55 protein-coding genes (2 of these 55 cut by a window edge) are annotated in these 57,671 nt (G+C 35.7%); 12 read left to right on the top strand and 43 right to left on the bottom strand.

Annotation, left to right across the window (positions count from 1 at the left end):
- The 12 genes from AC4BB7_RS05330 to AC4BB7_RS05275 all read right to left on the bottom strand — a co-directional run.
- A protein-coding gene (locus tag AC4BB7_RS05330) for a PFL family protein (protein ID WP_490484656.1) crosses the window boundary here: on the bottom strand, positions 1-439 show its beginning. 905 nt of this gene lie to the left of the window's left edge; 439 of the gene's 1,344 nt are visible here — the first part of the coding sequence; it begins with the start codon at positions 437-439; its stop codon lies off the left edge, out of view.
- A 168-nt stretch (positions 440-607) separates the two neighbouring features.
- Positions 608-877 (bottom strand): ACT domain-containing protein, encoded by a 270-nt coding sequence (locus tag AC4BB7_RS05325; protein WP_490484655.1) that lies wholly within the window; start codon positions 875-877, stop codon positions 608-610.
- Positions 878-1,389: 512 nt separating this feature from the next.
- Complete coding sequence (locus tag AC4BB7_RS05320; protein ID WP_490484654.1) at positions 1,390-1,821, bottom strand: hypothetical protein; 432 nt, start codon at positions 1,819-1,821, stop codon at positions 1,390-1,392.
- An 83-nt stretch (positions 1,822-1,904) separates the two neighbouring features.
- Positions 1,905-2,792 carry a helix-turn-helix transcriptional regulator gene (locus AC4BB7_RS05315; protein WP_490484653.1) on the bottom strand — a complete coding sequence of 296 codons (888 nt, stop codon included), beginning with the start codon at positions 2,790-2,792 and terminating at the stop codon, positions 1,905-1,907.
- On the bottom strand, positions 2,785-3,186 hold the full coding sequence (locus AC4BB7_RS05310; protein ID WP_490484652.1) for a DUF3224 domain-containing protein: 402 nt from the start codon (positions 3,184-3,186) through the stop codon (positions 2,785-2,787). Before AC4BB7_RS05310 ends, AC4BB7_RS05315 begins: the two co-directional genes overlap by 8 nt.
- Positions 3,187-3,376: 190 nt before the next feature.
- On the bottom strand, positions 3,377-3,934 hold the full coding sequence (locus AC4BB7_RS05305; RefSeq protein WP_490484651.1) for a YdeI/OmpD-associated family protein: 558 nt from the start codon (positions 3,932-3,934) through the stop codon (positions 3,377-3,379).
- The gene (locus AC4BB7_RS05300; RefSeq protein ID WP_490484650.1) at positions 3,931-4,863 is read right to left on the bottom strand and encodes an alpha/beta fold hydrolase; all 933 of its coding nucleotides are present in this window, start codon (positions 4,861-4,863) and stop codon (positions 3,931-3,933) included. The genes AC4BB7_RS05305 and AC4BB7_RS05300 overlap by 4 nt, the downstream gene beginning before the upstream one ends.
- A 313-nt stretch (positions 4,864-5,176) precedes the next feature.
- Positions 5,177-5,707 (bottom strand): hypothetical protein, encoded by a 531-nt coding sequence (locus tag AC4BB7_RS05295; RefSeq protein WP_490484649.1) that lies wholly within the window; start codon positions 5,705-5,707, stop codon positions 5,177-5,179.
- A gap of 23 nt (positions 5,708-5,730) precedes the next feature.
- A complete protein-coding gene (locus AC4BB7_RS05290; RefSeq protein WP_490484648.1) occupies positions 5,731-7,740 on the bottom strand; it encodes an ABC transporter ATP-binding protein/permease in 2,010 nt (669 codons plus the stop codon).
- Between the two features lie 10 nt (positions 7,741-7,750).
- The gene (locus tag AC4BB7_RS05285) at positions 7,751-8,416 is read right to left on the bottom strand and encodes a hypothetical protein (protein ID WP_490484647.1); all 666 of its coding nucleotides are present in this window, start codon (positions 8,414-8,416) and stop codon (positions 7,751-7,753) included.
- Complete coding sequence (locus AC4BB7_RS05280) at positions 8,400-9,104, bottom strand: ATP-binding cassette domain-containing protein (protein WP_490484646.1); 705 nt, start codon at positions 9,102-9,104, stop codon at positions 8,400-8,402. Before AC4BB7_RS05280 ends, AC4BB7_RS05285 begins: the two co-directional genes overlap by 17 nt.
- Positions 9,097-9,462, bottom strand: a complete 366-nt coding sequence (locus AC4BB7_RS05275) for a GntR family transcriptional regulator (RefSeq protein WP_490484645.1) — start codon at positions 9,460-9,462, stop codon at positions 9,097-9,099. Before AC4BB7_RS05275 ends, AC4BB7_RS05280 begins: the two co-directional genes overlap by 8 nt.
- Before the next feature lie 300 nt (positions 9,463-9,762).
- Between AC4BB7_RS05275 and AC4BB7_RS05270 the strand changes: the two genes are divergently transcribed.
- The gene (locus AC4BB7_RS05270) at positions 9,763-10,314 is read left to right on the top strand and encodes a Crp/Fnr family transcriptional regulator (RefSeq protein WP_490484644.1); all 552 of its coding nucleotides are present in this window, start codon (positions 9,763-9,765) and stop codon (positions 10,312-10,314) included.
- Between the two features lie 76 nt (positions 10,315-10,390).
- On the opposite strand, the gene AC4BB7_RS05265 is transcribed toward AC4BB7_RS05270, so the two are convergent.
- The 4 genes from AC4BB7_RS05265 to AC4BB7_RS05250 are packed head-to-tail and all read right to left on the bottom strand — an operon-like array spanning position 10,391 to position 12,906.
- A complete protein-coding gene (locus tag AC4BB7_RS05265) occupies positions 10,391-10,645 on the bottom strand; it encodes a metal-sensitive transcriptional regulator (protein WP_010773172.1) in 255 nt (84 codons plus the stop codon).
- Positions 10,635-10,940, bottom strand: a complete 306-nt coding sequence (locus tag AC4BB7_RS05260; RefSeq protein WP_490484643.1) for a rhodanese-like domain-containing protein — start codon at positions 10,938-10,940, stop codon at positions 10,635-10,637. The genes AC4BB7_RS05265 and AC4BB7_RS05260 overlap by 11 nt, the downstream gene beginning before the upstream one ends.
- The gene (locus AC4BB7_RS05255) at positions 10,940-12,592 is read right to left on the bottom strand and encodes an FAD-dependent oxidoreductase (protein ID WP_490484642.1); all 1,653 of its coding nucleotides are present in this window, start codon (positions 12,590-12,592) and stop codon (positions 10,940-10,942) included. The genes AC4BB7_RS05260 and AC4BB7_RS05255 overlap by 1 nt, the downstream gene beginning before the upstream one ends.
- Positions 12,592-12,906, bottom strand: coding sequence for a rhodanese-like domain-containing protein (locus AC4BB7_RS05250; RefSeq protein WP_490484641.1), 315 nt, complete (start codon positions 12,904-12,906; stop codon positions 12,592-12,594). Before AC4BB7_RS05250 ends, AC4BB7_RS05255 begins: the two co-directional genes overlap by 1 nt.
- A gap of 303 nt (positions 12,907-13,209) precedes the next feature.
- Between AC4BB7_RS05250 and AC4BB7_RS05245 the strand changes: the two genes are divergently transcribed.
- From AC4BB7_RS05245 to AC4BB7_RS05225, 5 genes are all read left to right on the top strand, one after another.
- Positions 13,210-13,779: a glycoside hydrolase family 73 protein gene (locus AC4BB7_RS05245; protein WP_490484640.1), complete on the top strand. Its 570-nt coding sequence runs from the start codon at positions 13,210-13,212 to the stop codon at positions 13,777-13,779.
- Positions 13,780-13,844: 65 nt separating this feature from the next.
- Positions 13,845-14,471, top strand: a complete 627-nt coding sequence (locus tag AC4BB7_RS05240; RefSeq protein WP_490484639.1) for an FtsX-like permease family protein — start codon at positions 13,845-13,847, stop codon at positions 14,469-14,471.
- 14 nt (positions 14,472-14,485) lie between these two features.
- On the top strand, positions 14,486-15,130 hold the full coding sequence (locus tag AC4BB7_RS05235; protein ID WP_490484638.1) for a response regulator transcription factor: 645 nt from the start codon (positions 14,486-14,488) through the stop codon (positions 15,128-15,130).
- Positions 15,114-16,520, top strand: a complete 1,407-nt coding sequence (locus AC4BB7_RS05230; protein WP_490484637.1) for a histidine kinase dimerization/phospho-acceptor domain-containing protein — start codon at positions 15,114-15,116, stop codon at positions 16,518-16,520. The genes AC4BB7_RS05235 and AC4BB7_RS05230 overlap by 17 nt, the downstream gene beginning before the upstream one ends.
- Before the next feature lie 146 nt (positions 16,521-16,666).
- Positions 16,667-19,003, top strand: a complete 2,337-nt coding sequence (locus AC4BB7_RS05225) for a glycoside hydrolase (RefSeq protein WP_490484636.1) — start codon at positions 16,667-16,669, stop codon at positions 19,001-19,003.
- A 44-nt stretch (positions 19,004-19,047) separates the two neighbouring features.
- On the opposite strand, the gene AC4BB7_RS05220 is transcribed toward AC4BB7_RS05225, so the two are convergent.
- The 5 genes from AC4BB7_RS05220 to AC4BB7_RS05200 form a co-directional block, all read right to left on the bottom strand.
- Positions 19,048-20,130: a hydrolase gene (locus tag AC4BB7_RS05220; RefSeq protein ID WP_490484635.1), complete on the bottom strand. Its 1,083-nt coding sequence runs from the start codon at positions 20,128-20,130 to the stop codon at positions 19,048-19,050.
- 15 nt (positions 20,131-20,145) lie between these two features.
- A complete protein-coding gene (locus AC4BB7_RS05215) occupies positions 20,146-20,598 on the bottom strand; it encodes a hypothetical protein (protein ID WP_490484634.1) in 453 nt (150 codons plus the stop codon).
- A gap of 239 nt (positions 20,599-20,837) precedes the next feature.
- Complete coding sequence (locus tag AC4BB7_RS05210) at positions 20,838-21,230, bottom strand: MerR family transcriptional regulator (RefSeq protein ID WP_086312148.1); 393 nt, start codon at positions 21,228-21,230, stop codon at positions 20,838-20,840.
- Positions 21,227-22,081 carry an SDR family oxidoreductase gene (locus tag AC4BB7_RS05205; protein WP_490484633.1) on the bottom strand — a complete coding sequence of 285 codons (855 nt, stop codon included), beginning with the start codon at positions 22,079-22,081 and terminating at the stop codon, positions 21,227-21,229. Before AC4BB7_RS05205 ends, AC4BB7_RS05210 begins: the two co-directional genes overlap by 4 nt.
- A gap of 85 nt (positions 22,082-22,166) precedes the next feature.
- Positions 22,167-22,715 (bottom strand): DUF1697 domain-containing protein, encoded by a 549-nt coding sequence (locus tag AC4BB7_RS05200; protein ID WP_490484632.1) that lies wholly within the window; start codon positions 22,713-22,715, stop codon positions 22,167-22,169.
- Positions 22,716-22,829: 114 nt separating this feature from the next.
- Here AC4BB7_RS05200 and AC4BB7_RS05195 point away from each other — a divergent pair, with 114 nt between their 5' ends.
- Entirely contained in the window at positions 22,830-23,201 is a 372-nt protein-coding gene (locus AC4BB7_RS05195) for an iron chaperone (protein WP_490484631.1), read from the top strand.
- A gap of 1,490 nt (positions 23,202-24,691) precedes the next feature.
- Here AC4BB7_RS05195 and AC4BB7_RS05190 read toward each other — a convergent pair.
- The 3 genes from AC4BB7_RS05190 to AC4BB7_RS05180 form a co-directional block, all read right to left on the bottom strand.
- The gene (locus AC4BB7_RS05190) at positions 24,692-25,270 is read right to left on the bottom strand and encodes a GNAT family N-acetyltransferase (RefSeq protein ID WP_490484630.1); all 579 of its coding nucleotides are present in this window, start codon (positions 25,268-25,270) and stop codon (positions 24,692-24,694) included.
- A gap of 128 nt (positions 25,271-25,398) precedes the next feature.
- Positions 25,399-25,623: a helix-turn-helix transcriptional regulator gene (locus AC4BB7_RS05185; protein ID WP_490484629.1), complete on the bottom strand. Its 225-nt coding sequence runs from the start codon at positions 25,621-25,623 to the stop codon at positions 25,399-25,401.
- Positions 25,624-25,890: 267 nt separating this feature from the next.
- Complete coding sequence (locus AC4BB7_RS05180; RefSeq protein ID WP_490484628.1) at positions 25,891-27,090, bottom strand: MFS transporter; 1,200 nt, start codon at positions 27,088-27,090, stop codon at positions 25,891-25,893.
- Between the two features lie 391 nt (positions 27,091-27,481).
- Here AC4BB7_RS05180 and AC4BB7_RS05175 point away from each other — a divergent pair, with 391 nt between their 5' ends.
- Positions 27,482-27,850, top strand: coding sequence for a MerR family transcriptional regulator (locus AC4BB7_RS05175; RefSeq protein WP_086312137.1), 369 nt, complete (start codon positions 27,482-27,484; stop codon positions 27,848-27,850).
- A gap of 230 nt (positions 27,851-28,080) precedes the next feature.
- On the opposite strand, the gene AC4BB7_RS05170 is transcribed toward AC4BB7_RS05175, so the two are convergent.
- The 12 genes from AC4BB7_RS05170 to AC4BB7_RS05115 form a co-directional block, all read right to left on the bottom strand.
- A complete protein-coding gene (locus tag AC4BB7_RS05170; RefSeq protein WP_490485119.1) occupies positions 28,081-29,223 on the bottom strand; it encodes a YdcF family protein in 1,143 nt (380 codons plus the stop codon).
- Positions 29,224-29,546: 323 nt separating this feature from the next.
- On the bottom strand, positions 29,547-29,675 hold the full coding sequence (locus AC4BB7_RS05165) for a hypothetical protein (RefSeq protein ID WP_010773187.1): 129 nt from the start codon (positions 29,673-29,675) through the stop codon (positions 29,547-29,549).
- A gap of 1 nt (position 29,676) precedes the next feature.
- Complete coding sequence (gene rlmD, locus AC4BB7_RS05160; RefSeq protein WP_490484627.1) at positions 29,677-31,047, bottom strand: 23S rRNA (uracil(1939)-C(5))-methyltransferase RlmD; 1,371 nt, start codon at positions 31,045-31,047, stop codon at positions 29,677-29,679.
- Positions 31,048-31,154: 107 nt separating this feature from the next.
- On the bottom strand, positions 31,155-31,796 hold the full coding sequence (locus tag AC4BB7_RS05155) for a deoxynucleoside kinase (protein ID WP_490484626.1): 642 nt from the start codon (positions 31,794-31,796) through the stop codon (positions 31,155-31,157).
- A 15-nt stretch (positions 31,797-31,811) separates the two neighbouring features.
- Positions 31,812-32,501, bottom strand: a complete 690-nt coding sequence (gene pnuC, locus AC4BB7_RS05150) for a nicotinamide riboside transporter PnuC (protein WP_490484625.1) — start codon at positions 32,499-32,501, stop codon at positions 31,812-31,814.
- 267 nt (positions 32,502-32,768) lie between these two features.
- Positions 32,769-33,827, bottom strand: a complete 1,059-nt coding sequence (locus tag AC4BB7_RS05145; RefSeq protein WP_086314269.1) for a diacylglycerol kinase — start codon at positions 33,825-33,827, stop codon at positions 32,769-32,771.
- 16 nt (positions 33,828-33,843) lie between these two features.
- Complete coding sequence (gatB, locus tag AC4BB7_RS05140; RefSeq protein WP_490484624.1) at positions 33,844-35,274, bottom strand: Asp-tRNA(Asn)/Glu-tRNA(Gln) amidotransferase subunit GatB; 1,431 nt, start codon at positions 35,272-35,274, stop codon at positions 33,844-33,846.
- Positions 35,274-36,743, bottom strand: a complete 1,470-nt coding sequence (gene gatA / locus AC4BB7_RS05135) for an Asp-tRNA(Asn)/Glu-tRNA(Gln) amidotransferase subunit GatA (protein ID WP_086312128.1) — start codon at positions 36,741-36,743, stop codon at positions 35,274-35,276. Before gatA ends, gatB begins: the two co-directional genes overlap by 1 nt.
- Entirely contained in the window at positions 36,743-37,048 is a 306-nt protein-coding gene (gene gatC, locus AC4BB7_RS05130; protein WP_086312127.1) for an Asp-tRNA(Asn)/Glu-tRNA(Gln) amidotransferase subunit GatC, read from the bottom strand. The genes gatA and gatC overlap by 1 nt, the downstream gene beginning before the upstream one ends.
- 197 nt (positions 37,049-37,245) lie before the next feature.
- Positions 37,246-39,291: an NAD-dependent DNA ligase LigA gene (gene ligA, locus AC4BB7_RS05125; protein WP_490484623.1), complete on the bottom strand. Its 2,046-nt coding sequence runs from the start codon at positions 39,289-39,291 to the stop codon at positions 37,246-37,248.
- A gap of 81 nt (positions 39,292-39,372) precedes the next feature.
- Positions 39,373-41,613 carry a DNA helicase PcrA gene (pcrA, locus tag AC4BB7_RS05120; protein ID WP_490485118.1) on the bottom strand — a complete coding sequence of 747 codons (2,241 nt, stop codon included), beginning with the start codon at positions 41,611-41,613 and terminating at the stop codon, positions 39,373-39,375.
- A gap of 529 nt (positions 41,614-42,142) precedes the next feature.
- Complete coding sequence (locus AC4BB7_RS05115) at positions 42,143-43,639, bottom strand: alpha-amylase (RefSeq protein ID WP_490484622.1); 1,497 nt, start codon at positions 43,637-43,639, stop codon at positions 42,143-42,145.
- 184 nt (positions 43,640-43,823) lie between these two features.
- Here AC4BB7_RS05115 and AC4BB7_RS05110 point away from each other — a divergent pair, with 184 nt between their 5' ends.
- The 4 genes from AC4BB7_RS05110 to AC4BB7_RS05095 all read left to right on the top strand — a co-directional run bounded on the left by AC4BB7_RS05110 (position 43,824) and on the right by AC4BB7_RS05095 (position 48,462).
- Positions 43,824-44,576 (top strand): DeoR/GlpR family DNA-binding transcription regulator, encoded by a 753-nt coding sequence (locus AC4BB7_RS05110; protein ID WP_086312124.1) that lies wholly within the window; start codon positions 43,824-43,826, stop codon positions 44,574-44,576.
- Positions 44,573-45,487 carry a 1-phosphofructokinase gene (gene pfkB / locus AC4BB7_RS05105; protein ID WP_490484621.1) on the top strand — a complete coding sequence of 305 codons (915 nt, stop codon included), beginning with the start codon at positions 44,573-44,575 and terminating at the stop codon, positions 45,485-45,487. The genes AC4BB7_RS05110 and pfkB overlap by 4 nt, the downstream gene beginning before the upstream one ends.
- 46 nt (positions 45,488-45,533) lie before the next feature.
- Positions 45,534-47,456, top strand: a complete 1,923-nt coding sequence (locus AC4BB7_RS05100; protein WP_490484620.1) for a PTS fructose transporter subunit IIABC — start codon at positions 45,534-45,536, stop codon at positions 47,454-47,456.
- A 259-nt stretch (positions 47,457-47,715) separates the two neighbouring features.
- A complete protein-coding gene (locus AC4BB7_RS05095) occupies positions 47,716-48,462 on the top strand; it encodes an SDR family NAD(P)-dependent oxidoreductase (protein WP_490484619.1) in 747 nt (248 codons plus the stop codon).
- 231 nt (positions 48,463-48,693) lie between these two features.
- Here AC4BB7_RS05095 and AC4BB7_RS05090 read toward each other — a convergent pair whose 3' ends face one another.
- The 7 genes from AC4BB7_RS05090 to AC4BB7_RS05060 all read right to left on the bottom strand — a co-directional run.
- On the bottom strand, positions 48,694-50,025 hold the full coding sequence (locus tag AC4BB7_RS05090; RefSeq protein WP_490484618.1) for a hypothetical protein: 1,332 nt from the start codon (positions 50,023-50,025) through the stop codon (positions 48,694-48,696).
- Positions 50,026-50,194: 169 nt separating this feature from the next.
- On the bottom strand, positions 50,195-51,430 hold the full coding sequence (locus AC4BB7_RS05085) for an MFS transporter (RefSeq protein ID WP_490484617.1): 1,236 nt from the start codon (positions 51,428-51,430) through the stop codon (positions 50,195-50,197).
- A 134-nt stretch (positions 51,431-51,564) separates the two neighbouring features.
- A complete protein-coding gene (allB, locus tag AC4BB7_RS05080; RefSeq protein WP_490484616.1) occupies positions 51,565-52,932 on the bottom strand; it encodes an allantoinase AllB in 1,368 nt (455 codons plus the stop codon).
- A 128-nt stretch (positions 52,933-53,060) separates the two neighbouring features.
- Positions 53,061-54,521 carry an allantoin permease gene (allW, locus tag AC4BB7_RS05075; RefSeq protein ID WP_490484615.1) on the bottom strand — a complete coding sequence of 487 codons (1,461 nt, stop codon included), beginning with the start codon at positions 54,519-54,521 and terminating at the stop codon, positions 53,061-53,063.
- Between the two features lie 176 nt (positions 54,522-54,697).
- Positions 54,698-55,918 carry a dicarboxylate/amino acid:cation symporter gene (locus tag AC4BB7_RS05070; RefSeq protein ID WP_490484614.1) on the bottom strand — a complete coding sequence of 407 codons (1,221 nt, stop codon included), beginning with the start codon at positions 55,916-55,918 and terminating at the stop codon, positions 54,698-54,700.
- A gap of 69 nt (positions 55,919-55,987) precedes the next feature.
- Positions 55,988-57,256: an MFS transporter gene (locus AC4BB7_RS05065; protein WP_086312116.1), complete on the bottom strand. Its 1,269-nt coding sequence runs from the start codon at positions 57,254-57,256 to the stop codon at positions 55,988-55,990.
- 214 nt (positions 57,257-57,470) lie between these two features.
- Positions 57,471-57,671: the final stretch of a pyridoxal-phosphate-dependent aminotransferase family protein gene (locus tag AC4BB7_RS05060; RefSeq protein ID WP_490484613.1), read on the bottom strand. It continues 1,008 nt past the right edge of the window; the window shows 201 of its 1,209 coding nt (coding positions 1,009-1,209); its start codon lies off the right edge, out of view; its stop codon occupies positions 57,471-57,473.

Below are 57,671 nucleotides of genomic sequence, written 5' to 3'. Positions count from 1 at the left end.
CAGAAGAACAAACAAATTCTGTTTCTGCCAACGCTTGCGGAATTGAATTGATCAAGATTTCATCGCCATGTTGGTAGCCTTTTTCAACTAACGCACTGAATCCGCCGATAAAATTGACACCGACAGCTTGAGCTGCTCTATCTAAAGCTTTAGCATATTTTACATAATCCTTGTCTGGACTTGCAGCAGCAATAATTCCGATAGGCGTTACAGAGATTCGTTTATTAATGATGGGGATCCCATACTCAGATTCAATTTCTTCGCCAACTTTAACTAGGTTTTTCGCCAAGCGAGTGATTTTGTCGTAAATTTTTTGACAGGCTTGGTCACTGTCACTATCAATGCAATCTAGCAATGAGATACCCATTGTGATGGTTCTAATATCTAAATTTTCTTCTTCAATCATGCGGATTGTTTCCAAAATCTGATTTGTTTCCAAAAAGTTTCCTCCTAAATTTAAAAGCTGAAAGAGCTCGGTCAGCCTTGACTGGAAAATAGGAAAAAAATGACTGAGACGTTCTTTGTCTCATTTATTTTTTTATCTTTTTCCCGAAAGATTAGCTCTTGAAGCTAAGTAATATAAAAACTAGTACCACAAAATTAATTCCTATAGTCTATGCATAACATTGAAGATTTCTTCATTTTGAATACTGATTGTCACACCTAGTTTTTCTCCTAGAGTATTTAGCTCAGAGCGAATTGCTTCAAAATTATTATTGTCTTCAGAAATTTCCAATACCATCATCATTGTAAAATAACTATCCATAATCGTCTGGGAAACATCAATAATATTCATATTCAATTCAGCTAATTTTTGACTGACTCCTGCAATAATTCCTACCTTGTCTTTACCGATAACTGTCAATACTGCGCGCATATCGTTTCCTCCTAATTTAAATGGTATTAACATTTTGATTTACCTCGATCAAAAAAAATGAGGGTGGCTTTATCTACCACATTTTTTTCTGAGGAGCTAGCTGTGAAGCTAGATGATACAAAAGCTGAACAGGCTCGATTGGCTCCGACCGAAAAATAGGAAAAAATTAGGGTGACATTATTTGCCGCAATCCTTTTTTATCTTTTTTCCGAGGAGCTAGCCTGTGAAGCTAGATAATACAAAAGCTGAACAGGCTCGATTGGCTCCGACCGAAAAATAGGAAAAAATTAGGGTGGCGTTATTTGCCGCAATCCTTTTTTATCTTTTTTCCGAGGAGCTAGCCTGTGAAGCTAGATAATACAATCCTGAATAAGTTTTTCCTATTATATCATAATTTTTTCATTGAATAACAAAAAAACAGAACAAATAACTTTAGGAATGAATGATCGTTCGTTTTTCTTCCAAGCAAAAAAACTTCTGAGATCTACCAAATCTTCTCAGAAGTTCTTTACTCAAACCGTTTTATTAAATTGCTCTTTACAGGTTGAACAAGTAATCTTGATCAGCCCTTTTCCTTTAGGTGCTCGTAATTGTTGTTTACAATTTGGACACTTAAAAAAAGCATACGTCTTACGCTCTTTGAATTTTTCTTTTGTCGTACTAAATTTCTTTTTTAATTGTTGTACTTTTAAAACATAGCGGGTATTTTCATTTGAGCGTGGATAAATTCTTTTCGAGAAAAAGCGATAATTTATCCATAGCAACAGTGCCGCCGCTATCCAAAAAGCAATCGATGTTGGTAAAAATAAATTAAGCAGTAATAAGACCAAACTCCCTTTCATTAGGGTATTGTTCAATTGATCCATTCGAGCATATCTTCCCACCAATAATTTTTGAATTTTTGCATTCCAGCGAAGCAATCGCTCAAGCCAAATTTGTCCCATAATGATCCCTCTTTTCTTTGCTATTATCTCAATCAATAGTCATTGTTTCAAGAGGAATCGTGAAAAAGACTTGAACAAACAAATCAAAAATAAATCTGATTGATTTTTGTAACCTCTTCTTTGATTTTTTCTTTTAATTCAACCGGCTTCACTACTTCAACAGAAGCACCAAACGATAATAAGTAAGATGTTAGCCAAGAACCTTCCGATTGCCAAGTCTTTACAATTGTATAATCTGAATCTTGCTCTATTTCGATATCTAGCAAGTCTTCTTTTACCTGATAAAATAGCTCATTTTTTATTTTAAACTCTACATATATCTTGGAAAATTCTGGTTGATAGTCTTTAACTAAATTGGCTTCATCAATATCATTTTCGGAAATTACCAGCTCGGTCATTCGTCTTAATTTAAATAACCGGGTCGTATTTCTAACACAACAGTAACCAGCTAAATACCAAGCATTTTGTTTAAAAATCAATCTATTTGGCATAGCTTCTCTTGTCATCTTATTTCCTTTTCCGTTGGTGTAAGAAAAAATGATACATTTTTTTTTATTTTTAGCTTTGGTAATCAATCCGATCGTTTTGGCTTCATCTTCTCGTCCCCAAGTGGAAAAATCAATATCGATCCATTGTTCTACTTCTTTTTTGAATAAGGAGGATAGCTTATTGACTAAAGGAGTAACACTTTTTAAATTAGTCGCGGCTAAATTTTGCAGCGCTAAAATAATTTGGTCTTGCTCTTCATCATCCACAAAAGTAGCGGACAAATGGTGAGTTTCCAACAAACGAATTCCACCATCCCGTCCGCTTTGAGCGTACACTGGAAAGCCTAACGCAGATAACGTATCAATATCTCGATAAATCGTGCGTGTCGATACTTCCAGTTGTTCTGCTAGTATTGTTGCCTTGGCTTTCTTGTGCATCGTCAGATAATGCATAATATAAAACAATCTTGATAGATTATTCATTGTCCTTAAAATCCAAAATCAGCTTACTATTTTCACCAACAAAGTCATATTGATAGGAACCAGTCAGTCCTTGTAACTCTCCAGTGCTTTTAATGATCATACCAGGAGAGTCAAGTGAGCCTTTATCAAAAATTCCTTTTTCAGCGGCTGTAAAGGTTCCCGTTTTTCCTTTATATTCGCCTTCAAAGTGAAGAAATCCCGTGATTCTTGCTGTTGCTAGGTGTCCATCTTCTTTATTGCTTTCCAAATAATAGAGAAGATACTCCACCCAAGCTTTTCCTTGTAACTCACCTTCAAGTTCATACTCTGCCTGAACCCGATTCACTGGAAAGTCATTCTTTGACTTATCTATTGGTTCTTCATCCCATTTTGTTACACTAAATGCTGCACTCATACTTATCCCTCCTTATGAATACAGGATACCAAACATACGTTCTTTTTACAAGAGTGGATAGACAATTTATATGCAAAAAAATAAAAGTATAAGAAAAATCCTTACTCTATAAAAATTCATTAGAGAAACAGCGAATGACATACTCTCTTATATACGATCATCTTAGTAGGAATAAAGCAAAGTGAAAATTCTAAGGTCTTAACCTCTTTCTCTCTTCCCATGAATCAATTAATCGTTCCAGTCTTCTTAGTCTGGTCTCTTCTTTTTTTGCACTCATTATCCACCAAATGGAATCTCTTCTATAAGAAGACGGAAGTTGATTGAAAAATTCCCAAGCACTTGGATTTTTTCTGATTTTATCCTCATATTCTTTCATTAGAATAATGTTTCTATGGACTGCTGAATACCCTTTTTGATCTTTTCTTTGATTGAAAACAGCCAATCCTTCTGGTCTCATTTGATTGAGTTCTATCAGTTTATATACCTTTTGCACATTAACTCTACTCCAGAGACTATTAGACTTACGTGGAGTAAAACGAATTTTATAGCTGGCCTCATCAACTGTTTTCCGTATTCCATCAATCCAACCAAACGACAGTGCACAATCTACTGATTCAGACCAAGTAAGACTTGCTTTATTGGTCTTTTTCTTAAAGAAAACTACCCAAATTTCACGAGTTGTTTGATGATGAATAGCCAACCATTCAATAAATTCTGTTTGATTACTAAAAAATACGTCTTCACTCATTTTTCCAGCCATTCCAAAATCATTTGATTAAGCTCAGCAGGTCTTTCTTCTTGGATCCAATGACCAGTGTTTAAACTCTTAACGTCTATATTAGGGACAAAATCTTTTATGTTTGGAAGTGGCGGGATACTATCTTTCTCGCCGTAAACCATCAATGTTGGCTGATGAATAATTGGAGAGACATCCGCTAATAAATGCCAATTGCGATTTAGGTTTCTGTACCAATTGATGCTTGGAGTGAAACCTGTCTTATTGAAACTTGAGATATAAACCGAAAGATCCTCATCACTCATAACAGCTTCACCTAAAGGCTTGGTTGCTTTGGCTAGATTAATCATTTCCATTCCATCACCAAGACCTTGTACTGGCACATTCTTTCGATATAAGTTATGAAGAAATTGTGAGGCATTTTCGTCTAATATTGCATCTGCAACACCTGGTTGTTTGTTAAAATGAACAAAATAGTAATCATCACCAAACACTTCTTCCATAAAATCAAGCCAAGGTTTCTCACCTCGAATTTGGTAAGGCAAACATAAGTTAATCATTTTACGAACACGCTCTGGATGCAGTAAAGCCATGCTCCAAACAACACTTGCCCCCCAATCATGCCCCATAAAAATAGCATCTTTGTATTCATAATGATCCAATAAGGCTACAAGATCACCTGTTAGATGCTCAATATCATATGCTGTGACTTCTTTTGGACAAGAAGATTTCCCGTACCCTCGTTGATTCGGAATAATCACATGATAGCCTGCTTCTACAAGAGGATTCACTTGATGTCTCCAAGAATAGGCATGCTCCGGCCATCCGTGACAGAGAACGATAGGTCGCCCAAAATTTTGTTGACCAGCTTCAAAAACCTCTAGCTCTACTCCATTCACTGCGATAAGTGTTGGTGTTGGAAATTCATTATTATTTTTCATTTAATATCCTCCTGATTTAGATAAAAGTGTCTTACAAGAACAATATTATCATGGAGGTTTGACAACAGTCTGTCAGCTTTAAGAAACGCACTTAATAATATTTTTCAGCCATCAATTTAAGTTTGACAGCCATTTTTTTGGCGCATTTCTTCTGGAGTTAAGATCTCTATGCGTTCTCAAAAACTAAATATGAGGGAGATTATCTTAATTCATACTGTTCTTAGAAAAAGAATTTTATGGAAATATTGGACTAGATTTCCATAAAATTCTACATCGAAATAAAATTTAGTTTATTTTTCCTAATTCTTCTATCTTACTGCAACAAAAATTCTTTCATTTTTCTACTAAATACGGTGACATTATCTGATTTAGATGCGGCAGTTGTCACATCAAGATATCCGGGATCTTTTGACCATCCGCCTGAATCAGCGGTTAAATACACACTTAATTTCTTTTCATTTTTATGTTTATTAATATAATCTAATGCAACTTTAGGAGGATCACTTGATTGAACTGTAGATAAGATGAGCACTTTGTCCCATTCTTCGATTCTGTTCTCTCCAACCTCTTCAACTGGTTTCACTTCCACATAGATATTTTCGTCCACTAGATTTTTTTTAAGTTCTTCGATTACTTGATTTTTAAATGCACGATCTTGGGTGTAAATAACAGCTCTATGAGCATTTGACTTTTCTTTTAACGTCTCATTGATTGTATAACTTGAAAGAACTCCTTGAACTCTGACCATACGATAATAGCCTAAAAATCCAGCTGCTCCTAATACCACTAAAACGATGCTAATCAATCCATATTTAAATAGCTTATTTTTCCATAATTTTTTCATTTATTTTTCCTACTTTCCTTCTTTTATTCATAGCGTAGAGTTGTTATTGGATCTAATTTTGCTGCTTTTGCCGCTGGATACAAAGCGAAAATCACGCCTAAGATTCCAGTAATAGTTAATGTAGCTAATGCATTAAGGGGAGCGATTTGAATAACTTGGCTAAAGCCTATATTCGATTCAATCAATGGATTTGCTATAAATTGGATTAGGTAAGCAAAAACGACTGAGATAACGTTAGATAAGAGCATAATATAGATTGCTTCCATCCTGAATAACCGTTTGATATATCCTTTTTTATAACCAATAGAGCGTAAAACACCAATTTCTTTGGTTCTTTCCACCACTCCGATATATAAAACAACTGCAATCATCACACCTGCAACGATCAGAGAAAGTCCAGCAATAAAGGCTAATAAGTAAACAATAATATCCGTAAATTGTTTGAACGTATCCAAGAATGAAGAGGCATTCGTAATTGCATAATTTTCATATTTGGGATCGTCTTTGTATTTTTCAATAAAAGCTTCTGCGGTTTCAGGATTTTCTGCAAATGCATCGACCGTATAAATTGGTTTTTCGATACCAATACGTTTGACCATTTCATCAAACGTTTGGCTAGATGCCATAAAGCCTTGAACAAAGCCTTCTTCTTCTGGTGAAGTAATTCCTGTAATCACGGTCTCAATTTCTATCGGAGTGTCCGCCATTCCTTGTTCTCTTCCTTGATAAACCAAAGTGATTGGTTTTGAGATCAAGTGTTTTACATTTTCTTCAGTTAACTCTGAATTTTTCAATCCGACTATTTCTCGTGCCCCAGAAGCAGGCAAAACGATTCCAGGTTTATCCGCTGTGATAAACGTCCCTGCTAATAGATAACCCTCTTCCACCGTATTTGTTTTGTATCTTTCTTTATTTAAATTTGCTTCATCCATTTGACTTGGTGCTAGTTTTTCGATCAATTGATCTTCATATTTAAAACGAATGCCCGTAAGATTGGCTCTCTCGTAAACTTCTGTAAGTCCTTCACTTGCATACAATTCTTTCAGTTTTTTGATTTCTTCATTTTTCAATAATTCTGACGGTCTCGGCGGTCCGCCACGCTCAGGATCTTGATAGTACGAGGTGATTTGGTTTGGAGAATAGGCTGTTTGAAAAAAATCCCCCAGCACTCCTGTAATTCCATTGCCAATACCTAAGGCCAACAAAATGGCTGTAATACCAATTGATGTTCCAAAAGCAACTAACAAATTTCTCAAAATCCGACTAAAAAAGTTTTTACTCACAAGCTGTAAGGTAGCATCTAAAGAGAGTGAAACTCTTGATGAAACTTTTTTTTGCAACTGATTTTTACTACTATTCGGTTCTTTGATGCGATCGTCACTTAAGATACGACCATCTTTGACCCTTAAAATTTTAGTTGCATAGCTCATTAAACTTTCATCATGAGTCACTGTAATCACTAATGTTCCTTCATGGCTCAATTGTTTTAATAACGCAATAATTGAAGCTGCTGTGACTGAATCAAGAGCTCCTGTTGGTTCATCTGCAATGATCACTTTAGGATCATTGGCAAGGGCTCTAGCGATTGCTACACGCTGCTTTTGTCCTCCTGAAAGTTGGCTAGGGTACTTATGCGCATGATCGGCTAATCCAACTTTGGTCAAAAGTTGAATTGCTCGATCTGTACGCTCAGAAGGGCTTAGTGTTTTATCTAAATAAAGAGCGCTTTTGACATTTTCAAGTACCGATAAATGTGAAACTAGATTAAAGCTTTGAAAGACAAAACCGATTTCATTTTTATGGAAATCATCCATATTTTCTGTTTTTAAATTTTGCCCTTCATAAAGAATGTCTCCCTCGTAATCCGTATCCAACCCACTAATAATATTTAACAAGGTCGTCTTGCCACTACCGCTTGCACCTAATATCAAAGCAAAATCGCCAGCTTTAAATGTAGTTGTTATGTCATGTAAGACAGGTTCTTTTTTGTTATCGATCGTAAAACTTTTCGATACTTTTTTCAGCTGATACATATTTCTCCCCCTATTCATTGTCTTTCAATTGGTTTTTGTCTAGCCAAAGATAAACAAATATAATGGCTGCTGATAGACACGCATTTAGAATAAATGTACTTGGGTAAAACGCTCCATTATTAACTGGCAATGTAACATTCATGCTTTGAGGGAAATAATAACGTGCCACGTCATTCAATAAAACGATCATGATCCAAGCAATCGCTACTACAAATGTTTTGGAAAAGTTCGGCAACCACAATTTAGAAATAACACCCCTAAGTAAAATCAAATAACTAATCATACCTGCAAGATAAACAGCCAGCTCTACAGACAATAGCAGCAGCTCCCCTATTCCTAGAGAAATCGTTGTAAAATTAAACACTAAATTTATTGCACCGATCACAAGCACCTGAACATAAGAAAGTAAATATTTTGCACCGATTTTCTCAAAAGTTGACTGATTAGCCGTACTAGCCAACGTTCGATGATTCGATTGGATGTCTAATTGATTGATGCGCCAAGTTAAAATGACAGATGCCGCCACAGAGAGTAAAATCGGCAAACGTTCCCATTGAGATTCGGGTATCGTTAATTGAAAAACATATTTAGCAAAATAGCTGGTTAAGATCAAAAGCAAACTACTTAAAAAGAACTTCTTACTTTTTTCATGATAAAAATTAAATAAACGTATCATTGGCTTCCTCCTCATAGATTTCTTTTAGGGACAGACCTTTTCGTTCCCTCAGATCTTCCAAATTAATTACTTCGCAATAGCGATTGGGATTCATAAACAATACATCTGTAAATAAAGTATCCATCTCTTCAATAAAATTAGTCGAAACTAAAATTATCTTGTTTTCACCGCTAGCTTTCCTTAACATTTTTTTCACTTGTATTCGGGAGGAATAATCTAAATAGGCAAAGGGCTCGTCCAATAGAAAGATGCTTGTTGCTTTAGCATATTCACACGCAATCTTTACTTTGACTTTACTGCCTTCTGAGAGTTCCTGCCATTTTTGTTTCGCTGAGATATGCCAGATTTCCAACTGCTCCACGGCTTTTTCTAACTGAAAACCTGGAAACAACAACGTATATTCAATCAATACTTGTCTAATCGTTTGCGAATCTTCAAAATAGTTTATCGTTGAAGCATAAGCTATGCTCGTTTTAAATACAGTACTAGTTTGTGGCTGGTCATTATATAGGATCATCCCTGTGCTGATTTGTTTTTGTCCAGAAATACAGTCTAATAGCGTTGTTTTCCCTGTACCGTTTTTTCCGAGAATGCCGAGAATTTGCCCTTCATTCAAGGTAAAAGACAACTCTTGAAAAATATTTGTTTGATATCGTTTGCCAATATTTTTTGCTTGTAGTTTATTCATTTGCACTCCTCACAATCCGTTCAATGATGTGCTCCCTTTCATTCTGTGTTAAATCAAGTTTTTGTAATTGAGTGATAAAAGCTTCTATATGTGCTTCAATCAATCGCAAACGTAAATCTGTTATCTTATCTATTTTTTCTGTCACGAATTTTCCAATCCCTCTCTGACTAATCAAAATTTCTTCTTGTTCTAAAACACTGTAAGCCCGTTGAACCGTTGTTGGGTTTACATCTAAATCTTCTGCCAATTGTCTGACAGATGGTACTTTTTCATTTGATTGCCATTGATTACTAGCGATCCAATGTTCGACCTGCTCGATAATTTGTTGGTAGATGGGTCTATTCCCGTCATAATTCACCTACATCCTCCCTTTCCTAGTTGTATGCTGTACCATCTCAGCCACACACTCAGTTGGTAAATCCTATTTTAGAGGAAACAAAAAAAACAATTTATATCAATGATATAAATTGCCTACTCTTGACTTTTTATGGGACAAGCTCAAAAAAACTGTCCGTTTATGCTATACTTTTTATACTTAAAATTTTTAATTATTTTCACCTAAAAGGAGGACTAAACAATCGAGTTATATAAAGATAATCTGAGCTTAATTGACTATTTAAAAAAAGATTTACAGAATAACTGGACAGAAAAAACTTATGTGAAAGACACTTTAATCATCGATGAGTATGAAAAAACTGAAAATATCTATTATGTTGTCGAAGGTGTTATTTGTGTTGAAATTCTTAATGATGGCAAACGTTATATTTCTTCTTTTATTTTTCAAAATGATTTTTTTGGCTTGGATAGTTTTTCTACTTTTAAACAAAAAGAACACAGTATTCGAGTGATTAGCGAACACGCTACTATTTTTTGCTTATCAAAAGAACGGCTTCTCCATTCATTAAATGAAGAACCGCTCTTTTATGAATTACTCCTATCTAATTTTGCTGATATCTTCCAACGGCATTATGGATATTTCAATTTTCTTCATTTACCAACTACAGAACGAATTAAACATGCACTGACCTATTTGAGTGATCATATTGGTATCTTAACTGAGAACGAACAACTAGAATTACCGAAATTTATTACACAAGAAGTGTTATCAAAATTCTGCCGTACATCACAATCTAGAGTGTCAATTTCTTTAGGCGAACTGGAAAAAGAAGGCTGGTTATTAAAAAAGAAAGTTCCAATTACTTTAAAATAAAGAAGTCGAAAATCAGCAGCATACTGATTTTCGACTTCTTTATGAATAAAAGGCGGAAACAGAAGCAACCCTTTATTTATCTCGTTTTTACGATCATTTCTAGCGCTTTCGCCATATCCTCGCCAGCCAGATCGATATTTTCATCTTCCATACACTGCTTTAGATTTTCAGTTACGACAAGTCCAATAACTTTGTCGATACTTGAACGAACTGCCATCAATTGGGTTACAACTTCTCGGCAATCTTTTCCTTCATCCATCATTTTTAAAATCCCGCGAATTTGTCCTTCTGAACGTTTTAAGCGGTTCGCTAGTTTAGGATCACAAGCCATCCACAACTTCTCCTCTCCAGGCAGACATACCGCCCATCACATTAGTAACATCATACCCTAATGAAGCAAAATATTCACTTGCCATTTGTGAACGGCCACCAGCATGACAGATAATATAGTAATGTTGGTTTTTATCCAACGATTCTGCCGTCTCTTGTAGCATGCTCAGTGGCATATTTTTTGCCCCTTTGATGTGTCCTGAAACGTATTCATCTTCTTCACGCACATCTATGATAGCTAGTTCATTTCTTTTCTCTAATTGCTCAAATTCATCGATCATGATTGATTTATACATTATTTAATAACCTCCTGAGGGTAAATTGCACTATATATTTGAAATGCTCCATCTAAATTTTTAACATTGAAACCATTATTCTTTAAAATACGTTCAGCTAAATAACTTCTTTGTCCACTTTGACAACTAACAATGATTTCTTTATCCGCTGGCAGATCCGCTAAATGCTCTCTTAATTCGTCCAATGGAATATTTTTAGCTTGAGATAATGAACCATTGTTCTTCAACTCTCCTGGATTTCTCACATCTAATAAAAAGGCTCCGTTCGCCAATGCTTCTTTTAATTCGTAGTATTGAATATTGTCAGAGAAACCTTCTACAATATTGGTTGCAGCATAACCGATCATATTAACAGGGTCTTTCGCTGATCCAAATGGCGGTGCATACGTAAATTCTAACTCTGGCAGATCCATAACGGTCATTCCCGCTTTGATTGCAGTCGCGATAATATCGATCCGCTTATCTACACCATCTTGTCCAATCGCTTGTGCTCCGTAAATTTTACCTGTTACAGGATGAAAAAGTAACTTCATCACAATTGGCTGACTTCCTGGAAAATACCCTGCATGGCTTTTTGATGTTGTATGAACAGCCTTATATTCTAGATTACTGTTGCGTAATTGACGCTCGCTTAATCCTGTACTTGCTGCAGCAAGATCAAACACTCGAACGATTGCCGTCCCAATGCTTCCTTGGTTTTTCCGAGCAACGCCTGCGATCACGTCTGCTACTTGGCGCCCTTGGCGATTAGCTGGTGACGCAAGTGAAATCAACGCATCTTCCGCTGTGATTTGTTGTTTCACAACGATTGCATCGCCAACTGCATAAATATCTGGATCATTGGTTTGATAGGTTTTATCTACAATAATCCCCCCACGTAAGCCTGTGTTCAAATCCGCTGCAACAGCTAAATCACTAGAAGGTTTAACACCGATCGATAGTACTGTGAAATCACTTGAAATTGTTTCACCTGAGCTTAATTCGATTGTTTGACCAGCTTCTTTAAATGCTGTTGCCTCAGCTCCAGTATAGACAGTAATTCCTTTTGCCTTTAATTCTTTTTCAACAAAGGCAGCCATTTCCTCATCTAAAGGCGGTAAAATTTGTGGAGCTGCTTCTACGATCGTAACATCGATACCTAGGTGACTTAAATTCTCCGCCATCTCTAAACCGATGAAGCCTGCACCAATTACAACGGCTTGTTTGGGTTGTTCATTTTTAACAGTCGCTACGATCTTATCGACATCGGGGACGTTTCTTAGGGTATAAACATTTGTTGCTTCATCCAGTCCTTCAATTGTTGGTATCACTGGTTGTGCCCCCGGTGAAAGAATCAGTTTATCATAACTGAACGTGTTCTCTTTACCGTTTGCATTCGTTAAAACTGTTTTATTTATTCGATCGATTTTAATTGCTTCTGTTTCTGGATAAACATCAATATTGAATCTTTTCTTCAATTGTTCTGGTGTTTGCAAAATCAGTTCTGAGCGTTCACTGATTTCTCCTGATACATAATAGGGTAATCCGCAGTTTGCAAATGAAACATAGGGTCCTTTTTCTAAAACGATAATCTCGATTTCTTCTGATAGTCTTCTTAATCTGGTTGCGGCTGACATGCCACCTGCTACACCACCAATAATCACTACACGCATTATAATTTTCCTCCTCTGACGACGCCACGCCAAGCACTCATTCCGCCTTTGACGTTGATCGCATCGATTCCTTTTGCTTTTAGTTTTTTGACTGCTTGTCTGCTTCTCATTCCAGATTGACAAATCACATAAACTGGTTGATTTTCTTTTGATTGATAGGTTGAAATTTTACTTAATGGGACATTTTTAGCGTTTGGGATATGACCAGCAGTAAACTCACTCTTTTCGCGAACATCAATCATGGTTGGTTTTGAATCTAGCATTTGCTGAAGGTCAGTAGTATTAATTGAATTTCCTTTTAAAAATGAAAACATATGCTCCTCCTTTATACCCTTAGGGGTATTTACAAGAGTTATGATAAATGATTTTTCTGATCTTGTAAAGGGGTTTGTTTGGAGCTGTGCAAAATGTTATTTCGTTCACAACAATAAAAAGAACACCTCAATCTTTCTTATCCGTCGTCTTTTTCTGGTTCTATCTTCCTTTGTATCAAGCATCAACTTAATCAAACTGAAGCAATTCTTAAGAAAGCCAAACAAATATTAACTTCTTTGGCATATTTTTGTAACATTGAACCTCTATACTGAATGTAACACTAAAAGAAAAGAGGTTCTTACATGAATCAAGGCATTCTAAAAAAACAAAATATTTTACCATTACTATTGATTCTACTTCTTTCATTTGCTAGCCTTTTCCTTATTTTTAATAAAGAAGAACAACCAATCCAAGATGAAGCAACTGCTTATCAGCAGATTTTTATTGATGAAATAGCATCTGAAGCGAAACTTTTACAAAAACAAACTCATTTATTCGCCAGTATTACCATTGCTCAAGCAATTTTAGAATCTGACTGGGGCCGTAGTGATTTAGCGGTAGAAGCGAAAAATCTATTTGGGATCAAAGGAGCTTTTAATGAACAGTCTAGTATCATGCCCACAGATGAGTTTATTGATGGTGAACGGATTACGATCGATGATTCGTTTAAAAAATATGAGTCGGTTCAAGAATCAATGGTCGATCACATGGAATTTTTAAAAGGTGGCACATACGAAGGAATCAAAACCAGTAAGAATTATCAAGAAGCTGCTGTTGCTTTGCAAAATGGTGGTTATGCTACCGACCCAGACTATGCAGAAAAATTGATTCAATTAATTGAAGAATTTAAATTATACAAGTACGATAAATAAGTAAAGCATATTAAGAACAGTTTCTTATGTCATACTGTTATGCTTGTTGTTGGGGGATTGTTGAGATGAATAACTTTTACTATATTTTAAAAGATAGTGGCAATAGTCTCCTGCGAAGCAAGGGGGCTGCTTTTTTTAAAAGCATTTTTACTGTTCTTTATTTTTTTGTTTTGAGCGTTTTACTCCATGGTTGGATCACCGCAGTTCATTTCGGAAGAATAGAGAAACAAAGAAGAATAGAAGAAATCGATTCACTAGACGCTTTTACTCAATCAAATGCTAGCGAAAATTTAATTACTTTATTGGATAGTTTAAACATCGCGTTACTTATTTTCAGTATTGGTTTGTTTTTATTCGGCGTTTTTTATCTTTTCATCTCTTTTCAAAGAAGCATGATATTGGATAAAAAAGAACTGATTATCAAAAAAATGTTAGGTAGCACAGCTCTCCAAGTAACTAGTGAGCTTTTTATCGAACCTTTATTACTTATTATTCCCAGTAGTGTTTTAGGCTTGATTATAACAGAATATCTCTATACACTATTTTTTAAGCAATCCAATTCATGGCTTTCAGATATGTTGTATGCACCAAGCCATTTCGTCATGTTTGCAGATTTACCGTTGATCGGAATTTTTTCATTTTTACTACTGTGTCAATTTCTCTTACTCAAACAAAAAATAACGAAGCTGTAAAAGGAGTTTTGTACGTGAATATTTTAGTTGCAGATGATAGTCCAGAAATGGTACAAATCGTGAGTGCCTATTTAAAAAAAGACGGATTCACAGTATTTACCGCGCTAGATGGTGAAGCTGCTTTAGATATTTTTTATAAAGAAAAATTAGATTTAGCGATCATCGATTGGATGATGCCAAAAATGGATGGAATCGAAGTCATTAAAAAGATCAAAGCTGAAAGTTCATTGAAAGTTCTCATGCTAACGGCAAAATCAACTGGTGAAGATGAATTTCTTTCTTTATCCAGCGGTGCTGATGACTACATCACAAAGCCATTTCATCCACAAGTACTATTACTGCGGGTCAAAAAATTGCTTGGCTTAACCAATTCATTTTATGTAAAAAACTTGCTGATACAACCAACTAATTTAAACATTTGGAAAGATGACCAACCATTAGACTTAACAAAAAAAGAATTTGATTTGCTAATGATGCTCATCAATAATCGCGGAAGTATTTTAACAAGAGAGCAACTCTTAGTTGGCGTTTGGGGAATGGACTATGATGGTGTAGAACGAACGGTTGATACACATATTAGAAGACTTCGTGAAAAAATTGGTGATGAGATCATCACCACCAAAAGAGGAGTGGGCTATCTCATTGAAAAAGAAAACTAGAAAAATCAGTACTACACTCACTTTGACCTTTTCATCGATTATCATAGGGAGCTTTATCGTCATGTTTCTTTTAAATAGTCTGATTGTCCCCTATTACTATTTTTCAAAAATGGACCATAAAGTCACCTCGGTTATGACGGATATTCAACAACATACTACTTCAGAACAACAACTAGCAGAATTGGAAGAGAACAACCAAGTCACCATCATCACACGACAGTTAGATGGTACTTCACTTGATGATTTTAATGAAGCGTTAAATGTAGAATTAAATAGAAAAAAAGTCGCATTGAATCGTTTTTGGGTTACACAAGAAACAGTAGATCAACTCCAAAATAGCCCTAAACCGATTCAGCGAAATTTTGATCAAGGCAAACAGAAGTCTAGTTTTTTGGTTGAGATGCAAGTAATCGACGATACCTTTTATTTAGTTGGTGTCTCCACTGTGAATTTTTCTGAAACAGCCAATCTGATCAATACATTTAATTTTATTTCATTAAGCCTAACGTTGATTCTAATCATTATACTGATTTATGTTTCTGTTCGGAAAATAACCGATCCTTTAGTCAACCTAAAGAAAGTAGCAGAAGAAATCACGACACTGACTTTTGTAACAACGGATGATATTCCAGCAAATGAAATCGGTGAATTGGCGCTCAGCATCAATAAAATGAGTTACGCCTTAGCAACCTATCAAAAGAACTTACTTGCTAAAAATGAACAGCTAAAACAATTTACAGCCGATTTAACGCATGAATTGAAGACACCTATCGCTCTAATCAAAGCATATGGTTCAGGTATTGAGGACGGCTTAGACGATGGAACTTATCTAGAAGTGATCTTACAACAAACCAAGCGTCTAAATGATATTGTCGATCAGATGTTAGATTATGCAAAATTAGAGCAACAACAACCGATCAATAAAGTCCCTATGCAATTATCAGATACTTGGAAGCAAACAGTTATGGAACTGACACCCACCCTAGAAAAAGAGGAAATTCTATTGTTGGAAGCAGATACAGACTCACCTCTTCCATTAATCGAAGCTGATCCAATTTTAATCAAGCGAGTGTTTGAAAACTTACTAACAAATGGTCTCAAATATACTACTGACAAAGAAATTCAAGCAAGTTGGCGGGAAACAGAAGCATTTATTGAGTTTACTATTAGTAATCAAACCTCTCTAACCACTGATTTTGATGTAAATAAACTTTGGGAAGCCTTTTACGTTCATGAAAAATCGCGGAATAAAAACTTGTCTGGAACAGGGTTAGGCTTATCCATCGTTCAATCGATTATGGATGAACACGGATTTACGATTGAAGCTAGATTAGTTCATCAGACATTGATCTTTGTTTTACAATTTTATAAACCTGAAAAACAAGCGTAGCATTTTGCGCTTGTTTTTTTGGTTGATTTTGGCATTTTTCTGTAACATTTGCTTGGTATACTTGTTTTACATTATTGAGTTGAGCGATTCGGCTCTTCGGGAAAAAGGTAAACGAGCCCGTTCAGCTTTTATATTAGGAGGAACTCATGAAAAAATTGTCTATCTACCTCGGCTTAGCCGCGATCACACTATCCTTATCAGGATGTAATGTCAATCAAACCAACGCAACAAACAAATCAGAAAAACTAATAGTCAACAATGAAATCGAGAAAAACAAAACCTATGCCAAAACTGATTTTTCTTTTGATATTGATCCTGCAACATTCACTGTTTCTATTACTGAAAATGGCGAAACTGCAGAAGTTTCAAAACCTCAAGCTCCAAAAGAAGTCACTGATTTAAAAAAAAGCAAAGAAGAAGTCAGCTGGACTTACCCCAATGAACAACTTAAAGTAAAACTGAAAAGAGAAAAAAATCATATCGCTGTTGCTCTTACCAGTTTATCGAATGAAGATAACTCTTTTACCTGGCCTAAACTAGATGCTAAAAACTATGTACTACCCATTGCAGAAGGAAAAACGATTCCCAATGATCAAAAAGAATGGCTTGCCTATTTTAAACAAAATGAAGAATTATCGATGAGCGAAGCTTTTTCAATGAGCTTTTTTGCAACAAATCAAGAAACATTTGCCACAACTTTTGTAATGGATAACCCATTCAATAGTGATCTATTAACAAAGACAGAGCCTCACCTGACCTTGGAAGCTAGCCACAATTTTATTGGCTTCGACAAAAATAAAACAATGAATTACCGACTATATGTTACCGATAATGACCCTGTTGCAATCGCTAAAACGTATCAAATGGATCGCATCAATTTAGGTGAATTCAAAACACTAGATGAAAAGGAAAAAGAAAATCCTGAAATCAAAAAAATGCGTGGTGCCATCCAAGTTTACTTTTGGAATAGCCGTATCTTAACAACAGAAGATATCAAATGGGGGAAACTACCATCTATGGTAGATGAGCCAATTTTTCAATGGATCGCCGAATTATTGACTCAATACGGTGAAGATGGTTCTGAAGAATATTTAAAGGCTTTAGAAGCATTTAAAAACAATGAAGGGTATAAATATGAAAAAAATACGTTCTTAACATCGATCAATTACGTACTACTTTATCCGCAATTTTATAATAAAGACATCTTCAAAAATCCCGATGCACAAGCTCAAAAACTTATTGATAAAGGGATCGATAAACTAAGTGAACAAGAACGGTACACATTAAATAAACATCTTCTAGCTAGCGTGTTAGGTGAGTTGACTCCGCCTATTGAACAATGGGGACAAGCAACTTCTTCTGATGTTTTCAAAGAGATGAAAGCCTCAGGTGTTGAGAACGCTTGGATTGGTCTACCAAACTGGGCGAATGGACTGATGAATCCAGCAATGGTCAAAACCGCAGCGGATGAAGGCTATCTGATTGGTCCTTATGATTCTTATCAATCGATTCAAGAAAATGCTAGCATCGATTGGAATACTGCTTCTTTCCCTAACAAAAATCTATACGAAAATGCCACAGTTACGAAGAAAAATGGTGAAAAAGTTGCTGGTTTCTTAGGAAAAGGACGTAAACTTAACCCAACACAAATTTTTCCTGATGTAAAAGAACGTTTTACTGGCATCATGCAAAATAAAATTCCATTCAATTCTTGGTTTTTAGATACAGACGCCGCAGGTGAAATTTACAATGACTATAGTCCAGAACATCTGACAACACAAAGTGAAGACGTAGCAGGACGCTTGAAACGAATGGATTATTTCAATCAAAATGGTTTAGTTGTCGGGTCTGAAGGCGGGAATGATTTTGCGTCAAAAAATATGGTTTTTGCTCACGGAATCGAAACACCTGTCATTATGTGGTCCGATCCTGATATGCGTGAAAATAAAGAAAGTGAATACTATGTAGGAAGTTACGCTGCATTAGACGGTGGAATTCCAACAAAATACAAAAAAGTTGTACCGATCAAGGAAGAATATAAACCAATTTATACCGACCCTGTTTATTCTCTCCCTCTTTATAAACTTGTTTACAACCGTTCTGTCATCACTTCTCATCAATGGGAATGGGATAGTTATAAAATCAAAAATCAAGTTGGTGAACGTCGAATGAAAGAGTATTTATACAACACTCCACCAATGATGCATATCGACAAAGCCGCTTGGGAAGAACATAAACAAGATATCTCAGAAAATGCTAAAATCTGGAGTCCTTTCCAAAAAGCAGCATTGCAACATGAAATGACTGATTTTAAAGTATTGACCGATGACCGTTTGGTTCAAAAAACGGAATTTGGTGAGAAATTGTCTGTCATTGCTAATTTCTCAAATACTGATTACGATGCAGATGGTGTCAAAGTTGCTAGCCATACTGCGCTAATTATGAATGATGGCAAAGAAACTGTCGTAAAAACGGAAGGTTAACTTAAAAAAAGAAACGAAGCCCCTTGTTCTGGCTTCGTTTCTTTTTATTTATTTAACTTAAATGTCAGCTCAACTGGATTATGATCTGAGTTTTTAAATGCACCATCAATCACTTTTCCACCGATATTTTCTACATTATCTGAAATAATAAACCCATCGATCAATGCTACAAATGACTCCCCTTTTTGATAAGGCTTATCTAAATTACGGACTGACGGTACAGGTGTTTCCGTCTCATTCAACGTTGCTACATGTATATTTTTCGGCAACTCTTTTTTAGGAAAAGGTTGCAACCAAGTATATTCCTCTTTTGTGTCATTTTTAAATGTCTCAGTCGAAGAATCCAGCAGATCATGATTAAAATCACCACCGCCAACTATATAATTCCCCTTTTTGTATTCATTTTCCATATGATCGAATAATTTATGAACTTGTTCTTTTTGAATTTTTTGGTCTTTAATATAGGCAGATAAATGAACATTGTACAGCATTAGATATTTGCCATTCTCAACTGGTATTCTGGACACCGTAAAGGCACGATCTAAATCAAAAAATTTATTGAAATTAGTCTCAATTGGTAAGCTATAGCGAGTAGCCTCTTCAATTTCACTATTACTCAACGTAAGAATACCCGATTGAGACTTACCAATTGGATCTAAAATAGGATACATCAGAAACGCTGAATCATAGTTGGTAGCAAATACACTTGAATAGTCATTAAACTGTTGCGTAATTTGAGTCACTTCATCCACACCGCGGCTACGAGTAGCCTTTTTATCAACTTCTTGGAATAAAGCAAAATCTGGATCGATCATTTTCGTTGTATCAATAACACCAGAGATATTTTCGACAACACTTGCTTTACTGACTGCTTTCGATTGTTTTCCACCGTCCATAAAGAATGTATAATCTGATGTATACGAACCATATCCGATATTAAAAGTTGTGATTTTGTATTCTTTGTTTGTTGAAACTTGTGTTGCTTTTGCCTTTTGAATCGTTTCTACAGATAAATTATCAGCGATTCTAGAATAACTGAAATAAACGTAGCCGACATAGGCTAGAATAATTGCGATAAAGAGGGTTAAAATGCCTAGACAGATTTTAAGCGCTTTTTTTAAGTTCATTATTTTCTCAACTTTCTACTGTGTACTTTCCATTCTACAATAAGAACAAACTGTTTCATTTGAAGGCATTGGTGCTCCGCAAAAATGACAGATTTTATTTCCTACTTTGATCGTTTTCTTCAGTGTTTCATTTGCTGTTTCTTTTTGAACCTCTTTTGTCACCGCAGATCGGGTGACCTTATGCTTATCCTCAACAGCTTGCTTTTTTGGTTCTGGCTCTCTATAAAACAGGCTTGTAACAGCTTCAAACAAACCAATCATGATAATTATATCGGAATCCCAATTGCTAAAGACAAAAATAAATAAAAAGAGTAAAATACCACCAGAAATGAAATCTCTGTTTAATATTCTAGGAATCCCCGTTGCACCTAGAAATAAAGTTAGAAAAAACGTATTTCTAGGTTTCATATTATACAACAAACCATCTCGTTTGATCATAAATAGATTATTTTTTATAAACTGCCACATTTTCTTTTCCCCCAACACATTTCCATCTTTTTAATGTAATATTCATTATAAGCATAAAATGGGTAAGATTCAATATAGCAAGAGAAGGTGGCTAGAAAAAACTCCTCGAAAATCCACAAAAAACCGTGCAATGCAGAAAAAGCACTGTACGGTTTTTTTATTCTATTACTAAATTTTTAACAACTTTTGTTATAACCTTATTTGGTGTTTTTTTTTGAACTAACTTATTGTATCATTCTCTATTCACGATTCATTTTATCAATCATTGTTGTTGTTTTAGGCAATAGATCTTCGTAGTAATCTTCAATTTTTATATTTATTGTAGTTAATCTTTCCTGAAGTTCTTCGATTTTTGCTGTGATTCGTTCCTGTTCTTCTTCAAGCAAATTTTTCCTAGCTTCAATCGTGCTTTCACCTAGATTTGCGAGACGTACATACTCAATGATCATCTCCAACGTCATACCAGATGCTTTTAACTTTAAGATCGACTGGATCCATTCAAGATGAACTGCATCATAATCTCGAACGCCATGAATTGTTCTAGTGACTGTAGGTATCACACCAATTCTTTCATAATACCTTAATGTATCAGCAGAAACACCTACGAGTTCTGCCATTTCTTTGATAGTCATTTAGCTTCCTCTTTTTTTATATAATCTACTGACTCCGATAATTTTTTATATTTTTCTGTCATTAAGATTTTCTCGTTCGAGCGATTTAATGCCACTTCGTAAGCATCACTGCCGACCATTAATTCTAAAGGCGGTTCGTCCATTTCAACGATTTCCATGTATAACGCTGCGACTTTCTTAGGATCTCCTGCTTGATTGCCATTCATTGCTGCAACGAACCCTAGACGTTCCTCTACTGATTTTTTATAGGGATCACTGATTTTTTGAGACATCATATAGGAATCTTCTGACAAAAACTCTGTCCGTAAATATCCCGGTGCAACGTTGATGACATGAATGCCAAAAGGCTTGACTTCATCGGCAAATGCCTGCGTAATTCCATTAATAGCAAACTTAGTTCCTGCATAAGTTGACTCAAATGCGCCTGCATAAAGTCCTGAGATCGATGAAGTATTGAGAATATAGCCAGTTTCTTGCTGTCTCATGACGGGCATAACAGCTCTCATCATATTTAGCGTGCCGAATACATTGATATCAAAACACATTCTTACTTCCTGATCAGTTAAATCTTCTACAGCACCTGCTACCATATATCCTGCATTATTCACCAACACATCGATTCTACCAAATTTTTCTACTGCTGATTCCACCACTCGTTTGATATCTTTTTCATCTGTCAAAGACAAACTAACTGGTAAAAACGAGGCACTTTCTGAACCCACTTTTTGAATCAATGTTTCTTTATCTCTGCTCGTTGTGACAACTTGATGTCCATTATGAAGTAATGCTTTCGTCAAATCCAATCCTAACCCTTTTGAACCTCCTGTTACCAACCATACCTTTTTACTCATACTTATCCTTCCTCTCTTTTTGTTGTTTGATCGATCAACAAGGAAAGTATAAACCTTGGAGGTACCTCCAAGACAAGCATTTGTTTCAATTATTTTTTTGCACCAGCTCCGCCAGCTTATTTACAGTATTAGCGTTTCTGATTGTAATTCGGCTATACATCTTAGTTCCAACGATTTTTGACCAACGGCTTCTGGAAAATGTTTTGATTGGTGCTGACCAGAAAATAACTCTTTCATGATGGGCTACTTTTTCATATTCTGCTTTAGCTTCACCAACAGATGCGATCACTTCTTCAGTTGGCGTTGGTGGGATCACAAAAATGACATTGTGTTTTGATTCTTTATCTGTATTCCACCATTCTGGCATCTGTTCTAGCGCTGCTAACAAGTCAGTTCCTCGTACAATCGTAACCGTTATATCAAGCTCAAACTCTGATTTTATTAGCTTTTCGCAATCCTCTTTCAGTTGTAAATCATCGGTCTCTTCGCTAGAAAAAATGACATTTCCACTATTCAAATAAGTACTCACATTTGTAAATCCATGCTGTTCAAAACGCTCTTTTAAGGTTGCCATAACCACTCGATTTTTCCCGCCGACATTAACGCCGCGTAATAAAGCAATGTACGTTACCATATAAAATCCCTCCTACCTAATCTACGACTTTTACTTAAGGCAAATGTTTCCTTCCTAGTCACTCTTATATTATAATAAAGAAAACAATAACGAGAAAGAAAAGAGGAGAGAAAGATGAAAGATCTAAATGATTTTCTTTCAAAAATTAGTGAACCTGATCATCGGGAAAGATTGGAAGAACTTTTTGATTGGACTATGAAAACTTACCCACAATTTAGCGTTGTCATCAAATGGAATCAGCCTATGTTTACCGATCACGGGACTTTTATTATCGCATACAGCACTTCTAAAAAGCACCTTTCAATTGCGCCAGAAACTGTCACGATCTCAACATTCAAAGAGGATATTGAAAAATCAGGATACCAACATACAGATAACATCATTAAAATCACTTGGGATCAGCCTATCGACTATTCCTTGCTGAAAAAAATCATTGATTACAACATTCAAGAGAAAATTGATTATACAAAATTTTGGCGAGAATAAGCTCTATAAAACGCCCTTTATTCAAAAAAGTTTTATCGATGAGAATTTATTGAAGTAGCGAAATTGGTTCAAATCTATTATTATTTAGACATAGAGAGTTACTTAATTATCTTCCCCAAAGATAAAATAAGAATTGATCCCATCTTGGTTAAGATGGGATTTTTTTGTAGTTAGTTGCTTGGTATATTTTCTTTAAACTTTTGTTTATTTTACGATTCTATATCTAATTTTTCAATGCCCAAAATCATTTCGTTATAAAAGTATGGAATCGTAAAAAAACTTTCACCCAAGCGAACAAAAGGTTAAGAATTCCTTTAGAGAAAAATATACTCATGCTTATAACACTGAGTCTATTTTTTACTCACTCCGTTTATTTTTTACTATTTTAAAAAACGTATTGACGAAACTCCTATCTTTAAGTTAAGATAATATTACAAAATTAAATTAAAAAAGGCGCTCTGCAGGAGGACAGCAAATCATCCCGCAGAGCCCTGTATTATAAGCCAGAACTAATAATACAAGTTGCCTCCGTCAATAGTTTATTGACTATTCTCATTGTACTAAAAGTAAGAAAAGATTACTAGTCTTTTTTGCAATTTCAATGTGTTTAGTTCATATTTATTTAGCGAACGCTTCATGGTATTAGTTGCTGACTAATACCATTTTTTAGTTTTGTATCGATTATTAGATAATTAGAGCGAAAAACAAAATAAACAGGCACTCTGTAAGAAGACAGCAAATCCTCTCACAGAGCCCTGTATCGTCAGCCAGAACTGACAATACAAGTTGCCTGAGTCAATGTACATTGACTTATTTATTTTACCTAATTTTTGTAAGAAATACTAGTGTTTTTTACAGTTTTTAGTAATTTAAATAGTTGATGGTTATTCGTTGAACTCTTGCACGGTATTGGTTGGTGACCAATGCCGTATTTTTTTCGCTCTTTTTATAAATAGTAAACATCAAGTTCTCCTTTTTTCTTAACACTTTTTCATATTAATCGCTTGGTGTTTACGAACTGACATTGCTGGAATCATTCATTCACCATATTTTTCTATTTAGTCTAAAAAAGTTGCCGAGTCAATGCGTACAAAATAAATGATTAAAAAAAATAAACATGCAAACAAATAATTTCCTAGATCTACCAGACTAAGTAACAAAAGTAATGATTGATTTCCAGTACGTTAGTAGCAGTCAGATTCTGACTGGCGGAAGACAGAATCTGACTTTCAAGTAAAAAATAGCGGGAATGCAGAGCCCACTATTTCAAACAGCTGTTTATCCATGATGCTATTCCTTTTTAGTAAACAACCAACCCAACCATTTTACCAACATAGGATAAGCAGCTGTTTGTTTTTATTTGTCAGCTTTCATAAAACAATAGAGCCAGAAAAAAGCGCACATTTAATACAAATAACAAACCACATTCTAAAATGAACTTCCTATTTCTTGTTCATTCTATTTTTATTTCTAATTACCAAATTATTCTTTTATACTTTTTCTACGAAATGTTCAGGATATTTATCCCAATACTCTCTGTAAACTCTTTCATGATTACCATCCAGATTTAGCTGAAACATTCTAAAGGTTACCTCAATATCCTTAGGCTGCCATCGTTCTTTGTATGAATAGTTGTAGCGCATACCAAGCTTCTTCATGACTTTGCCACTTCCAACATTATGAATATCATGTGTAGCCGTAATATACGTCCATCCCCGAGATTTCAAAAAATTGATCGCTGCTTCACTTGCTTCTGTAATCAAACCATCTCCCCAATACTTTTTCTGCAGACCATATCCAAAATCATGGCTTTCACTACCACTCACTGCAATATAACCAATTGGATCATTGTCTTCTTTTAGGCAAATCACAAAATAATAACCATTTGATTTTTGGTAGTTAGATTCGATATATTCTTTGTAAAATTTTTTAGTTTCCTCGATAGTCTTTACTGGATACCACGGAAGATATTTATTTACTTCTTCATCAGATAATAGTTTGTATAATGCTGTTAGATCCGTTTGGGTTTCTTGTATATTTCGAAGAATTAATCTTTTCGTTTCTATCATTCGTAATCTCCTACTTTTCAATATCAAACATTCCATATTTATTTTTAATATAGCACTTCTCCCCACTAACTTCAAAACAAACTTTAGTTCATCGTTTCAGAACATGTATCGATCTTTTTTCATTCATTTTAATCATTTGGCAATTTATCGAACGTAACAAGTTGTTCAATGTTTGTTCCTAGTTCTTCTGAAATAGCGTACATTAATAACAACGAGGGATTGTGCTTATTTTTTTCCAGATTAGCAATTGTTTGTTTTGCGACACCTACTTTGTTTGCAAGATCATCTAGTGACATGTCAAGATTTGTTCGATAATCACTTATATGTATATCTGTTATTTTGCTTTTAACCATTATGAACTCCTTTCTGATTGCTTTATACTATGAAACAACTATTTCGTCCTTATCGTCCTACAACAAGCATGTATTTTTTACTATTTATAAGATAAAACCACCTTAATATTACCATATAAAACAAAAGTATGAAATAATTTCACTTTTATATACGTAAAATATTTAGCTTAGAAAAAAAGATTGAGCCAAAATGAATAAACAGTTTGGCTCAACCTTAGATTTGAACAGAGTAGCTATTAGACAAAGCCTTTCAGAATATCCACTCTACTATTCAAAGACTCTTCTATTTTTCATCAGTCCATTGCCACCTGCAACGACTGCCAATACCAACAAAATAATTGCCTCTGAAAAAAATGTTCCCCGTATCGTATTAAATCCTGACAGAGAATCTATCAACGCAATTCCATATGGTGAAAATGCTGAACCTATATTAAAACCGACTAAAAGAAGCGAAGTCCTAAATGCTGCCTGATGAGCCGAACCATCATTAATTTTATTAAATAGGTATGGAATAAACGTTCTAAAAGAAAAACCACAAATCAATGCACCGACCCCAGTTACTAAAACACTATTAGAATACCCTATTAAAACCATGGCACCACTCATCAGCAAAAAGACCATCGGCAGTGTCCTCTCACGAGTGATATTAAATATAGGACCAAATGAAAATCCTGCAGCCATCGCTCCTAAACCAATCAACGACATAATATTACTCCCATCGGTGGCATCACCGTATCCTAAAGAAGTCATTAATAGCGTCCCTTTGATTGTGATCGACATATAAATACAGACAACCATTATCAATAAAATAACATATCCCATAAATTCAAGAGTACTTACTGTTGTCACTTGCTGTTTTTCTCCCGTTGTTTCATAACTTGTTTCTTCGATAACACGAGATTGTCTAATATCTTGTTCAGAAACATTTGGTACGAATAAAGCAAACAAAATAAAGATAGGGATAACGATCAAATACACCCAAAATGAAGTTTGCCAACTAATTTTTAACAACTGCCCTACTGTAAAGGTCAATGTCATACCACCAATTCCCTCAAAAGCGCTTTGAAAACCAATTGTTGCTACTCGTTCACTTCCCTGATAAAAATAACTGATCAAAGAAACCAATAAAGAATTGAACAGCCCAACACCAAAACCAAAACAAGCTCTAGAAATGAATATCAACATAAAATTAGTGGTTAAAGCTGGGATAACACCTGAGACTAAAACAATCCCCAAGCCAATCAATACAGTCCTTTTATATCCTAAAAACTTAGCAACTGTAGTACTTAATAAAACAGCTGGAATAATAAATAAAGCTGGGATCGTCGTTAACATTTCTACCAAAGACAATGGAATATTTGAAAAGGTCTTAGCCATTTCTGGGATATTTGCCCCTATTGCTCCACCAGATACAACAACCAGTGATACCGCTAAAATTGATATTTTCTTCATTTTACTATGCTCCATTTTCTTTCCTCCTATATTATACCCTTTCATAAATGTACGTTTTCTTTGTATAGCGTAAGTATGTTCTAGATTGCCCCCATGATATAGTTAATTTATCAAATCAAAACAATTATCAGAGGAGGGAAAACGATGATCGAATTTCTTTTGAATACAGCTTACCAAATTACGATATGTAAATGGCTTGAAAAATCAACAAAGAAAAATCCTTAATCACTCAGTACCTTGTTAAAATTCCCTTATCGATTCTCTCATTACTATTTTTAGAATACCTCTTCTAGTGCACTCTAAGTCAAGTGAAAATCAAACAAGTAAGCTTTATTTTCTTTTGTTTGACCTAGAGTGAACTCTAAGTGGTAAAATGAACATAATGAGAATTTAGGAGGGAATCAAGGTGACTTACAAAATTCATGAATTTTCAAAAATGACTGGCCTTACGCCTTATACTCTACGTTTTTATGAAAAAGAAGGGCTGATCACGGTAAAAAGAGATCAGAATAATATTCGGATTTATGACGACCGCAATAAAGAATGGATCGATTTTTTTATGCATTTAAAAAAAACTGGCATGACGATCGAAGATTTAAAACAATATCTAGCATGGTGGTATGAAGGGGATTCGACTAATCAAAATCGGTTAGATTTGTTGAAGAAGCAAAAAGAGATTGCTTTACGCGAAATGAAGCACATTCAAGAGGGAATTGACATGCTTGATTATAAAATTGATGTTTACCAAAAAAGAGTAGATGATGGTCGATCCTAGAAACTATAACCAACTCCTTAGCAATAGATTTAAAAAATTAGTGGTTAAACCAAACACCCATAAGGGCTATCGCTCTCATGGGTGTTTGGTTTAATCTTTACTAAATAATTATCCGATTTATTTTCTATGATAATTTAGTCCTTAAACATTCTGAATCGGGATAGTAAAACAGAAATATGCTTCTTTGCCTTGAATACTACAAGCTATCCCATAAATAAAAAACAGTAAACTCACATATATCTATACAATAAATAGGATAAAACAATCATTACGCTGATAATCAAGGCACTTACAATCACATGTCTTCTTTTTTTCATCATAACTATAGCAATAAATTCTCTTAAAAAAGCGTTAGGTAAAAAATAAAAAGCAGTTTTTGCACCGATTCCATCGGTTTTTAAATGTGCCATTCGAGCAAATATCCCAGCACGAAACAAGTGATAATTATTCGTTGAAAAAATAGCTTGGTACTCTTTATTGTTAGAATATTGATCCATAATTTTTTTAGAAAAAGTCATATTCTCTAACGTATTTCTTGATTCTGTTTCAACCAAGATGTCTGCTTCCGGAATTCCTTTTTCGATTGCAAAAAGCTTCATGGCTTCGCTTTCCGGCAAGGATTCATCACTACCTTGTCCTCCAGACATCAATAAAATCGGTGCCTTAGAAGTTTGTTTTAACTGTTCATGATAGAATTGAATTGCTTTTTCAATTCTTTTACCTAATAAAGGGGGAACTTGATTTCCATTAATTAAGCCAGAGCCTAATACGATAATATAATCTTGCTGATACTTAGGCTGATTGTATTGATAAAGAATAGAAATTGTTAAAAAATTATATAGGACGATAAAAAAATAGCCAATCACTAATAGCACGCTACTAAATAACGCTGCTCCCCAAAGTGGAAGTGACAATGAAAAATAAGAATAAAAACCTAAAAGCGCTGTTAGACCCACTGCTAATAGAAAAGTCAATAAATTGGAAAGAGAATGGCTTTCTTTTTTAAACACAACCATTGCATTCCAATATAAAAAAGTAATCAGTCCATAACTGCCAAAAAAAAGTAGCATTGTAAGTCCAGTCACCACAATTTCTAAAAGAAATAATAGCAATTGATCTCTAGTTTCAAGATATACAATCAACATAAGAATTCCTAAACTAAGTAAAAATAAATTAAATAATAATCCATTGATCAGTAAACGCTTTTCTAAAGAATAAACGAGCAAAAAGAGTCCTAAAAAAGCGAGTGGTATAAGAAAATAATACGTACCTATCATTACCTCTAGAAGAAATGTGTAAATAAAAAAATAAGTACCTGTCCAGATAAAAAATAACGGACTAAAGAAAGCTTTTTTGTTTTTTTTAGCCCTCATTCCCAGTCCCAGTAAACTAATCAGGTAAACAACGATACAGTAATAATCTATTTGATTCAATTTTTTATCCCCTTTTTATAGTAAATTTGAACGAATTCTATTCCTCATTTTCTACATTTTATTATAGCCAATTACGGATACATTTCAAAGAAAATCCCTATAAAATGACACTAAGCCTTAAATATGAGGATGGAACAACAAACTTCAATAAGTGACTTTTTTATCAGCGTCTATTTAAATTCTAAAAGGCTGGGATATAACTCTAAAAGTTATTCCCCAGCCCTTTATTTTTTAGTAAAGATTTTCTATCAAAAAAGTGATTCTTATTTATTATAAATCTTTGGACCTTTACGCATATTTTTACGGTCATTTTTAGGCGTCTCCATTTGTTTTGAACGGCCGCCGCCTTGTTTTTTCTTGATTAATTCTAACATTTTTTTCTTTGTATCCATTTTACACCGTCCTTGTTAGCAAAGTAACTGACTCGATATGAGTTGTTTGCGGGAAGTTATCCACTGGTTGAACTTCTTTGACCTCAAAGCCACCTTTAACAAGTAATGCAAGATCACGTGCTAATGTTGCCGGATTACAACTTACATACACAATACGATTTGGTTTCGTTTCGATCAAGGTCTCTACTAAACTTGCTTCTAATCCTTTACGCGGTGGATCAACAATCACAACATCTGGTTTGATGTCATTTTCGATCATTCTTGGCAATGTTTCTTCAGCTAAACCTGCGGTAAAGGTTGCATTCGTAATATTGTTCAACTTCGCATTGCTCTCAGCATTCTTGACTGCTTCTTCAATAACTTCTACACCATAGACATGCTTAGCATCTTTAGCAAGGGTTAAGCCGATCGTACCGATTCCACAATAAGCATCTACAACGATTTCTTCACCAGTTAATGCTGCATATTCTTTAACTTTATTGTACATTACTTCTGTTTGTTGCGGATTTACTTGATAGAATGAACGTGACGAGATTTCAAATTTCAAATCAAAAATCGTATCAATCATTTTGTCTTCACCATGTAAAAGAATCGTTTCATCTCCAAAGATCACATTCGTCTTTTTCGAATTGACATTTTGAACAATGCTGACAACTTCCGGCAATGCTTCTAAAATATCAGGAATGATTTTACTTGTCGGGAATAATTTTGGTGTTCTCGTAATTAGAACAATCATCATTTCACCAGTATGGTAACCACGACGAACAACAATATGACGTAAGTTTCCAGTGTTATCTGATTCATTGTAAGGTTTGATACTGTAACGTCTCATGATATCACGGATTATGATAACTGCTTCATCGATTTTTGGATCTTGAATATAGAAATGTTCTAATGGAATTAGATCATGGCTATTTTTTCTGAAAAAACCAGTTTGTAATTTGTTATCGATTTTTCTTACTGGAATTTGAGCTTTATTGCGGTATCCCCATGGATTGTTCATACCTAATGTATCTAAAACAGGAACATCTGGCAATTTTGCAACACGTTGCATCACATTTTTTACTTGGTCGGTTTTAAACGTCAATTGAGCACCATACGCTAAATGCTGTAATGGACTAATCCCAACTTTAGTAAAATTGGCATCTTTGACTGGTACACGGTCTTCGCTTGATTTTAGAATCGTTACAACTTTTCCATAACCAAAACTTTTACCGACTTTCAGTACTTTGATTTCCATTTTTTCACCTGGTAAAGCATTTTCTATAAAAAGCGGGTAGCCATCAACTTTGGCAACACCCATTCCTTCATGTGTCAGATCAATAATATCAACTTCGATTGTTTCATTTTTGTTCACGGGAAAATTATTCATAAGTCGCTCCTTCTTTAATGCACTTCTCTCATTCTAATGAAAAAATGCTAGAAAAGCAATAGAGAGATTGTTTCTAGGCTAAAAGAAGTAAAAATTAATCTTTCTATTTAATCAATTTCCGCTAGTTTATTTTCAATCAACTGGATCACTTGTTTTTTTGCTTCTTCATTTTCAATAAAATCATACTTGTCACCATCGATTTGAATTTTGGGACTTTCGTTGTATTCTTCAAACCAATTTTCATAACGACGATTCAATTCTTTATAATAATCGTACAATGCTGGGTCTTGTTCCACTTGCTCATAAGGACGTCCTCGTCTTTGAATGCGCTCTAACATTTTAGGAAAAGATATTTTAATGTGTACTAGTAAATCTGGACGTTTTTTATTCGCTGCATAAGGTAATTCTTCCAGCATATTTTCTAATAAAGAATCGTACACTTTTACTTCTGTCTCATTCGCTCTGCCTAAATCCGCATTTAAATGAAATAATAACGAATCTTCATATATTGAGCGATCTAATACATTATTTTCATGCGAAAGTGCTTGCTTAATACTATCAAATCGTTTGTTCAAAAAGTAAATTTGTAATAGAAAGGCATATTTTTTTGGATCTGCATAAAATAAAGGCAAGACTTCATTGTCATCAACTGATTCATAAAATGCATCTGATCCTAAGTGCTCTGAAATAATTTCTGTTAAACTTGATTTTCCTGCTCCAATTGTTCCTGCTAAAACGATCACTGCCATCGAACTCCCTACCTATTAATGATTATTTTTTTTTATTTTTAACCAATGGATCATACCGTAAATAGAATTGATTGTATACATACAATACATAACGAACAACGCATAATCACCACCAGCATGCGTTCCTGCTCTAAACCATAATACTATAGAAAATAAATTTCCTAATAACCAAAAAACAAATTGTGACTGATATCTTTTGATCATCAACAACATGGCTGTTGCCGATACACTAAACGTTACGGCATCAAGCATTTGTTGAGCATCATTAACAAATCCCAAAATAAAATAAGCAACAACACCAATCCCAAGCCAAACTAGTCCTGCATATAGCCATTGAATACCTTTCAGTATTTTTACCTCTGTTACATTTCCAGATCCATCCGTACTAACTTTTAGCCAAGTATATAGACCTGTAATATCCATTACAATATAGAAGCTTTGAAGGAGAACCTCAGCGTAGACACGTGTTTTAAACCCAAAATATCCTATGATTACTGCGCTTATAAATCCGAATATATAATTGCTAGCCTTTCCTTGGGCAATTAAGTTAACACAGATAATACCTGATAAACCGCCCACTAATGTAATCCAACTAGATGGATTACAAACAAAAGCAAATAATTGTACAAAAATCATCATAAATAAAAAAAGATAATTCTTTCTTTGCCAACCTCTAAAATCATTTATAACAAAATTTGACCCCATATCAAACAAACCTTTCACTTACCATATTTATCATTTTCTGCAGAGATGACGACTTATCTAATTTACCTTTGATTCAATCATAAGTCAATGAGAACTCTTCTCAATTATTGATTATGAGACTTTTTTTATACAAGATATTGTGTTTTTTAATTTTCAGAATCTATATATTGTATATAGATTGTTTTTTCATTCTTCCATTCATCTAGAAGGAAACAAAAAAGTACCTAAGACAAACATGTCTTAGGTACTTTTTGTTGTTTTGAACAATCAACCAATTTTCCCATTATTATCAATGTCTTCATCAGTTAAACGTTCAACTTCTTTTACAAACTCTTTACTTGTTTCAAGATATTCATCTTCATCATCTGATTCACCATCATAATCATCCAAAACCGATCCCATAATCGCATTAGATGGAATCGCATCTGCATTGGCAAACATTTCAATATGCTGGTGCAAATTCGTGAATTCCATCGGTGCATCACCGCCATACTCACCATCCAAGTTGATCATCATACGGCTATTTGGTTCAAGTGTTTCAGCGTGTAAATGACTGGTTTTTGTATAGATCAAACGATTATCTTCTATATGTTTACCACCATTGAGCATTAATGCTGCTAAATGTAAAATCTCAAAAACATTGGCTGTTTTCACAATTATTAGAGAAAACTTGCCATCATCTAGCTTTGCATCAGGTGCAATCTTTTCAAAACCACCCACAGAATTAGTCAATCCTAAGAAAAACATCGAAGCATTACCTTCGTAAACACCTTCATCATATTCCATTCGCATTTTGATTGGTTTCACTCTTGGCAGCATTTCTGCTCCTTTTGCTAAATAAGCGAGATAACCAAAGATGCTCTTTAATTCTGAAGGAACTTCATAGGTCAGTTCAGTTAAATGACCACCAGCTGCAATATTGATGAAATAACTATCTTTTGCTTTACCAATGTCCATTTTGACTGTTTGATTTTTTTTGATGACTTCTGCTGCTTTAACGATATTATCTCTAGGAATTTTTAAGGCTCTTGCATAATCATTGGTTGTTCCAGCAGGAATGATCGCCATAGACGGTCGTTTATCTAAAGGAGCAATACCATTTACGACTTCATTGATCGTTCCGTCGCCACCTGCTGCAACAATTAAGTCGAAACCTAATTCTGCAACACGGCGCGCTTCATTTTTCGCGGAATTTTCTTCTGGAGTTGTAGCAAAAGCACTCGTTTCATATCCACATTCTTCCACTATGGAAAGAATATCAGCTAGATTTTTTTTGACTAGCTCTTTACCTGAGGTTGGATTATAAATCACTCTTGCTTTTTTCATACTCATCTGCTGCTTTCTAGCGTTTTGCCAATTCTTCTTGTAACAGTTTATTTACAACACCCGGGTTGGCTTGGCCTTTCGTTGCTTTCATGATTTGACCTACTAAAAAGCCAACAGCACGGTCTTTTCCGTTTTTAAAGTCATCTACAGATTGTTGGTTATTATCCAACACTTCATTGATGATTGGTAGTAATTGTGATGGATCTGATAGTTGAACTAAACCTTTTGCTTCAACAACTTCTTTGGCATCTCCACCATTTTCAATTAATTCTTTAAAAACTTTTTTAGCGATTTTAGAACTGATTGTACCATCTTCGATCAATGTGATCATACCTGCTAAGTTTTTAGGTGTTAATTTTGTATCTGGTAACTCGATTTTCTCACTATTCAAGTAAGCCGAAACTTCACCCATCAACCAGTTAGATACTTGTTTGGCATCTGCGCCTTCATTTAATGCAGCTTCAAAGAAATCGGACATTTCTTTTGTTAACGTTAGAACCATTGCATCGTATTCTGGTAAGCCTAGTTCTTTGATGTAGCGAGTACGACGAGAAGCCGGCATTTCAGGTAAACTGTGACGAACACGCTCGATCCACTCATCATCGATTGCAAAACGAGGCACATCAGGTTCTGGGAAGTAACGGTAGTCACTTGAACCTTCTTTAACACGCATTAACAATGTTTTGTTTGTTGTTTCATCAAAACGGCGTGTTTCTTGTTGGATTTCTCCACCAGATAATAACACTTTCGCTTGACGTTTTTCTTCAAATGCAAGACCTTTTTTAACAAAACTCATTGAGTTCAAGTTTTTAAGCTCTGCTTTTGTTCCGAATTCTTCTTGACCATACGGACGTAAAGAAATGTTGGCATCACAACGCATTGAGCCTTCTTCCATTTTCACATCTGAAACGCCTGTAAATAGGATGATTGAACGGATTGCTTCTAAATAAGCATAGGCTTCTTCTGGTGAACGCATATCCGCTTCTGAAACGATCTCGATCAGCGGTGTCCCTTGACGATTTAAATCAACATAAGAATAACCGCCATCACCATGGATATTTTTCCCAGCATCTTCTTCTAAATGCACACGTTCGATACGGATGCGTTTTGTTTTGCCTTCGACTTCAATATCGATCCAGCCGTCGTGACCGATCGGTTGATCGAATTGAGAAATTTGATAGGCTTTGGGATTATCTGGATAGAAATAGTTTTTACGGTCAAAATGCGTATCTTTTGAGATTTCGCAATTTAACGCAAGCGCTGCTTTCATTCCAAATTCAAGTGCTTGTTTATTCATTACAGGTAATACGCCTGGATAACCCCAGTCGATCACATTTGTATTGCTATTTGGTTCCGCACCAAAATGAGCCGGTGCAGGTGAAAAGATTTTAGAATTTGTTTTTAATTCTACGTGGACCTCAAGTCCAATGACAGTTTCAAAATTCATTAGTCATTCCCCCCTAAGATCACAGGTTTTTTCGTATGGAAATCAGTTGCTTGCTCAAATGCAAAGGCCGCTTTATACATCGTACTTTCATCGAAAGGTTTACCAATGATCTGCAAGCCAACTGGCAAGCCTTCTGAGAATCCTGCTGGTACTGACATACCAGGTAATCCAGCTAAGTTGACTGGAATCGTTAATAAATCGTTCATGTACATTGTGATTGGATCATTGATGTTTTCACCTAAGCCAAATGCAACGGTTGGTGAAGCAGGGCCAATGATGATATCGTAATTGGCAAAAACATTATCAAAATCTTGTTTGATCAAAGTTCTAACTTGTCCTGCTTTTTTGAAGTGAGCATCATAATGTCCAGCACTTAAAGAGAATGTACCCAGCATAATACGACGTTTTACTTCTATACCAAATCCTTCAGAACGTGAATTTACATATACATCTTCAAGGTTCTTCACGTTTTCAGAACGATAGCCATAACGAATACCGTCAAAACGTTGTAGGTTTGAGCTTGCTTCTGATGAAGCGATAATATAATAAACAGCTACGCCGTATTTAGAATGAGGCAAGCTAACTTCTTCTACTGTTGCTCCTAAAGCTTTAAATGTTTCCGCCGCTTTAAGAACAGCTGCTTTAACACCAGCATCCACACCTTCACCTAAATATTCTTTAGGTAAAGCCACTTTCATGCCTTTGATATCGCCTGTTAAACCAGCAGTAAAATCAGGGACAGATGTGCCAGCAGAAGTGCCGTCTTTTTCATCAAAGCCACTGATTGCATTTAGCGCCAATGCGTTGTCTTTAACATTTCTTGTCAATGGACCGATTTGATCTAAACTAGATGAAAATGCGATCAATCCAAAACGAGATACACGCCCGTATGTTGGTTTCATACCAACGATTCCGTTAAATGATGCAGGTTGACGAATACTACCACCTGTATCAGTTCCTAAAGAAACAGGTACTTGACCTGCTGCTACAGCTGCGGCAGAACCACCAGAAGAACCTCCAGGAACCTTAGTATGATCCCATGCATTTTTTGTTTTCTTAAAGTAGGATGTTTCTGTACTTCCGCCCATCGCAAATTCATCCATGTTCAACTTTCCAACTGGAATCATATCTGCTTGATAGACTTTATCCATAACAGTTGCGTCATAAATAGGATTGAAATTGTGTAACATTTTTGATGCAGCAGTTGTTAAAATATCTTTCGTTACGATATTATCTTTGATCCCAATCGGAATACCAGCTAATGGATTTGATTCAGTAATGCCTTTAAGATCGATTGCTTTCGCTAATTCTAAGGCTTTTTCATCACTGATCGTAATAAATGAATCTACATCTTTTTCCGTTTCATTGATGCGCTTCAATGTTGCTTGTGTTAAATCAGTTGCCGTGATTTCTTTAGAGACAAGTAAATCATGCAGCTCTGTTAGTGACTTATCGTATAATTTTTCCATTATGCACCAGCCTCCCCATTGTCGATAATCGCTGGCACTTTAATGTAGCCATTCTCTGATTCTGGTACGTTTTTCATTAATTCATCGCGATCCATACCTGGTGTTACAACGTCTTCTCGCATCACATTGATGGATTGTGCAACATTAGAGGTGAATGGAACGCCCTCTGTATCGACTTCTTCTAATAATTCTACCATGTCGATGATTTTGCCTAATTGATCTGTAAAGTCTTTTAACTCCTCATTAGAAAAAGACAGTTTTGACAACTTGGCTACATGTTTTGCTTTTTCTTCACTAATTGCCATGGATACCCTTCTTTCCTTTAGAAAAACTCACTCAAGAGTTCACTAGTTCATTTTTATACTGTTAAACGACACTTTGCGTTAAAAAACAGCTTTTTTCTTATTCTATCATAAAATTCTAAGAATTTTTGGAAGAGATGGAAGAAAATAGTCTGAAAATGTAAAAATAACGCAGAAAATTCGATTTGTTTCACTTTAAGCTATTCGTTTGCTTCTTTTGTATAGCTATTATCTAAAGCGGTCACCATTTGCTGTTCATCCCACACTTCGATACCAAGCTCTTGTGCTTTCGTCAATTTACTACCCGCATCTTCACCTGCAACAACAATATCTGTTTTCTTCGAAACACTGCCCGTTACTTTGCCGCCTAAATTTTCGATTTTTTCTTTTGCTTCTTCTCGGTTGTAATGTGTAAGCTTTCCTGTTAAAACGACTGTTTTATCTTTGAAAGGCGATTCCACAGCTTCCAATTGCGCCGTTCGGATCCCTTTATATTCAAAATTAACGCCAGCCTTGGTCAATTCATCCATCAATTCGTGTACTTCTTCATTTTCAAAATAAGTCACTAAACTATCTGCAATGATCTCACCCATCGAATCTAATGCCACAACTTCTTCTTTCGTTGCTTTACTGATCGTTCTCAGATCACCAAAGTGTTCTGCTAAAACTTTGGCCGCCTTAGAACCAACATGGCGAATCCCTAAACCGAAAATCAAGCGTTCAACGGAATTATCCCGACTTGCAGCAATCGCTTGATAAATATTATTTGCTGATTTTTCTTTGATTTTTTCCAAAGTCATCAACTGCTCTTCAGTTAAAAAGTAGAGATCAGCTACATCAGCGACTAGTTCTTTATCATACATCTGCTCTAAAACACGTGGGCCTAAGCCATCGATGTTCATCGCATTTCGAGAGACAAAATGATTCAGTCCTTCTTTGATTTGTGCAGGACATTTTGGATTGATACAACGCAAAGCAACTTCTTCATCTAGATGAACTAATTCACTATTACATACTGGACAATGGGTTGGAATTTCATATGGTCGGCTGTTTTCATCACGTTTTTCTGTCAAGACTTGAGCCACTTCTGGAATGATATCCCCAGCTTTATAGATAATCACTGTATCATTCAACCGAATATCTTTCATCGCAATGAAATCTGCATTATGCAAACTTGCGCGACTAACAGTTGTACCAGCCACACGAACAGGCTGCATCACAGCAGTTGGTGTTACGACACCCGTACGTCCAATCGTCCATTCGATTTCTTCGACGATCGTTTGTGCTTCTTCTGGCGGAAATTTATAAGCAATCGCCCAACGCGGTGCTTTAACAGTAAAACCTAATTCATCTTGGATCGTGAATTCATTAGTTTTAATTACGATTCCATCAATTTCATAAGGTAATTCTGAGCGTTTTTCATGATACTCTTCTATATACGCCCATACTTCATCGATATTTTGACATAGTTTTTTCTCAGGATTGGTTCTAAAACCAATGTCTGATAATTCATTTAACGCATCGTACTGAGTTTGTGCCGTCATTGGACCAAAATCAGCGACTGTATATAAAAAGGTGCTGAGATTTCGTTTGGCAACCATACTTGTATCTAACTGACGTAAACTTCCAGCCGCCGCATTTCTTGGATTCGCAAAGACATCTTGTCCTGCTTCTTCTCGTTCTTTATTCAAATTGACGAATGATTGTTTTGGCATATAACATTCGCCACGAACTTCAACTGAAATTGGTTTTTTCAATTCTAAAGGAATTGATTTCACCGTCTTCAGATTCTCAGTGATATTTTCACCGACTGTGCCATCACCGCGTGTCGCACCTTGAACAAATTTGCCATTTTCATATTTTAATGAAATTGCTAGACCATCGATTTTTAGCTCGCAACAATAACTGACAGGTTTTCCTGCTAATTTTTGAACACGTTCATCAAAATCATAAATATCTTCTTTACTGAAACCGTCATTCAAGCTGTACATCTGCACTTCATGTGTGACTTTTTCAAAGCCTTGTAAAATCTTTCCACCAACACGCTGGGTTGGTGAATCAGAAGTAATCACATCTGGATATTCGGTTTCTATGTCTGATAATTCTTTATACAAGCGATCATACACATAGTCTTCTACGGTCGGTTTATCGGCAACGTAATATTCATGAGAATACTGATTCAACTGAGCTCGTAGTTCCTTTGCTTTGTCTGTTGCTTCGGCTAATGTTAACGGTGCTTGTGCCATGAATGATCCCTCCTAATAGTAAAAGCTTAGTAGGCTCGTTTAGCCTCATTAAAAATAGGATTTAGTCCTTTTTTAACACACTTATATTTTTTCAATCGGAGCAAATGCTGCTAATAAGCGCTTAATGCCTTTTTCTGGAAAAGCGACGTCTAGTTCTAAGTCTTTAGCGGTACCGCCAACTCGAACGACTGTGCCTGTTCCCCACGCTTTATGTCTGACTTTATCGCCAGCTTTCCAAGCCATTGATTCTCCACCGCTTGCGACTTTATCTGTTACAGGCTGTTTCGTTGGTTGGGCATAAGCTGGTTTAAATACTTTTGGTTCAAACGTTCTTGTTGGTGCCTTAGGTGAAGCGATCGAACCTTGTAAATCTAATAACTCTTCATCGATTTCGTCTAAGAATCGGCTTGGACGATTGTATTGTGTTTTCCCATATAGTGTTCTGGAGAAAGCGTTGGATATATACAATACTTCTTCCGCACGAGTGATCCCCACATACGCCAAACGACGCTCTTCTTCTAATTCGCTTTCTTCTAACATTGCACGAGATAGCGGGAAAACTCCTTCTTCTAATCCAATTAAAAACACTACAGGAAATTCAAGTCCTTTGGCTGCGTGTAACGTCATCAACGTCACTTGCGAAGTGCTTTCTTCCAAATTATCTAAGTCTGAAACGAGCGCTAAATCATTTAAGAATACAGCTAATTTTTCATCTGGCGCATCTGCTTCTTCAACATCTTGACGTTCATAACGTTTATCGAATTCTTGGGTAACGGTTAAAAATTCATCCAAGTTCTCTAAGCGAGCTTGAGATTCTAAGTTATTTTGTCTGACTAGTTCTTCACGATAACCACTGCGTTCTAAAACTTCCTTAACTAACTCCGTAATTGTTAAATATGGAATCATCTGGGTTAAATCTTGAATCATCATACCAAAGCTACCTAATTCTTTACCGGCTTTTCCTGAGATATTGGCTAGATCCACATTTTGTGAAGCCTCCAGCAATGACCAGCCGTGCATCTGAGAGAAACTTCTTAATTTCTCAACAGAGCTTTTACCAATTCCACGTTTTGGTTCATTGACTACTCGTTCAAAACTAAGTGAGTCCATTGGATTAGAGATGATATTTAAATAGCCTAAAATATCTTTGATTTCTTTACGATCGTAGAATTTATGTCCGCCGACCATGGTATAAGGAATATTTGATTTTAACAACATTTCTTCCATTACACGTGACTGGGCATTCGTACGATACAAAACTGCAAAATCTCCATAAATACGGTCTTTTTCGCGCATTTCTTTTTGGATCTGTCCCACGATAAACTGCGTTTCATCCCGTTCATTATCGCCACGATAGTAAACGATTTTTTCTCCGTCGTTATTTTCTGTCCATAATTGTTTATCACGACGATTACGGTTGTTTTTGATAACATTATTCGCTGCATCCAGAATTTTTTTGGTTGAGCGGTAATTTTGTTCCAACATGATAACAGAAGCATCTGGATAATCTTTTTCAAAATCTAAGATATTCTGCATATCTGCACCACGCCAACCGTAAATACTTTGGTCAGCATCTCCAACGACACATAGGTTTTTAAAACGTGCCGCCAGCATATTAACTAACGTATACTGAGCATGGTTGGTATCTTGATACTCGTCTACATGGATATAATGGAATTTATTTTGATAATACGTCAATGAGTCAGGATGTTCATTGAATAAACGAATCGTATTCATGATTAAATCATCGAAGTCCATGCATTGATTGTTTCTTAATTCTTTTTGATACAGCTTATAACATTTTGCGACAACTTGCTCATAAGGTGTTCCTTGCAATTCCTCCACTTTTTCAGGAGTTTGCAACTCATTTTTAGCATTACTGATCGTACCTAGAATCGAACGAGGATCATATTTTTTCATATCAATATTCAGCTCATTTAAGATTCGTTTCATTAATGTCCGCTGTTCAGACGTATCAATGATCGTAAAATTGCGATTGTAACCGATATGATCAACATCCCGACGTAAAATCCGCACACACATTGAGTGAAATGTGGAGACCCAAACATCGTTTCCGCCAACTTCTAATAATTTTCCAACCCGCTCTCTCATTTCTTTTGCGGCTTTATTGGTAAATGTGATTGCTAAAATATTCCATGGATTAACATCTTTTTCTTCAATTAAATAGGCAATACGGTGAGTTAAAACTCTTGTCTTCCCGCTGCCTGCACCCGCCATAACTAATAAAGGCCCTTCTGTATGTAGAACGGCTTCTTTTTGTCTCGGATTCATACCTTGGATCAAGGCGTTTTCTTGTGCCATCATCAACGTCCTCTCTCTTTTTTCAATCTTATATAGTATACCAAAAAAAACACAAAAGCTGAACAGATTGAACAAACCTTGAGCAATAACATACAAAATTTTTTTATGATTTTAATCACCTTGAATTTTTTTGTTTATTTTCAAAAGATTTTGGAGGGGAAATAAAAAAGCTCACTCCGTGAAGAGTGAGACAATTGGGGAAGGGCGCCACACATATGAACAATATAATTTCAATCCACTCACTCATAAAGAGTGAGACTGTGAAAAAGCAACAAAAAACGAACATTTCCGTATTTTTTCCACTAAAAAGACCATCTGAAATGTGAATTTAATGAGAAAGACGCTAATTCCTCTCAATACTCACCTAAAATCTGGTGCGGATCCCCTAGTGATTTCATGTTCACTTAGGGTTCGCACCAAGTTTATAGTCTAACTATTGCTTATACATTTAGTATAATTATTCTTCCAACAGAAGTCACGCTTTATTTCTACACATGACTCACTGAAAATAATCACTACTTCACTTTAATCATTCATCCCTCAAAACCATACCTTCAATCCCACTACTCAATCTTGCCACAATTTCTTCATTTACGTAAACAGAAATTTCTCCTCCGTTTACTGGAAATGTCCCAGCACCTGTTTCATCCAACGTTACCTTTGCATCGTTATTTCCTAAAATATCAACAAATACTTTTCCTGCATGAATAGCACTGATCGTCATTGTTTTTTCGCCCGCTTGAGCGTTAGTCATTACCACAGCATACCCGGATTTTTCTCGATCAAAAGTCCCTGTTCTGATCCAGCCAATTACATTCGGATCATCAAAATAATCCATTTCACTTCCATAAGCTAAACGTTCTCGGATTTTTAATAATAATTCTAAATCTTTTCCCACTGCATTCACGTCTTGGGATGGGATACCAAATAGATCTCCCCAAAAAACAACTGGAGTTCCAGCTTTTCTCAATAAAATCAACGCATACGCATGAACTTTAAACCAACCATCCACCCAAGATTCCAAGCTTTGCCCTTTCTGTGTATCATGATTGTCAACGAACGTCACTGCCCATTCTGATCGTTCTTTTGCTAATGTTCCTTCAAAGATATAACGCATGTCATAGCGGCCATCAGAATTTGCGGCTTCATAAAAATGATAATGTAAGGGAACATCAAATAATGAAATCAGCGTTCCCGAGCTATCAATGTAATTCGTCAATTTCTCCAGTTCTCCATGCCAATATTCACCCACCACGAACAATTCTTTTCCTTTTTCTTTTCTTCTATTTAATAGCCACTCTACAAAATAATTGAATTGAATGTGTTTCACAGCATCTAAGCGATACCCGTCCATACCCGTCAATGCTTGATACCACTGCCCCCATTTATTTAGCTGGTCTACAGTTTCAGGATATTCCATATCCAGGTTACATCCCATCAAATAATCATAATTGCCATTTTCATTATCAACTTCTTCATCCCAACTTTTACCTTCAAAGTTAAAAATCCCATGATCTTTCCTTCGATCATCAAAATCAACACCTGAGAAATTTTTCCAAGTCCAAATGTAATCATTATACTTTTGATGTCTACCAGGGAAAGTGAATTTTGTCCAAGCAGAAATTTCTTCTTCACCACTAAGCGCTTCATTCCGATTATCTGGTCGATATTTTATAGCAGAAACGATCTCTTCCTCATCGGCTCCCATGAAATGATCAAAAACAATATCTCCATATACTTCCATCCCATTTTCTTTTAATTTCCTGATACAAATTAAATACTCTTCCAGAGTGCCGTATTTAGTTGGGATCGTTCCTTTTTGATCAAACTCTCCTAAATCGTACAAATCATAAGGTGCATACCCCACATCTTCTAGACCATTTGCACCTTTGTAGGCAGGCGGAAGCCAAACTCCGTTGATTCCTTTTTTATGTAATTCTTCAGCTAACTCAGTCAGACGTTTCCAATGTTGACCATCTGCTGGCAAGTACCATTCAAATCCTTGCAATATTGTACGATTATTCATACGTATCCCTCCGATTTACCCTAGCTTCATTAAGCCAAAGAACAAAGCTCTTTGTCAACTAATCGAATCGCCATTTTCTTGCTTTCATATGAACGTTTTAAAACATTTTTGATCGTTTGTGACCGTTTTTGATTGCGTCGGTAAATTAAATGTGCTATTATAATCATTGAAAAGAGGGTTGAAAATGCTTACAGAAGAAAGACACCAAGCTATTTTACGTTTATTAGACCAACAATCCGTCGTTAAGTCACAGGAACTATCCACCCTTCTAAATGCATCTGAATCTACTATTCGTAGAGATTTACAAGAATTGGAAGATGCAGATTTATTAGAACGTATCCATGGTGGAGCAAAACGAATTATAAATTTAGGATTTGAACAAGATATGACTGAAAAATCAGTCAAAAACACGCAAGAAAAACAAGCTATTGCATTCTTAGCTGCTCAATTGGTTCACGATGGCGACGTTATTTATCTAGACGCTGGATCGACCACTTTAGAAATGTTGCCGTTTCTAGCAGGAAAATCTATCACAGTGGTGACAAACTCCGTTCACCATGCCGCTAAACTAGGTGATTTGAGTATTAACACCATTATTCTTGGCGGATCACTAAAACTGTCTACCAAAGCAATCACTGGTTCCACTGGAATGGAGCAACTCAGACACTTCCGTTTCAATAAAGTATTTATGGGAATGAACGGCGCTCATCTTGAATTTGGTTTGACAACACCTGATCCTGAAGAAGCTGCATTAAAACGTTTGGCTATTGCGCAAGCAGAAGAGGCCTATGTTTTGATCGACCAAACAAAACTAAATAAAGTCACCTTCACAAAAGTGACGGATCTTGAAAATGTAACACTTTTGATCAATCATTGTTCACCAGACATACTTGAACAATTTCAGAAAAAAACAACGATCAAGGAGGCAATACAATGATTTACACAGTGACACTAAACCCTTCAATTGACTATATTGTTCATGTAGACGGGCTTAAATTGGGTGATTTAAACCGAATGACCAAAGACTTTAAATTACCAGGAGGTAAAGGAATCAATGTTTCTAGGATTCTAAAAAGAATCGAGGCGGAATCAACAGCACTAGGATTTCTAGGGGGCTTTACTGGAAATTTTATTTCTGACTGGCTGCTAGCAGAACAGATCGAAACAAAATTTACGACCATCAGTGAAGATACACGAATCAATATTAAGTTAAAATCTGAAACTGAAACTGAGATCAATGGTTTGGGTCCTGCTATCAGCAATGAAGAAATGCAAGAATTGAAACAAGCCCTAAGTGCAATTTCAGCGAATGACATTGTTGTTTTATCAGGCAGTACACCAGCAACACTACGAGAAGGTTTTTATGAAGAACTGATTCAAATCATCAAAGACAAGGATGCGGAATTTGTCATTGATACAACTGGCAAAGATTTACTAAATGCTTTGCCTAATAAACCCTTACTCATCAAGCCAAACAATCATGAACTAGCTGAATTATTTGATGTAAAATTTGAATCTACGGAAGATATCTTGCCCTTTGGGGAACGTTTGTTAAAAGACGGTGCCCAACATGTGATCATCTCAATGGCGGGTGATGGTGCCTTGCTCTTCACTAAAGAAGGTACCTATCGGTCAAACGTACTGAAAAGACCATTAAAAAATTCTGTTGGTGCTGGAGACTCAATGATTGCTGGATTTGTAGGTAGATTTGCCAAAAATAATGATCCTGTTGAGGCATTCAAATGGGGAGTTGCTTGCGGTAGCGCAACTGCTTTTTCAGATGATTTGGCCTCTGGAAATCTAATCAATGAATTGATTTCCGAAGTTGAAATTGAAAAGATCAATTAACGTTATGTAGCGAAACGTCGTTACTTATCTATTAGGAGGAAAAAAAATGAACATCAAAGACTTACTAGTCAAAGACGTGATGATCATGGATTTGCAAGCAACCGATAAAAAAGGTGCAATCGATGAAATGGTTGAAAAAATGTATGATGGCGGTAGAATTTCTGACATCAAAACATACAAAGATGGTATTTTAGCACGTGAAGCGCAAACTTCAACTGGGCTTGGCGATGGAATCGCTATGCCTCATGCCAAGAATAGTGCTGTCAAAGAAGCTACTGTCCTATTCGCCAAAAGCAACAAAGGTGTTGATTACGAAGCGTTAGATGGACAACCAACTTACTTATTCTTTATGATTGCAGCACCAGAGGGGGCTAATGATACTCATTTACAAGCATTAGCTGCCTTATCCCGCCTATTAATCGACCCTGATTTTGTAGCAAAGTTAAAAGAAACAAAGACACCCGAAGACGTCCAAAACTTATTTCAAACTGCTGAAGAAGCAAAAGAAGCAGAAGAAAAACAAGAGCAGCTAGAAGAAACAACTAAAAACACTCAAGACACAAGTCGTAAATTCATCGTTGCCGTCACGGCCTGTCCAACAGGGATTGCTCACACTTATATGGCTGAAGATGCATTAAAGAAAAAAGCCAAAGAAATGGGTATTGATATCAAGGTAGAAACAAATGGTTCTGAAGGTATCAAAAATCGTCTAACTGCAGAAGATATTGCTCGTGCAGATGGCGTGATTGTTGCAGCTGATAAAAAAGTAGAAATGAATCGGTTTGACGGTAAAGAATTAGTCAACCGCCCAGTTAGTGATGGGATTCGTAAAACAGAAGAATTGATTACACTTGCAACGAATGGTTCAGCACCCGTTTTCCATAGTTCTGAGTCAGACACAAGTGAAGAAGATAGTTCTGCTGATGGTTCTATTGGTTCAAGAATTTATAAAGACCTAATGAACGGTGTCTCTCATATGCTTCCGTTTGTTATTGGAGGCGGGATCGCCATTGCCCTTTCATTTATGATCGACCAATTTATTGGTGTTCCTCAAGATCAGTTAGGTATGCTTGGTAATTATAACGAAGCAGCTTCTTGGTTCAACCAAATCGGTAGTGCTGCTTTTGGATTTATGTTGCCTGTTTTAGCAGGATTTATTGCTTCAAGTATCGCAGATCGTCCAGGTTTGATTGTAGGATTTGCAGCTGGTGCATTAGCTAATACTGGCGGAGCTGGGTTTTTGGGTGCTTTAGTTGGCGGTTTCCTAGCTGGGTACGTTATTATTTTCTTGAGAAAACTTTTCAAAGGATTGCCTAAATCACTTGATGGCATCAAAACAATTCTATTTTATCCAGTTTTTGGTTTGTTGATTACTGGCGGGTTAATGCTTTTAGTTAACGTCCCAATGAAAGTTATCAATGATGGATTAAACAGTTTCTTACTAAGTTTAGATGGAACTAACGCTGCACTTTTAGGCGCTCTACTTGGCGGAATGATGGCAATCGATTTAGGTGGTCCAATCAATAAAGCAGCTTATGTGTTTGGTACAGCATCGATTGCCGCAACAGTAACAGAAGGTGGCAGCATTATCATGGCTTCTGTTATGGCAGGTGGTATGGTACCGCCATTAGCTATTTTTATTGCAACGTTGATCTTTAAAAATAAATTTACCCAAGACCAAAAAGATGCTGGTTTGACGAACCTAGTGATGGGATTGTCATTTGTTACCGAAGGAGCAATTCCATTTGCTGCAGCTGATCCATTACGTGTTATTCCAAGTTTCGTTGTTGGTTCTGCATTAGCCGGTGGCCTAGTTGGTGGCTTTGGCATTCGCTTATTGGCTCCTCACGGTGGTATATTTGTAGCACTTTTACTAAGTCATCCCATTTTATACTTGGCATTTATTGCAATCGGTGCAGTTGTATCTGCCCTCATTTTAGGTGTTGTAAAAAAAGCAGTGCCGCAATAGTTCGCCATTGAATAGATAGTTTTATCGATCCTCAAATGTTGAAGAGTTTCCTCTCTTCCATTTGAGGATTTTTTCGCTGAATAAGAAATTTGATATTTTCGGTTTATATCATTCGCTTTAAAAAAAATTCTATATTAAACTTATACATAAGAAATACCGATTTTTTACATATTAAAAATTGTTTACAGGCAACACAATCATTTTAAGAATAATCAGAAAGGATAACTATAATGACTTTTCATTATAGCGGTTTTTTTATATGAACAGATTATTAGGTAAAATAATATTGATTACAGAATGCGACAGCAGTATTGGTAAAACAACTGCTAAGTTAGCTGCTAAAGAAGGCGCAATTGTTGTTTGTACGGGTAAACGCTTAGACAAACTTTCTGCCGTTATTTCGGATATAAGCCAAGCAGGTGGGACTTCAGTTGCTTTTCAACATGATGTTAGTTCTGCTGATAGTTGGCAAACCGTCATTTCTGATATAATTCTTCACTACGGAACTATCGATGTTTTAGTCAATAATGCCGGGATTGCTTCTCCAAAAATCATTTTGGATTTATCCACTGAGGATTGGAGTAAAATTCAAGGAATCGATATAAATAGTCTTGTATACGGCTTAAATGAAGTGATTCCACTTATGATACAAAATGGCGGCGGATCGATCATCAATGTTTCATCCTTAGAAGGGTTGGTTGGATTACCTGATAGTAACCCTTATGTGGCAGCAAAAGATGTGATTCGCTCTATTTCACTTGATGCTGCATTCGAATACGCTAAACATAATATTCGAATAAATTCGATTTGTCCAGGTATCATTGAGACACCAATTATAGAGACAACATTTCCCGATATCAGACCTAATTATAAAAAATCTGTCCAATTTCCGTATTTGGGGAAAGCTGCTGATATTGCGAATGGAATTATCTATCTGGCATGTGACGAAGCTAGCTTTGTGACAGGTGCTGAATTGGTAATCGATGGTGAAAGAGTTGCTTTGTAACTGTAATCGAATGTTTTTCTTCATACCAGTTATTTAAATTTTAAGAGCCCGAGACAAAACTAAAAATCAGTTTTGTTTCGGGCTTTAAATCCGAATAAACGGCGAGAAAAAAGCAGCTCCTTCGGAAATAATCTGAAATTCACAAAAATTTGAAGAACAATTTCCGTGAATTCCTTCTTATTTCTCGGAGCTACACACTTTTGTCTCGACCTCCATTTCTTTCTCAATCATCTATTCACTGGCATCGATCGTTTGATTCATCGTTTCTAAATAACTAGAATCTAAAAACACAACCCGTAGATGATTCTTAGATTTCTTTAAATCAAAACGTGTAGAAGCTTCTTTTTGCTTTAAATTGCTAATGTTCACATCAAATAACTTATCCCATAACGCTTCTAAAGGAAGCTGTTTCATTGCTTCTTTTGGTAGATAAAAGCGTAAAACAGAGGTAAAATCATCATACTTTTTATCCAAGACATCGATTTCTAAAAACTGTCGTATATAAAACTCGTACGCTGAAAGGCCCTCATCAATCGCCATTTCTGGATTCAATACACGGTAATTCATCATCTTGCGGCTCTTCTCATCTATCCATGGAAAATAGGCTTGCGCATTCAATATTCCTTTTGTCCGGTTTACTACATATTTTTGATGGAGCTTATCATAACTTCTAGTAACAAAATATGTCGCATTTTTCTTTTCAACAGGTTGATAGTAACTGTTTTGGTATTGAACCGTTTGTGTAACATCTTCGACAAAAGCATACTCAATATATGGAGGACGTAACACTCCAGTACCATTATTCCATGCGAGTTGATCGTACCCCATTTGATCTCTGAATAGGCGTTGATATTTTAGATTAACTGGCAAATCCCACTTAAATGGATCGTTGAATAGTGTCACTTTAATTACTTGATTATCAATTTCTTCTACAGCTTGAACTTGTTGTACTTCCCAAAAAATCGGTTTAGGAATTACTTGATAATATAAATTGGAATAATACATCTTCCAACATGAGGTTAAACACAACCCTTTAAAGTAAACATCATACCCAGCTAAATGATTACAATCTACAATTACTGCTTTATTGTTATTATACCGCTTTGGGAGTTTAGCAATTTCACTATCCGTTTCAAATGTTCGTTTCTCAATCGTTTCAACATTATTATATAAATAATCATCTAGTGAACGAATGTAGGCATAGAGGCCATTTCTAGCCATTCGGGTGTCACAATAATCTTCAATCATCACTTGATTCGCTAGAAAAATACTACCTTCTAGAATCGTTCGTTCATGAAGTGTTAACTTAGAAATATGAAGCTGAAATTCTCCGCCTTGACTGTTCACTTTGATCCATAAATTTTCTTCTTCTGTAAGCTGTTGAATTCGCTGAACAATGGTCTGCACATCAAACGTTTGGATTTTTTCATCACCAAAACGATAACTTTCAGGTATTGTCACAATACGTAAAAAGCTTAGCCAATCCAAAACATCCCGTTTCAAGTCTTCTAAAGAAAAATCAGCCCGAGAAGCCACCATATATATTTTCTCAGTTTTTTTCATTTGCCCCACCTCGTTCCTTTAGATAAGTATAACGAAAATAAAGACAGACTTCATCTAATATACTTCCAGAATTTTAGAGTTGAAGTTAAACCGCAAAAAAAGACATCTTATTTCTTTCAATTCAGAAGAATTAGAAAGAAGTAAAATGCCTTTCTGATTTAAACTCTCACTAGGCTAACTTATTTTCATCCCCAATAATACGATTGATAACGTAAAATAATAAAGTACCTACCCCTATAATTAGGATCGCTAAATAAAATGCATAAAGTTTGGACCCAGTAATATCAGAAATTTTCCCGGTCAGCGACGGCACAATTACTGAGGCTGACATACCAAAGAAATTAAATACCCCATACATTGTTGCAATACTCCCTCTGGGTGCTGATTCTCCTAACCAGGAAATGATAATCGGCTCAACAGCTAACTTTCCAAAAAAACCATAAGCCATAATCCCTATAACTAAAATCGTTTGATTTGTTGTTGTCACTGTCAAAAACAACACACTAGCAGCTAAAATTTCAAGTAAGATAATGAGCTGAATTTTTTTCTTAGGAATACCATCTGCGATCCGACTAAAAATAAGTGCACCTGGTATTGCAGTAAAAAAGACCAATGAGGAAGCAAGTCCTACTGAAGTTCCTGAAAATCCTTTTTCCGTTTCTAAAAAATTAGGCAACCATGTATCGATCAAATAATAAGTATACAACGTTGAAAAATAAAGTATATACGCTGAAATCATCCTTGGTTTGAAAAGCGCTCTGATAGAAATTCTCTTTTTCAACTCTGTTTGCGCAATAACCGGTTTTTTTGGTTTTTCTAGTCGAATAAAACGTAAAAACATGACCACTGATAACAGAATCAATACGATCGTAGCAAAAATCAACGCTTGCCAAGGCAATACTCCAGTTCCAACTAGATAACTGGAAGAAATCAAGCCTAAGCCGCTACCAATTGCTGTACCACTATTGACAATCGCTGTTGACAGACTTCTTTTAGAAACAGGTACATATTCTGCAGTCAATGAATATGCTACCCCATAATAAGTACCGCAACCAAGTCCAGCTAAAACACTGCCAATAAAAACGACACCTATATTTTGTGCCACCCCGACAATCAATGCCCCTAAACCAAATAATAAAAAACCTGGGATCAAAATTTGCTTTTTCCCTAATTTATCTACTAACAAGCCTGAAGGAATTTGCATACAAACATAACCCAAAAAATAAAAACTTGAAATTTGACCAAGTTGAGCATCCGTTGCACCGCCAAAATAATCACTAATAATTGGATAAATAGGGGTTAAAACTGTGCGATAAATCCAAATAACGATCCAGCCAATCGTCAATATATAGATGATTTGTTTCCAGTATGGCATTTGTCGATTCAATTTTTTGTTCTCATTCATAGTTCACGCTCTCCTTTATTAGGCTAAATCGCTAAATGAGTCGCTTCTCTATTCTTTTTCGTAAAATGAAGAAAGATCAGACAATAAAAATGACTATTTTCATGTCTGATCACTCTGTTACACTATTAACTTATTTACTTCTTGATAAATGCACCCACGAAATCAGTTGAAACGCCTTCTTCTTTCGAATAGATAACATGACCTCTTAAAACAGTTTGTACTACTTGAGCACCGATTTCTCGTCCGATATAAGGACTGATTTTATTACGGTATTCCAAATCCTCAGCTTTTAATGTATACAGTGCATTTGGCTTGATCAAAACAAAGTCAGCATCTTTTCCAACACTGATCCGCCCTTTTTGATCTAAATCATATCGATCAGCTGGATTTGTCGCAATAATATCTGCAAATTGTTTCAATGACATTCCTCTTTTTTGAACCCCTTCATCAAATAAAACATCTACATTATTTTGAACACCAGAGATTCCGCCCCATGCTTCAAATGCATTGTCTTTGTCTTTTAAATCAGGTGTACATGGAGAGTGATCAGACGTTACAAAGTCGATTTCTCCTGATAAAACTTTTTCCCACATCCCCTTTTGATTCTCTTTATCACGAATCGGCGGTGAACATTTTACAACAGGTCCGATTGCATCTAATTCATCTGTATCAAAGTATAGATAATGCGTACACGTTTCACACGTTACATCAACTCCAGCTCTTCTTGCTTTTGTTACTTCTTCTACACCTTCTGGGCAAGCAATATGGCAAATATGAATACGGCAACCTGTTTCTTTGGCAAATAAAATCGCTCTGCGAATTGGTTCAACTTCTGTAAAAACCGGACGAGTAGCAACATAGGCTTTCAATGTCGTTTCTCCGTTTTTATAGGCAATCTCTCCTAATTTATCTGTAATTGCTGCATTTTCTGCATGAATAGCCAAAACTTTTCCTGTTTTAGCAACTTGTTTCATTCCTTCATAAAGTGAATAATCGTCAACATTCATAAAATCGCCGTCAATACTGCGGTCGCCGCAAGTTGCCATGAAGCACTTATACGCTGCTACACCACCATTATCTAACTCCTGAATTCCGCCTTCAAGATTAAATGGTACCAATCCACCAAATGATCCAACATCTGATTTTAATTTTCCTTTGCCAGCATCATATTTGATGTCCAGCGACTTACCGTCGACCGTAGCTGGCACTTGATTTAATGGCATTTCCATAAATGATGTTACTCCACCTTTAGCACAAGATGCTGTTCCAGTGACATAGCCTTCCCATTGATCACGATAACCGCCACCTGGATCAGTAATATGCACATGAGCATCCACCATGCCAGGACTAACAACTAAACTTGCTGCATCAATCTCTTTGTCCGCTTCACCAAGATCATCTCCAATTGCAACAATCACACCGTCTTTGACAGCAACATCTGTTTTGACTTCTCCCGACTCCAAAATAACTAACCCATTTTTGATCATTAAATCATAACTCATTTGCTTTCCTCCTAAATTTAAAAGCTAAACAGATCAACTGTGCAGCTTAATAATATACGATAACAACATTGTATTTTGTAACAAGTCTATTCATGCGATAAGGAGTCGCAAAAATAAGAAACACCAGTTTATTTTTTATCAAATAGTTTTCTTAACGCTAGATACAGCACAAACGCTGACACAAAGCCCGATATCCAAGAAATATCTGAAATCACTTTTAAAGCTGGAATGAAATTACCACTCAAACAAATAATCAATGCCACAATAGTTGCAACATAAGCTGGTTTATTTAAACCTTTGTAAATATTATGACTATTATCAGCTTTTTGGTCCATGTACAATTGATTCAAGTCGATTTTCTGCTTTTGGACAAAATAATAGTTCGCAATCATCGTTCCTGCAACTGGTCCTAATACTGCACCGATTGTATTTAGGAAAATGAAAATACTAGCTGAATTCTCCATTAATTTCCAAGGCATAATTAGAAAACTGATCACACTGGCAAGTAAAACACCCTTTTTATAATCGATCTTTTTAGGAAATAACGCGCAGAGCTGATAAGCAGCTGGAATGATATTCCCTGTTGCATTTGTAGAGACTGTTGTCAATAAGAATACTAGCATTGCTATAATAATTGCAAATGAGTTATCCCAACGATCAACAATATTTAGAATATTCCATTCTTGGATTCCATAACGAATAGAACCACCTATTAGAATCACAACACTTGAAAAAGCAAAAATTCCGTATCCTACTAGGAAACTAGCTGTTTGACCAATCGTTTGATCTCTAGTTGATTTTGCATTTTGAGTGAAGTCTGACACACTTGCTCCAGGAGCTGCCCAAACAGCTAAAACAGAATTGATGATCATAAAGTAAACAAAGACTGGTGAAATATTATGAGCTGCTCCTGTAACATCATAAGATAAAATCGGGCCTAATCCACCAGCGGCTCTGATTGCCCAAATAGCCATTCCGCCAAATACAATATATATCAGCGGACTTAAAATCGCCGTGAATTTATTTAGAATCTTCCCGCCACCAAAACCGATCAACATATTCACTGCCCAAAAAAGCGTAAAAGCAATCAATCCCGGAATAGAAATCCCTAAAATCATCGTATCTCCACCCAGAGTTAAAAAACCAGGCCAAATTTTACCAATCAAAATCAGCAACGCTAAAGATCCAGTGTAATTCTGCAAGCCAAACCAAGCAATCGCTGCTACACAACCTCTAAGAAACCCAGGAAGTTTTGCCCCAATGTCTCCATATGTGGAGCGTAAATGAATGGCAAAAGGAATGCCGTATTTAGAGCCCGCCCGTCCATTAAATGTCATAAACAATGCAACTGCCAAAGCACTTATGACTAAAGCTAACATGATATTGATTGGAGAAAGACCTAAAAATAAAAATCCTCCGACAGCTGTATAATTGGGAATATTATGAACCGACCCCATCCATAGCGTAAAATAATTCATTTTTCCCATCATTCTTTTGGACAACGATTTTGGAAGTAAATCTTCACTATAGCCACGCTCTCTATATCGCTGAAGTTCTTCTTCCGTGATTTGATAATCTTGGTTTTCCATTATTTCGCCTCCTTTTAAGCGCTTACATATATATAGATCAATTTTAATTAAAAACATAACCAACAGCAAGTATGAAGATTGGTTTGATAAATCAACCACTAGGGCAAAATAACCCTTGAAAATCAGGTAATCAATCCAATTTTCAAGGGTATATTTCATTTTCCAAGCTATCTTACTTATGCATTAAATATCTCATAATCTAGTTCTTTTTCATCTGCGGCAATGATTAAAGCTACAGTTGTGTCAGCATCCACATTTAGTAACGTTCGGAACATTCCGGAAAACCAGTCGATTCCTGCTAAAAGCGCTATGCTTTCTGTTGGCAAGCCTAACATTGGCATAACTGTCGCCAACGCCACTAAACCACCACCAGGCACAACCACCGTTCCTAAACAAGCAAGCGTTGATAATAACACTGCTTTGATAAGCTCGCCGATTCCCATTTGAATATTATAAAATTGAGAAAAGGTTACAATAGCCAATGATAAAAACATTGCCAAACCATTACTGTTTAACGTCATCCCTAGAGGCATGACTAATTTTGAAATACGATCACTAATACCTAATTTATCCCGACCATCTTCAATTTGTATCGGTAAAGTGATAGCCGATGACGTTGTTGTAAAAGCAACAATCGACATTCTCCACATATTTTGGGCTAGTTTTTTAACATTAACTTTACAGTATAATGCTGTTATCAATAACCAAACGATTAAGAATAATAATGCACTGATTGCTAATGTTAATAAAAATTTCATCAACGTTATCAAAACACCCGTACCAATAGTCCCTATCACAGGAGCTATCAAGCAAAAAATTCCGATTGGCGCAAGTTTCATAATCAACGTTATCATTTTCAAAATGACATTATTAAAAGATGAAACAACATCAAGTAAAATTGAATTTTTGTCTTTATCTTTAATTAAGCTTAAAGCTAAACCAAATAATAAAGAAAAGATAATCACTTGTATCATGTTCGCTTGCGCCATTGCCTCGATGATATTTTTAGGAATAAAATCAACAATGATTTCTTGTAAGCTTTCTGTGCTAGCTTTAATTGTTCCCGCTTCAAAACCACTGACTTCCAACCCTTTTCCTGGTTGTATCAATAAACCAAACAAAACACCTATAACTGCTGCCAAAACAGTTGAGCCCATAAACCATATAAATACTTTCAAACCAATTTTTCCAAGCTCTTTTGCTTCTAAACGTCCGACCGCTTCGATCACGGCGCCCATGATCAAAACAACCACTGACATTTGAATCAAACGTAGAAATAAGTCTCCTACGACTTTAAACGATTCGACTTTATCTTGAAAAATGATTCCCACTACAACTCCGAGTATAGTCGCTATCATTACCTGATTCGTCATACTTATATTACGAAAATTTTTCATGACTGGCTTCCTCACTTTAAGATACCAACTAACAACCTAATTATCTACTTATTAGAAAGGTGATTTAATTTATGCAGTTTTCTTCTTGTTTAGGTTAGCTAATAAAAACAGAACTGTTCCTACTACCAATAGGATGACTGAAATATAAAAGCCCATTACTTTTGAACCCGTCGCATCTGAAATTGAACCAGTTAATGTAGGTGCAATAACGGATGACATCATTCCGAAAAAGTTAAATACGCCAAGTGTTGTGCCGATTCCTATTTTAGGTGCATTTTCACCTAGCCATGAAATAATGATTGGCTCTACTGCAAGTTTTCCTAAGAAACCGTACATAATCAAGCTAATCAATAAAAATGTTGAATTCGTAGCTTGTACTGTAAACAGCAACATTGCTGCTGCAAGAAGCTCTAAAACCACGATAAATTGTACTTTTTTATGCATGTATTTATCAGCTAAACGACTGAAGAACAATGCTCCTGGGATCGATGCAAAAGCAACTAATGAAGCTGAAAATCCAATAGCAGCACCTTCAAATCCTCTTTCAGTACCTAAAAAGTTAGGCAACCATGTAACAGTCATATAATAGCCATAACAAGTTGCAAAATACAAAATATAAGCAAATAACATTTTTGGTGCAAATAATTTTTTAATTGACACATGTTCTTTTTCTACAGCTGGTGTTTCTTCTGTTACTTCAGGTGCTTCTGCTGCTTCTGATTGTGCTAAAAACTCAGCATCTTCTTTATTATTACGAATAATTGCAATAAAAGCTATCAACATTACAATAATCAATGCCACTGAGATATACATCATTGTTTGCCATGGGAACTGCAATTGAACAACTAAGAAACTAGATAAAATCAATCCTAAACCTGAACCAACTGCTGATCCACTGTTTACAATCGCAGTAGAAAAACTTCTTTTTTCTTTAGGAATATTTTGTGATGTTAGAGAATACGCTGAACCATAGAAAGAACCACAACCTAATCCTGCTAAGACACTACCAAAATAAATCATTGAAATACTTGTTGCTTGAGAAATCAAGAACGCAGCAAGACCAAAAACAATAAATCCTGGAATCAATACTTTTTTCTTCCCAATTTTATCAACTAAAAATCCTGCTGGAATCTGCATTGCAACATACCCAAAGAAATAACAAGTTGAAATAAAACCTAACGCTGTATCGGATATATTACCGCCAAGTGACGCATTGATTTGTGGATACGCAGGTGATAAAGCTGAACGATATACCCATATCGTTACCCAACCAGCACATAACAAAATAACAATTTTTTTCCAATAATCCATTCCTGAACCCTTACTTTTTGCATCCATGTCTTTTCCTCCATATGTTATTTTTTATATGTGATAGCAATCAAAATGTTTGTGCATTTTTTTATTCCCCACATATAGATAAATAACTTCTTATTCATTTCAATTGTAAGCGGTAGCAAATTTTCACGCATCATTATTTTTCACAAACTTGTTAAAAAGTTTGTGCAAAGCGAACAATCACTTGTTCTTTCACACAAACAATTTAACGTTGCTCTTATTTTTGATAAATAGTTAAAGCAGCTTTTACCGCTTCTCCTTTGGAAATATCTGCTCCATAATAGTTAAGTGCCCCTTCAAGAGCAGATAATACATGAAGAACATTAGATTTTCTACTGCTATAGCCCATATTTCCAATACGCCAAACTTTCCCTTGTAGCGCGCCGAAAGAAGAAGCAATCTCTACAGCAAACTCATC

The organism is Enterococcus sp. AAFC-DPL-5182 (assembly GCF_058216605.1).
Note: the sequence above shows the minus strand (reverse complement) of the source record. Positions and strands in the feature narration are given on the sequence as shown.

Excerpts from the sequence above, each read along its gene's own strand:
- AC4BB7_RS05215 (WP_490484634.1), bottom strand. The coding sequence starts at position 20,598 with ATGTGGCAGTTTATAAAAAATAATCTATTTATGATCAAACGAGATGGT.
- AC4BB7_RS05065 (WP_086312116.1), bottom strand. The coding sequence starts at position 57,256 with ATGGATGCAAAAAGTAAGGGTTCAGGAATGGATTATTGGAAAAAAATT.
- AC4BB7_RS05110 (WP_086312124.1), top strand. The coding sequence starts at position 43,824 with ATGCTTACAGAAGAAAGACACCAAGCTATTTTACGTTTATTAGACCAA.
- AC4BB7_RS05220 (WP_490484635.1), bottom strand. The coding sequence starts at position 20,130 with ATGAACTTAAAAAAAGCGCTTAAAATCTGTCTAGGCATTTTAACCCTC.
- AC4BB7_RS05195 (WP_490484631.1), top strand. The coding sequence starts at position 22,830 with ATGAAAGATCTAAATGATTTTCTTTCAAAAATTAGTGAACCTGATCAT.
- ligA (WP_490484623.1), bottom strand. The coding sequence starts at position 39,291 with ATGGCACAAGCACCGTTAACATTAGCCGAAGCAACAGACAAAGCAAAG.
- AC4BB7_RS05245 (WP_490484640.1), top strand. The coding sequence starts at position 13,210 with ATGAATCAAGGCATTCTAAAAAAACAAAATATTTTACCATTACTATTG.
- AC4BB7_RS05265 (WP_010773172.1), bottom strand. The coding sequence starts at position 10,645 with ATGGCTTGTGATCCTAAACTAGCGAACCGCTTAAAACGTTCAGAAGGA.
- AC4BB7_RS05210 (WP_086312148.1), bottom strand. The coding sequence starts at position 21,230 with ATGACTATCAAAGAAATGGCAGAACTCGTAGGTGTTTCTGCTGATACA.
- AC4BB7_RS05295 (WP_490484649.1), bottom strand. The coding sequence starts at position 5,707 with ATGAAAAAATTATGGAAAAATAAGCTATTTAAATATGGATTGATTAGC.
- allW (WP_490484615.1), bottom strand. The coding sequence starts at position 54,521 with ATGGAAAACCAAGATTATCAAATCACGGAAGAAGAACTTCAGCGATAT.
- AC4BB7_RS05185 (WP_490484629.1), bottom strand. The coding sequence starts at position 25,623 with ATGGTTAAAAGCAAAATAACAGATATACATATAAGTGATTATCGAACA.
- AC4BB7_RS05300 (WP_490484650.1), bottom strand. The coding sequence starts at position 4,863 with ATGAAAAATAATAATGAATTTCCAACACCAACACTTATCGCAGTGAAT.
- AC4BB7_RS05325 (WP_490484655.1), bottom strand. The coding sequence starts at position 877 with ATGCGCGCAGTATTGACAGTTATCGGTAAAGACAAGGTAGGAATTATT.
- AC4BB7_RS05180 (WP_490484628.1), bottom strand. The coding sequence starts at position 27,090 with ATGGAGCATAGTAAAATGAAGAAAATATCAATTTTAGCGGTATCACTG.
- AC4BB7_RS05310 (WP_490484652.1), bottom strand. The coding sequence starts at position 3,186 with ATGAGTGCAGCATTTAGTGTAACAAAATGGGATGAAGAACCAATAGAT.
- AC4BB7_RS05115 (WP_490484622.1), bottom strand. The coding sequence starts at position 43,639 with ATGAATAATCGTACAATATTGCAAGGATTTGAATGGTACTTGCCAGCA.
- gatC (WP_086312127.1), bottom strand. The coding sequence starts at position 37,048 with ATGGCAATTAGTGAAGAAAAAGCAAAACATGTAGCCAAGTTGTCAAAA.
- AC4BB7_RS05285 (WP_490484647.1), bottom strand. The coding sequence starts at position 8,416 with ATGATACGTTTATTTAATTTTTATCATGAAAAAAGTAAGAAGTTCTTT.
- AC4BB7_RS05305 (WP_490484651.1), bottom strand. The coding sequence starts at position 3,934 with ATGAGTGAAGACGTATTTTTTAGTAATCAAACAGAATTTATTGAATGG.
- AC4BB7_RS05260 (WP_490484643.1), bottom strand. The coding sequence starts at position 10,940 with ATGTATAAATCAATCATGATCGATGAATTTGAGCAATTAGAGAAAAGA.
- pcrA (WP_490485118.1), bottom strand. The coding sequence starts at position 41,613 with ATGGCACAAGAAAACGCCTTGATCCAAGGTATGAATCCGAGACAAAAA.
- AC4BB7_RS05085 (WP_490484617.1), bottom strand. The coding sequence starts at position 51,430 with ATGAATGAGAACAAAAAATTGAATCGACAAATGCCATACTGGAAACAA.
- pnuC (WP_490484625.1), bottom strand. The coding sequence starts at position 32,501 with ATGGGGTCAAATTTTGTTATAAATGATTTTAGAGGTTGGCAAAGAAAG.
- AC4BB7_RS05090 (WP_490484618.1), bottom strand. The coding sequence starts at position 50,025 with ATGAAAAAAACTGAGAAAATATATATGGTGGCTTCTCGGGCTGATTTT.
- pfkB (WP_490484621.1), top strand. The coding sequence starts at position 44,573 with ATGATTTACACAGTGACACTAAACCCTTCAATTGACTATATTGTTCAT.
- AC4BB7_RS05280 (WP_490484646.1), bottom strand. The coding sequence starts at position 9,104 with ATGAATAAACTACAAGCAAAAAATATTGGCAAACGATATCAAACAAAT.
- AC4BB7_RS05165 (WP_010773187.1), bottom strand. The coding sequence starts at position 29,675 with ATGGATACAAAGAAAAAAATGTTAGAATTAATCAAGAAAAAACAAGGC.
- allB (WP_490484616.1), bottom strand. The coding sequence starts at position 52,932 with ATGAGTTATGATTTAATGATCAAAAATGGGTTAGTTATTTTGGAGTCG.
- AC4BB7_RS05070 (WP_490484614.1), bottom strand. The coding sequence starts at position 55,918 with ATGAAAAATTTTCGTAATATAAGTATGACGAATCAGGTAATGATAGCG.
- AC4BB7_RS05250 (WP_490484641.1), bottom strand. The coding sequence starts at position 12,906 with ATGTTTTCATTTTTAAAAGGAAATTCAATTAATACTACTGACCTTCAG.
- AC4BB7_RS05190 (WP_490484630.1), bottom strand. The coding sequence starts at position 25,270 with ATGATAGAAACGAAAAGATTAATTCTTCGAAATATACAAGAAACCCAA.
- AC4BB7_RS05095 (WP_490484619.1), top strand. The coding sequence starts at position 47,716 with ATGAACAGATTATTAGGTAAAATAATATTGATTACAGAATGCGACAGC.
- AC4BB7_RS05170 (WP_490485119.1), bottom strand. The coding sequence starts at position 29,223 with ATGAGGGCTAAAAAAAACAAAAAAGCTTTCTTTAGTCCGTTATTTTTT.
- AC4BB7_RS05155 (WP_490484626.1), bottom strand. The coding sequence starts at position 31,796 with ATGGCAGTGATCGTTTTAGCAGGAACAATTGGAGCAGGAAAATCAAGT.
- AC4BB7_RS05255 (WP_490484642.1), bottom strand. The coding sequence starts at position 12,592 with ATGCGTGTAGTGATTATTGGTGGTGTAGCAGGTGGCATGTCAGCCGCA.
- AC4BB7_RS05100 (WP_490484620.1), top strand. The coding sequence starts at position 45,534 with ATGAACATCAAAGACTTACTAGTCAAAGACGTGATGATCATGGATTTG.
- AC4BB7_RS05205 (WP_490484633.1), bottom strand. The coding sequence starts at position 22,081 with ATGAGTAAAAAGGTATGGTTGGTAACAGGAGGTTCAAAAGGGTTAGGA.
- gatB (WP_490484624.1), bottom strand. The coding sequence starts at position 35,274 with ATGAATTTTGAAACTGTCATTGGACTTGAGGTCCACGTAGAATTAAAA.
- AC4BB7_RS05320 (WP_490484654.1), bottom strand. The coding sequence starts at position 1,821 with ATGGGACAAATTTGGCTTGAGCGATTGCTTCGCTGGAATGCAAAAATT.
- AC4BB7_RS05290 (WP_490484648.1), bottom strand. The coding sequence starts at position 7,740 with ATGTATCAGCTGAAAAAAGTATCGAAAAGTTTTACGATCGATAACAAA.
- AC4BB7_RS05200 (WP_490484632.1), bottom strand. The coding sequence starts at position 22,715 with ATGGTAACGTACATTGCTTTATTACGCGGCGTTAATGTCGGCGGGAAA.
- rlmD (WP_490484627.1), bottom strand. The coding sequence starts at position 31,047 with ATGAATAATTTTCCCGTGAACAAAAATGAAACAATCGAAGTTGATATT.
- AC4BB7_RS05315 (WP_490484653.1), bottom strand. The coding sequence starts at position 2,792 with ATGAATAATCTATCAAGATTGTTTTATATTATGCATTATCTGACGATG.
- AC4BB7_RS05145 (WP_086314269.1), bottom strand. The coding sequence starts at position 33,827 with ATGAAAAAAGCAAGAGTGATTTATAATCCAACCTCAGGTAAAGAGCTA.
- gatA (WP_086312128.1), bottom strand. The coding sequence starts at position 36,743 with ATGGAAAAATTATACGATAAGTCACTAACAGAGCTGCATGATTTACTT.
- AC4BB7_RS05225 (WP_490484636.1), top strand. The coding sequence starts at position 16,667 with ATGAAAAAATTGTCTATCTACCTCGGCTTAGCCGCGATCACACTATCC.
- AC4BB7_RS05240 (WP_490484639.1), top strand. The coding sequence starts at position 13,845 with ATGAATAACTTTTACTATATTTTAAAAGATAGTGGCAATAGTCTCCTG.